46 protein-coding genes and 1 pseudogene (1 of these 47 running past the window's edge) are annotated in these 48,583 nt (G+C 52.6%); 20 read left to right on the top strand and 27 right to left on the bottom strand.

Annotated features, from left to right (window positions below):
• A partial coding sequence (locus HCX92_RS14840) for an FGGY family carbohydrate kinase (RefSeq protein ID WP_248289972.1) occupies window positions 1-207 on the bottom strand: 207 nt, incomplete at its 3' end.
• A gap of 119 nt (window positions 208-326) precedes the next feature.
• Entirely contained in the window at window positions 327-1,028 is a 702-nt protein-coding gene (locus HCX92_RS01510; protein WP_169293150.1) for a hypothetical protein, read from the bottom strand.
• A 120-nt stretch (window positions 1,029-1,148) separates the two neighbouring features.
• On the opposite strand from HCX92_RS01510, the gene fghA reads away from it, so the two are divergent.
• Window positions 1,149-1,988: an S-formylglutathione hydrolase gene (gene fghA, locus HCX92_RS01505; protein WP_169293149.1), complete on the top strand. Its 840-nt coding sequence runs from the start codon at window positions 1,149-1,151 to the stop codon at window positions 1,986-1,988.
• A gap of 154 nt (window positions 1,989-2,142) precedes the next feature.
• The gene (gene rpoH, locus HCX92_RS01500) at window positions 2,143-3,021 is read left to right on the top strand and encodes an RNA polymerase sigma factor RpoH (protein ID WP_169293148.1); all 879 of its coding nucleotides are present in this window, start codon (window positions 2,143-2,145) and stop codon (window positions 3,019-3,021) included.
• 294 nt (window positions 3,022-3,315) lie between these two features.
• Here the strand turns inward: rpoH and HCX92_RS01495 are convergent, their stop codons facing one another.
• The 6 genes from HCX92_RS01495 to HCX92_RS01470 all read right to left on the bottom strand — a co-directional run bounded on the left by HCX92_RS01495 (window position 3,316) and on the right by HCX92_RS01470 (window position 8,523).
• Window positions 3,316-4,158 (bottom strand): OmpA family protein, encoded by an 843-nt coding sequence (locus HCX92_RS01495; protein ID WP_169293147.1) that lies wholly within the window; start codon window positions 4,156-4,158, stop codon window positions 3,316-3,318.
• A 397-nt stretch (window positions 4,159-4,555) separates the two neighbouring features.
• Window positions 4,556-5,182, bottom strand: coding sequence for an SCO family protein (locus HCX92_RS01490; protein ID WP_246587478.1), 627 nt, complete (start codon window positions 5,180-5,182; stop codon window positions 4,556-4,558).
• A 10-nt stretch (window positions 5,183-5,192) separates the two neighbouring features.
• Window positions 5,193-6,092, bottom strand: coding sequence for a heme o synthase (gene cyoE / locus HCX92_RS01485; protein ID WP_169293146.1), 900 nt, complete (start codon window positions 6,090-6,092; stop codon window positions 5,193-5,195).
• Window positions 6,089-7,105 (bottom strand): heme A synthase, encoded by a 1,017-nt coding sequence (locus HCX92_RS01480; protein ID WP_169293145.1) that lies wholly within the window; start codon window positions 7,103-7,105, stop codon window positions 6,089-6,091. Before HCX92_RS01480 ends, cyoE begins: the two co-directional genes overlap by 4 nt.
• Before the next feature lie 4 nt (window positions 7,106-7,109).
• Complete coding sequence (locus HCX92_RS01475; RefSeq protein WP_246587479.1) at window positions 7,110-7,724, bottom strand: hypothetical protein; 615 nt, start codon at window positions 7,722-7,724, stop codon at window positions 7,110-7,112.
• A 13-nt stretch (window positions 7,725-7,737) separates the two neighbouring features.
• The gene (locus tag HCX92_RS01470; RefSeq protein WP_281421623.1) at window positions 7,738-8,523 is read right to left on the bottom strand and encodes an SURF1 family protein; all 786 of its coding nucleotides are present in this window, start codon (window positions 8,521-8,523) and stop codon (window positions 7,738-7,740) included.
• A 28-nt stretch (window positions 8,524-8,551) separates the two neighbouring features.
• Here HCX92_RS01470 and HCX92_RS01465 point away from each other — a divergent pair, with 28 nt between their 5' ends.
• Window positions 8,552-8,755: a twin transmembrane helix small protein gene (locus HCX92_RS01465; RefSeq protein WP_169293143.1), complete on the top strand. Its 204-nt coding sequence runs from the start codon at window positions 8,552-8,554 to the stop codon at window positions 8,753-8,755.
• A 69-nt stretch (window positions 8,756-8,824) separates the two neighbouring features.
• On the opposite strand, the gene HCX92_RS01460 is transcribed toward HCX92_RS01465, so the two are convergent.
• From HCX92_RS01460 to coxB, 4 genes and pseudogenes are all read right to left on the bottom strand, one after another.
• A complete protein-coding gene (locus HCX92_RS01460) occupies window positions 8,825-9,700 on the bottom strand; it encodes a cytochrome c oxidase subunit 3 (RefSeq protein WP_169293142.1) in 876 nt (291 codons plus the stop codon).
• A 37-nt stretch (window positions 9,701-9,737) separates the two neighbouring features.
• Window positions 9,738-9,962, bottom strand: coding sequence for a DUF2970 domain-containing protein (locus tag HCX92_RS01455; protein WP_169293141.1), 225 nt, complete (start codon window positions 9,960-9,962; stop codon window positions 9,738-9,740).
• A 154-nt stretch (window positions 9,963-10,116) separates the two neighbouring features.
• Entirely contained in the window at window positions 10,117-11,712 is a 1,596-nt protein-coding gene (ctaD, locus tag HCX92_RS01450; protein WP_169293140.1) for a cytochrome c oxidase subunit I, read from the bottom strand.
• Between the two features lie 94 nt (window positions 11,713-11,806).
• Window positions 11,807-12,607: pseudogene (coxB, locus tag HCX92_RS01445) on the bottom strand (cytochrome c oxidase subunit II); the annotation flags it as partial.
• A gap of 221 nt (window positions 12,608-12,828) precedes the next feature.
• Here coxB and HCX92_RS01440 point away from each other — a divergent pair.
• The 6 genes from HCX92_RS01440 (at window position 12,829) to HCX92_RS01415 (ending at window position 19,167) form a co-directional block, all read left to right on the top strand.
• On the top strand, window positions 12,829-13,644 hold the full coding sequence (locus HCX92_RS01440; protein WP_169293138.1) for an NUDIX hydrolase family protein: 816 nt from the start codon (window positions 12,829-12,831) through the stop codon (window positions 13,642-13,644).
• Between the two features lie 19 nt (window positions 13,645-13,663).
• The gene (locus HCX92_RS01435) at window positions 13,664-14,299 is read left to right on the top strand and encodes a PhaM family polyhydroxyalkanoate granule multifunctional regulatory protein (protein ID WP_169293137.1); all 636 of its coding nucleotides are present in this window, start codon (window positions 13,664-13,666) and stop codon (window positions 14,297-14,299) included.
• A gap of 98 nt (window positions 14,300-14,397) precedes the next feature.
• The gene (gene glmU / locus HCX92_RS01430; protein ID WP_169293136.1) at window positions 14,398-15,774 is read left to right on the top strand and encodes a bifunctional UDP-N-acetylglucosamine diphosphorylase/glucosamine-1-phosphate N-acetyltransferase GlmU; all 1,377 of its coding nucleotides are present in this window, start codon (window positions 14,398-14,400) and stop codon (window positions 15,772-15,774) included.
• Window positions 15,771-17,171, top strand: a complete 1,401-nt coding sequence (locus HCX92_RS01425; protein ID WP_169293135.1) for an MFS transporter — start codon at window positions 15,771-15,773, stop codon at window positions 17,169-17,171. Before glmU ends, HCX92_RS01425 begins: the two co-directional genes overlap by 4 nt.
• Before the next feature lie 8 nt (window positions 17,172-17,179).
• Window positions 17,180-17,971 (top strand): glycosyltransferase family 2 protein, encoded by a 792-nt coding sequence (locus HCX92_RS01420; protein ID WP_169293134.1) that lies wholly within the window; start codon window positions 17,180-17,182, stop codon window positions 17,969-17,971.
• Window positions 17,972-18,099: 128 nt separating this feature from the next.
• Window positions 18,100-19,167, top strand: a complete 1,068-nt coding sequence (locus HCX92_RS01415; RefSeq protein ID WP_169293133.1) for a glycosyltransferase — start codon at window positions 18,100-18,102, stop codon at window positions 19,165-19,167.
• Here HCX92_RS01415 and HCX92_RS01410 read toward each other — a convergent pair.
• On the bottom strand, window positions 19,154-19,618 hold the full coding sequence (locus HCX92_RS01410) for an Lrp/AsnC family transcriptional regulator (RefSeq protein WP_169293132.1): 465 nt from the start codon (window positions 19,616-19,618) through the stop codon (window positions 19,154-19,156). The two genes, HCX92_RS01415 and HCX92_RS01410, sit on opposite strands and share 14 nt — an antisense overlap.
• A 168-nt stretch (window positions 19,619-19,786) precedes the next feature.
• Here HCX92_RS01410 and glmS point away from each other — a divergent pair, with 168 nt between their 5' ends.
• The 3 genes from glmS (at window position 19,787) to HCX92_RS01395 (ending at window position 23,507) form a co-directional block, all read left to right on the top strand.
• Window positions 19,787-21,619, top strand: a complete 1,833-nt coding sequence (gene glmS, locus HCX92_RS01405) for a glutamine--fructose-6-phosphate transaminase (isomerizing) (protein WP_169293131.1) — start codon at window positions 19,787-19,789, stop codon at window positions 21,617-21,619.
• A 151-nt stretch (window positions 21,620-21,770) separates the two neighbouring features.
• Window positions 21,771-22,499: a tellurite resistance TerB family protein gene (locus tag HCX92_RS01400; protein WP_169293130.1), complete on the top strand. Its 729-nt coding sequence runs from the start codon at window positions 21,771-21,773 to the stop codon at window positions 22,497-22,499.
• A 51-nt stretch (window positions 22,500-22,550) separates the two neighbouring features.
• Window positions 22,551-23,507: a LysR family transcriptional regulator gene (locus tag HCX92_RS01395; protein ID WP_169293129.1), complete on the top strand. Its 957-nt coding sequence runs from the start codon at window positions 22,551-22,553 to the stop codon at window positions 23,505-23,507.
• 14 nt (window positions 23,508-23,521) lie between these two features.
• Here the strand turns inward: HCX92_RS01395 and HCX92_RS01390 are convergent, their stop codons facing one another.
• Together HCX92_RS01390 and HCX92_RS01385 are read right to left on the bottom strand one after the other, a co-directional pair.
• Window positions 23,522-25,198 carry a thiamine pyrophosphate-binding protein gene (locus HCX92_RS01390; protein WP_169293128.1) on the bottom strand — a complete coding sequence of 559 codons (1,677 nt, stop codon included), beginning with the start codon at window positions 25,196-25,198 and terminating at the stop codon, window positions 23,522-23,524.
• 81 nt (window positions 25,199-25,279) lie between these two features.
• Entirely contained in the window at window positions 25,280-26,722 is a 1,443-nt protein-coding gene (locus HCX92_RS01385; RefSeq protein ID WP_169293127.1) for an aldehyde dehydrogenase family protein, read from the bottom strand.
• Window positions 26,723-26,953: 231 nt separating this feature from the next.
• Here HCX92_RS01385 and HCX92_RS01380 point away from each other — a divergent pair, with 231 nt between their 5' ends.
• The gene (locus HCX92_RS01380; RefSeq protein ID WP_169293126.1) at window positions 26,954-27,256 is read left to right on the top strand and encodes a monooxygenase; all 303 of its coding nucleotides are present in this window, start codon (window positions 26,954-26,956) and stop codon (window positions 27,254-27,256) included.
• Between the two features lie 238 nt (window positions 27,257-27,494).
• Window positions 27,495-28,472, top strand: coding sequence for a tripartite tricarboxylate transporter substrate binding protein (locus HCX92_RS01375; RefSeq protein ID WP_169293125.1), 978 nt, complete (start codon window positions 27,495-27,497; stop codon window positions 28,470-28,472).
• 56 nt (window positions 28,473-28,528) lie between these two features.
• On the opposite strand, the gene HCX92_RS01370 is transcribed toward HCX92_RS01375, so the two are convergent.
• The 5 genes from HCX92_RS01370 to HCX92_RS01350 all read right to left on the bottom strand — a co-directional run bounded on the left by HCX92_RS01370 (window position 28,529) and on the right by HCX92_RS01350 (window position 35,905).
• On the bottom strand, window positions 28,529-28,849 hold the full coding sequence (locus HCX92_RS01370) for a DUF2149 domain-containing protein (RefSeq protein ID WP_169293124.1): 321 nt from the start codon (window positions 28,847-28,849) through the stop codon (window positions 28,529-28,531).
• Between the two features lie 2 nt (window positions 28,850-28,851).
• Window positions 28,852-29,340: a MotA/TolQ/ExbB proton channel family protein gene (locus HCX92_RS01365; protein ID WP_169293123.1), complete on the bottom strand. Its 489-nt coding sequence runs from the start codon at window positions 29,338-29,340 to the stop codon at window positions 28,852-28,854.
• Between the two features lie 18 nt (window positions 29,341-29,358).
• Complete coding sequence (gene cobN / locus HCX92_RS01360; protein WP_169293122.1) at window positions 29,359-33,246, bottom strand: cobaltochelatase subunit CobN; 3,888 nt, start codon at window positions 33,244-33,246, stop codon at window positions 29,359-29,361.
• Window positions 33,247-33,250: 4 nt separating this feature from the next.
• Window positions 33,251-35,209: a TonB-dependent receptor domain-containing protein gene (locus tag HCX92_RS01355; protein WP_169293121.1), complete on the bottom strand. Its 1,959-nt coding sequence runs from the start codon at window positions 35,207-35,209 to the stop codon at window positions 33,251-33,253.
• 303 nt (window positions 35,210-35,512) lie between these two features.
• Window positions 35,513-35,905 carry a DUF2946 family protein gene (locus tag HCX92_RS01350; protein ID WP_169293120.1) on the bottom strand — a complete coding sequence of 131 codons (393 nt, stop codon included), beginning with the start codon at window positions 35,903-35,905 and terminating at the stop codon, window positions 35,513-35,515.
• Window positions 35,906-36,139: 234 nt separating this feature from the next.
• On the opposite strand from HCX92_RS01350, the gene HCX92_RS01345 reads away from it, so the two are divergent.
• Together HCX92_RS01345 and HCX92_RS01340 are read left to right on the top strand one after the other, a co-directional pair.
• Complete coding sequence (locus HCX92_RS01345) at window positions 36,140-36,316, top strand: hypothetical protein (RefSeq protein WP_169293119.1); 177 nt, start codon at window positions 36,140-36,142, stop codon at window positions 36,314-36,316.
• Entirely contained in the window at window positions 36,316-37,878 is a 1,563-nt protein-coding gene (locus HCX92_RS01340; protein WP_169293193.1) for a TerC family protein, read from the top strand. Before HCX92_RS01345 ends, HCX92_RS01340 begins: the two co-directional genes overlap by 1 nt.
• Window positions 37,879-37,938: 60 nt before the next feature.
• Here the strand turns inward: HCX92_RS01340 and HCX92_RS01335 are convergent, their stop codons facing one another.
• Complete coding sequence (locus HCX92_RS01335) at window positions 37,939-39,000, bottom strand: c-type cytochrome (RefSeq protein ID WP_169293118.1); 1,062 nt, start codon at window positions 38,998-39,000, stop codon at window positions 37,939-37,941.
• Window positions 39,001-39,012: 12 nt separating this feature from the next.
• Entirely contained in the window at window positions 39,013-39,687 is a 675-nt protein-coding gene (locus HCX92_RS01330) for a cytochrome c (RefSeq protein WP_169293117.1), read from the bottom strand.
• A gap of 382 nt (window positions 39,688-40,069) precedes the next feature.
• Between HCX92_RS01330 and HCX92_RS01325 the strand changes: the two genes are divergently transcribed.
• From HCX92_RS01325 to infA, 3 genes are all read left to right on the top strand, one after another.
• Window positions 40,070-40,945: a pirin family protein gene (locus tag HCX92_RS01325; protein ID WP_169293116.1), complete on the top strand. Its 876-nt coding sequence runs from the start codon at window positions 40,070-40,072 to the stop codon at window positions 40,943-40,945.
• Between the two features lie 226 nt (window positions 40,946-41,171).
• Window positions 41,172-43,160 (top strand): ATP-dependent zinc metalloprotease FtsH, encoded by a 1,989-nt coding sequence (gene ftsH / locus HCX92_RS01320; protein WP_169293115.1) that lies wholly within the window; start codon window positions 41,172-41,174, stop codon window positions 43,158-43,160.
• A 420-nt stretch (window positions 43,161-43,580) separates the two neighbouring features.
• A complete protein-coding gene (gene infA / locus HCX92_RS01315) occupies window positions 43,581-43,853 on the top strand; it encodes a translation initiation factor IF-1 (RefSeq protein WP_169293114.1) in 273 nt (90 codons plus the stop codon).
• A 42-nt stretch (window positions 43,854-43,895) separates the two neighbouring features.
• Here the strand turns inward: infA and HCX92_RS01310 are convergent, their stop codons facing one another.
• Window positions 43,896-44,948 (bottom strand): nitronate monooxygenase family protein, encoded by a 1,053-nt coding sequence (locus HCX92_RS01310; RefSeq protein WP_169293113.1) that lies wholly within the window; start codon window positions 44,946-44,948, stop codon window positions 43,896-43,898.
• A 212-nt stretch (window positions 44,949-45,160) separates the two neighbouring features.
• Between HCX92_RS01310 and HCX92_RS01305 the strand changes: the two genes are divergently transcribed.
• Entirely contained in the window at window positions 45,161-45,943 is a 783-nt protein-coding gene (locus HCX92_RS01305) for an SDR family oxidoreductase (protein WP_169293112.1), read from the top strand.
• 192 nt (window positions 45,944-46,135) lie between these two features.
• Here HCX92_RS01305 and HCX92_RS01300 read toward each other — a convergent pair whose 3' ends face one another.
• The 4 genes from HCX92_RS01300 to HCX92_RS01285 form a co-directional block, all read right to left on the bottom strand.
• Window positions 46,136-46,807 (bottom strand): hypothetical protein, encoded by a 672-nt coding sequence (locus tag HCX92_RS01300; RefSeq protein WP_169293111.1) that lies wholly within the window; start codon window positions 46,805-46,807, stop codon window positions 46,136-46,138.
• A gap of 202 nt (window positions 46,808-47,009) precedes the next feature.
• Entirely contained in the window at window positions 47,010-47,258 is a 249-nt protein-coding gene (locus tag HCX92_RS15015) for a T6SS amidase immunity protein Tai4 family protein (RefSeq protein ID WP_371808377.1), read from the bottom strand.
• Window positions 47,259-47,406: 148 nt separating this feature from the next.
• Window positions 47,407-47,793: a DUF4150 domain-containing protein gene (locus tag HCX92_RS01290; protein WP_169293110.1), complete on the bottom strand. Its 387-nt coding sequence runs from the start codon at window positions 47,791-47,793 to the stop codon at window positions 47,407-47,409.
• An 18-nt stretch (window positions 47,794-47,811) separates the two neighbouring features.
• Window positions 47,812-48,583 carry the 3' portion of a pentapeptide repeat-containing protein gene (locus tag HCX92_RS01285; RefSeq protein WP_169293109.1) on the bottom strand. The gene runs 296 nt beyond the window's last position, so only the last 772 of its 1,068 coding nucleotides appear in the window; its start codon lies off the right edge, out of view — the gene reads right to left on this strand; its stop codon occupies window positions 47,812-47,814.

Here is a 48,583-nt window from a genome sequence, read left to right as displayed (position 1 = left end):
CGGACTGACTCCTGACTGACGAATAACCGCCTGCAGGGTTGCCAACTGTGATTGCCAGATTTCCTGCGGCTCATGCTCCACCCAGCCCGATTGCGGATAATACTGGGGAAACTCCTGCTGCGCCATGGCGACAATATTGCCATGCCGGTCAAACAGAATACTGCGCGAACTTGAAGTTCCCTGGTCAAGGGCCAGTAAATAGTCCATATCCATCCTTTTCATTTTTCATTCTTTATGTCTGGACAGTATATCGTTTCCAACATTAAGCTTGAACAGGACAATAAAGAAGAATGACAAACGAGCAGAAGCGTTCAATGAACAGGCCTTTATGTCTCTTCGGATTCGGGCTGGATTTTTCTTGGACGACCACGCTTACCAGGGCTGACACGTCGACTGGCACTGCCTGAGAGCGACGCCAGGAATGACTCGCTACCCAGCGCCCATTGTCCCGCCAGGGCAGCGGCAATCCTGGCACTTTCATTCATGGACAAACCGTGGTGGAACATTTCCCGATATCGGGCCTGACGGTCAAATGGGGTATTGCCAGTCTGCCAATAATCCTCATGATCGCTCAACCAGGCCACCGAGCCCAGACTGGCACCGGTATGAATACCCGCCGAGGACCAAGGCCACAACTCGGGCGCATCCATGCCTTTCTCGCGACTGGTAAAGGACTCCATCCAAACCATGGCTGGCAGCACCCACTGCCCGGGCTCAAGCAGGGCAGAACGGTATCGGCCCTGAAAAACAGGCCCGGATCGCAACGAGGCCGCCAGGTTTCTGCCTAACGACTGCATGACACGGGAAATACCCTGTTCGTTTTCAGGTGTTGCAAGCAAGAGGATGCTGTCATCAACCAGCGTCCAGCCATGCAAGGCCACTTTATGCACATTCACCAGATCGGCCAGCCAGGCCTGAACCTGATTCATGAGTTTTCCCGCATCGGGGGCTGTATTGAAAGAATGAACAAGCCTTGCATGAACCAATTGTGCTATGCGTGGGGCATACAGGCGGGGAAGTCGGGCCATGGTAGCTCAATCAAAGAATAGACAAGACAAATTGTAGCGAAAAACCGGCGCTACTACAGGTACAATCTTTGTGTTTAAGTGAACTTGTTTTTCTTCCACCCATTTTCTGAGGTCAACGACATGAATCTTGAAATTATCAGCGAACATGCCTGTTTTGACGGGGTACAGCGCTTTTACCAACACCAGTCCAGTGAAATCGGACTGCCTATGCGCTTTTCCGTATTTATCCCCCGCCAGGCCGAAAATGGCGCCTTGCCTGCCCTGTTTTACCTGGCCGGCCTGACCTGCACCGAAGAAACCTTCATGATCAAAGGTGGTGCCCAGCGTTACGCGGCTGAACACGGCATCATGCTGATTGCCCCGGACACCAGCCCAAGAGGAGCCGGTATAGAGGGAGAGGACGAACACTGGGATTTTGGCACCGGGGCCGGCTTTTATCTGGACGCGACCGAGCCCGGCTGGAATAAAAATTACCGGATGTACAGCTACATTACCAAAGAACTTTATGCAATTGCCGAATCATTGGGTGCCGCCAAAGACCGGATTGGTATTTTCGGACACTCGATGGGCGGCCACGGTGCCCTGGTGCTGGCCCTGAAAAACCCCCAACTGTTCAAATCCGTCTCCGCTTTTGCCCCGGTAGCCGCACCAGTCAAATGTCCTTGGGGACAAAAAGCCTTCTCCCGCTATTTGGGCAATGACAAGACCCAGTGGGAAGCGTATGACGCCTCCTGCCTGATGCAGACCCTGCACAATCCTTTTCCTAAGGGGATCCTGATAGATCAGGGCCTGAAAGACAGTTTCCTGCAAGAGCAGTTGCACCCTGACGCCTTCGAAGCAGCATGTGAACAGGCCAAGCAGTCGTTGGTCCTGCGTCGTCACGCGCAATACGATCACGGTTATTATTTCATTTCTACGTTCATGGAAGACCATATCCGTTTTCATGCCGAGCGTCTTTAAGACAGATTTTCAGCCGAAAAACCGTCGTCTTAAATGCATTGAATGCATTGAATCAGGAACTTTTTCCTGATTCCGGCATCTCATTAGCACTCTTTTCAATTGAGTGCTAATATATACAACGAAAATATTATTTCAACGGAGTCAAACAAAATCTATGTCAAATCAAACGCTTGCACTGTCAAACCCCAATGTTGCCATGGCCATCTCCAACCCCGGAGCATTGGGCACCATCGACGCATACATTAGTGCAGTGAACCGTTTACCTGTTCTGTCCGCGGAACAGGAAAAGAGTTTGGCTGAACAACTGCAAAAAGAAGGCAATCTTGATGCAGCCCGTGACCTGATCATGTCGCACCTTCGTCTGGTGGTGTCTATTTCCCGTCAATATCTGGGCTACGGTCTGCCTCATGCCGACCTTATCCAGGAAGGCAATATCGGCCTGATGAAAGCGGTCAAACGTTTTGATGTTTCCCGTGGTGTACGTCTGGTTTCCTTTGCCGTTCATTGGATCAAGGCGGAAATCCATGAGTACATCATCCGTAACTGGCGCATGGTAAAAATTGCCACCACCAAAGCCCAACGCAAGCTGTTTTTCAACTTGCGCAGCATGCGTCCCGATGGCCAAACTCTTGATCCGGAACACATTGAAGGCATTGCCGCCAAACTGAATGTCCGCCCAGAGGATGTGAGCGAAATGGAGGTCCGTCTTTCAGGCCGCGATATGTCGTTTGAATCACAAACCGATGATGATGACGAATTCGCCCCCATTTCTTACCTGTCAGACGAGGGCAACCACGAGCCCACCACAGTGATCGAAAAACATGCCTACGACACGCTGCAAAGCTCGGGTATTACCCAGGCACTTTCACTGCTTGATCCCCGTGCCCGGCGTATTATTGAAGCCCGCTGGCTGCAAGATGAGGGCGGTGCCACCTTGCATGAACTGGCTGAGGAATTTGGAGTATCGGCCGAGCGAATCCGGCAAATCGAGGCGGCAGCCCTGAAAAAAATGCGCAAGGCATTAAGCGATTAATTGCCTGCCCGCTATTGCTGTACTGCCTGATGCCATGCTTGCCTTAAAGCATGGCATTAAATTTTCATACGCCTGGCTTATATTCAATACATACATATTGATACAATTTAGCCGGGATTAAATTGAACCATTACAGGTGCTACAGGCCTAATCACCATAGGCCCCGAGAATATCTGTGCAATGCAGGCTTTGGGGCTTGGCATCCGTTTCTGCTTCTCCTCTTTCCCCTCCCCCTTTGAAACGGATGATTCAGGCACTTCATCATATGAAGTGCTTTTTTTTATGAGTGTGAACTCAACCCTGGTTACCCTCAAGATTGTCCTGGTTGGCCTCAAGATTCACCAGCACTTCAACCCTGCGGTTAGGCGCCAGACAAGCGATAAGTTCCTGACGGTTGCCAACATCTTCACATTGCACCAATGGTTGCGACTCACCAAGCCCTTGCACGGTAATGAGGGAAGATGGCACGCCATTGGACACCAGATATCCGGCAACGCTGTTTGCACGCTTTTCCGACAAGACTTGGTTATAGGCCTCTGGACCCAGTCGATCGGTATGACCGATAATTAACACCGATTTGACGCCTGGTTGATTGCGAATTTCCTGGCTTAATGCTTCCAGACGCAATTTACCGCGTTGCTGTAAATCATTGATGCCAGAACCATTAAATGCAAACAGACCGTCAGCCTCAAGCGTAACTTTTCGTGCCTGCTCAACGACTTTTTCAGGGGGTTCATTCGAACAGACATCATCGGGACCTACCGGTTTCCAATAAAAACTGCGTGCCAGCATGTCCTTGTCGAACAAAATCTTGTATTGGCAGGAAGACACATTATTTGTGCCTTTTCCAGGCGTATTCAGGTAAAACAGGAAATCCCATTCACGTGGCGCAAAACCTTCCGAGAAATGAGGACGCCCCAGCAAATAATAAAGCTGGTCTTTAGTTACGCCTGAACGCACCAGACTAAGGTTTTCAGGGTTGGGGGCGATTCCCCTTCCATTATCATAAGTAATGCTACGAATATCTGGAAAAACCGGGTTATCGGTTGTGCCGTCGGGCATGACATTGCTAAGTGACCCACAGGCACTCAGGGAAAGGCCTGCCAATGCTGTCACGATTACTCTGTGGAAATTCATCTTACTCCAACCAATTCTACCTAAAACAAATTCAGACCATGAATTCGTACATTTATAAAAATCTCTTGCCATGAACGGCCCGACAACTACAGAATGCTATTTAAACAAACACCAGCAAGCCAGCCAAGACAGAAAACCAATCATTCAAATAAATGAATGCATTTTAATCATTAATCGTAAATTTTTGTTTCAAACAAACAACATAAATCCTAATAAATAACAATTAAATAGCAAATAAAAACATTAAGATCCGTTATAAAAATATTTTATTGCCCATCAACGTCTATTCAGGGGTGTTCTCCCACTGACTCCGGATACCTTCCGGGTCCTGCCTGCACCCTCGACAAAAAAACATCCGGCCTTAAACCGGATGTTGGGATTCACGATCATGAACAATTCAAAACAGGCTTTTTATATCCTTTTCCATATCTTCAACAGGTGTGCCCGGCTTGAAAAGAATACGGGACTCACCTTTTTTATCCAGCACATATAAGCTGGAGCTGTGCTCCATGGAGTATGTGCCATTGGTATGGGCCACTTTCTTGTAAAAGGCCTTGAAGGATTTGGCCAACCGGGCAATTTGCTCGGGCGTGCCGGTAATCGCATTGAAACGTTCATCAAAAGCGGACACATAAGCCTTGAGCATTTCCGGTGTATCACGTTCGGGGTCTATACTCACCATCACCACCTGCACCTGCGCCGCTTCTTCAGGGGTGAATTTTGTCATGAGCTGCGACAGCTCCGCCATGGCGGTAGGACAGACATCGGGGCATTGGGTAAACCCAAAGAAAACCACCACCACCTTATCCTTGTAATCCTCGAAAGAAACCGGTTTGCCATCCTGATTAATACCACCGACGTTTTTACCAAAACCGGTACCGGTAATATCCGAACCAATAAATGAAATTGACCGGGTGGTTGCCGCTTCGAACACCTCCTGCTTGCAGGCGGATAAGCCAAATGCCATGGAAAACGCCAATCCCAGACTAACTGCCAGCTTCCTGGCCTTATATGATTTTTTCATTACTTAACACCTACAATCGCATCAGAATCATCATCCAGTGATCCACCAGCAAAGCGCCAAACAACAGCGCCAGATAGAGAATCGAAAACCGGAACGTTTTTCGGGCCAGCTCATCACTGTAAACCTTATACAGTCTTAATGCATACCGGATGAACCAGCCACCCAAAAACAGGGCCGATGCCAGATAAAACACACCACTCATGCGGATAATAAAAGGCATGAGTGTGACCACCACAAGCATGAAAGTATATAAAAGAATATGCAAGCGGGTAAACGCATTGCCATGCGTGATGGGTAACATCGGCAAACCTGATTTTTGGTAATCATGGCTGCGATACAGCGCCAGCGCCCAGAAATGCGGAGGGGTCCAGGCAAAAATAATAAGCACCAGCAACCACGCCTCTGCCGGAACCGAGCCCGCCACAGCTGCCCAGCCCAACGCTGGCGGCATTGCACCTGATAAGCCGCCAATAACGATATTCTGGGGGGTACGCGGTTTTAATACAATAGTATAGATCAAGGCATAGCCAATAAATGTCGCAAATGTCAGCCACATGGTCAACGGATTGACGAACCAGTACAGCACCAGCATGCCCAGACCACCCACCATGCCCGACATAAGCACCACCTGCAGTGAAGTAATGGTACCTTGTGCCGTTGCCCGGCGCCGGGTTCTTAACATGCGGGCATCAATTTCCTGTTCGATCAGACAATTAATGGCAAAAGCGGCCGCGGCCAGCAGCCAGATCCCGAAGGTTCCCGCCACCACCACACTGGCCGGTGGCAACCCGTTGGAGGCCAAAAACATACCGATGACGGCACAGAAAACGGCCAACTGGGTTACCCGGGGTTTGGTCAGTACCCAATATTGTTGGAAAAAACCTGTTTGCGGTGTCAAGGCAATCGTCATGGCAATACCTTATAGTCAGTTCCTGCGCGACTCAATCGCACAAGTATCGTTACCGCCGCAATCACCAAACCTGCGGCGCCACCATTATGCAAAACGGCAATGAGTAATGGCCACTGGAAAAATATCGTGCTCAATCCGGTTAAGACCTGCATCAATAATAACAAAACCAGCCACTGCGCGGGAGCGCGTAAACCCTGCTCTTTTCGCAGACGCAAGGCAATGGCAAACAAGAACACGAAGACAAAGATGGCGAAATTGCGGTGCACCCAGTGAATCGCTGTCAATGCCTGCTGTGAAATCATTTCCCCGCTGGATAATTCGCCCAGACCACGAAAAACCGAATAGCCGCCAACAAAATCCATCTCGGGAATCCACTGCCCATGACAGGTGGGAAAATCCATACATGCCAGGGCGGCATAATTGGTACTGACCCACCCCCCGAACACAATCTGCACAAACAAGATAAGCAGCCCAAACCACATCCAGGGCCGATAAACAACCATACCGGCAGGAATCGGCGCATGTGCTTTTTCACGGGCGGCAAGCCAGCTCATAAGAGCCAGCAACAGCATGCCGCCCAACAAATGGGCAGTCACGATTACCGGCATTAGTTTATGCGTCACGGTCCAGGCACCAAACGCACCCTGCAGACAGACCGCCACCAGACAAAAAGTGGCCAGTCCCGCCGGGCGGCCAATCTGCTTTCGATAACGCCATGCCATGACTACAATGGCAATGATCAGCATGCCCAGCACGCTACCCCAATACCGGTGAATCATTTCGATCCACGCCTTTGACATGGACACTGGCCCATAGGGCTGCTGCGTCAGCGCCTCGGCAATTTGCCCCGATGCGCCAAACGGCGTGAGTTTGCCATAACAGCCTGGCCAGTCAGGGCAACCCAGACCTGAATCGGTAAGACGCACGAAAGCGCCAAACATAATCAGATCCAGCGTAAAAAACCAGGTCAGGAATACAAGCTGGCGATAAATGGAACGAACCCGGGCTGCCATGGTATTACCCAATCACGGAAACATGCAGTAGTTTGGCAATATCGTTACGAAACCGGACGGGATCGGTGTCCTGGCCGGGGTAATACATGATCAAATTGCCAAGCGGATCAATGATCCACAGGTATTTATCCATTTCCCGCTCAAGCTCAACCGCATCTGCCTGCACATCCGGGCCCAATAAAAAAGCACTCAACGCCACCGGATCGGCCCGTAACATCAAGGTACCTTTATACGCATCGAGCACCTTCTGCGGTATGGGCTCGTTATCGGTCACAAACCAGACGCGCATCAAACGCTCCACATTCTTGCCCTGGCTGGCATGGGCATTGCGGGTGTAATGCAACTTGGTGGCGCAAGAATCCGGACAGGCACCACCATCAGCACTAACCAATACCCAGCGCCCTTTCAGTGACCCCAGATCAAACGGCTTGCCATCAAGCATCGTTAACGGCAACTGGGCCGACGCTGGCATCGTCCGTTGTGGCGTCACGAATGAACCATAATTGGTGGCACCGGCAGGTCTTAAGGCCGGCACATAATAAAGCAATGCGGCTGCCACCAACGGAATAATGCAACTGAGCAGAATCAGGTACAAAGGCACCAGGGACCGTTTTTTCATCTCCAATACCCCACTATTCATTCTGACTCCTTGATTTCCAGTGTCTACCCATCCTGTATCCTACAAACAGCATGGCCAGCAGCGCTATCAGGGCAAACCCAAACCATTGCATGGCATAAGCCGTATTTTTGTGATGGTCAACAGGCGGTGTTGCCCAATCACGGATCAGTCCGTCCTCTATTGTCCCCATCTGCTGGATTACCATCGGCAAAAAAACCAGGCCGCTTGCCTGCGCCATGTTTTTCAATTCAAGATTTTGAACCTGGGGCAACTCCGACCCTGACAAAGGCAGACGGGCAGGCAATTGTGCCTGTTTCTCACCCGATAACGACCAAAGCTCAAGCAACCTTGGCACATGATCCAACAGCTGCCCCTGGATCGTCACGGTGCCCGCCGTTAACGGAAAATCGGGAAGGGGTGCCGGTGCAATGCGTCGCTCAAACCAGCCCCGCAAAACCAGAACGGCTTTATGATGAGGTGCCTGTCCCAACAACAAGGGTGTTGCCAGCCAATAGCCCGGCCTGCCCTGATGATTGCGATTTAACAACACACTGAATTGTGGTTGCCACACACCGGTCACACTAACCGTTCGCCATTCCCGCCATTCATTTTCAGGTGTATCATTTTGAAGTAACAGGGTGGAAAGCTGTTGCCCATGTTCGATCTCGGCCTGAAGGGCCTGTCGTTCACTGGCACGCTGCAATTGCCATTGACCCAGTAAAATAAAAATCACCAGCAGCATTGCCAAAAACACCAAGGCAAGCCAGTGCTTTATCTTTACGGCTTGACTGTCTTTCATTCGATTTTTCCCATCGGGAGCATCAATCATGCATGTATTCATCGGGGTGGTTTTCCTGTCCATTATCGTCAGTCTGGCACTTGCTTTTTTCTATTTAATGCGGGACAAAGGTACCAACAACAAAACCGTCAACGCCCTGACCCTGCGCGTGGGTCTTTCGATTGCCCTGCTGGCCTTTGTGCTGTTTGCCAACTACATGGGCTGGATCCACAGCACAGGCATCAGGCCATAGCCAACACCCCTTCACCTTGACGTCAAAAGGCCGGATCAGACCGGCCTTTTTTGCAGGCTTACCGGTTGCTCAAAACCAATATACAAACAAATAAAGCCCCAGCCAGACCACATCAACAAAGTGCCAGTACCAGGCCGCCCCTTCAAAACCAAAGTGGTGATCGGCCGTAAAATGTCCCCTGACCAGGCGCAACAAAATAATGCTCAGGATAGTGGCACCCAACAATACGTGAAAACCGTGAAATCCGGTTAACATGTAAAACAGCGAGCCATAAATACCGGAATCAAAACGCAGGTTCAGGTCTGAGTAAGCATGGCCATATTCAACGGCCTGAAAATACAGGAAAGTAAAACCCAGGATCACGGTAAGCAACAACCAGAAAATACTGCTGCCCCGCTTGCTGGCCCGCAAGGCATGGTGCGAAAGGGTTAGCGTCAGCCCCGACGTTAACAGTAAAATCGTATTGATGGTGGGCAGCCAGAAAGGCCCTATTATTTCAAAAGGCGGAACAATTCCGGCCGGGCCGAAATTGGGCCATTGACCTGAAAAACCCGGCCACAGCATTAACTGGTGATCCAGATTACTCAGCCAGGGTGTGGTTATTTCACGGGCATACCAAAGCGCACCAAAAAAAGCCGCAAAGAACATGACCTCGGAAAAAATAAACCAGCCCATCCCCCAACGATAGGAATCATCAATGCGCTTGCTGTTAAGCCCGCTCTCGGACTCCCGGATGGCATCGGAAAACCAGAAAAACAGCATGACAAACAATAACAGCAACCCCGCCAGAAAAACCCAGTTCCCGTAAGAAACATGGTTAATCCAGGCGACCGCCCCAATCAGCATAATCAAAATGGCAAAACTGGTTCTGGCCGGATGTGCCGAAGATGAAGGCACATAATAATACGGTACCTCTTTGCCATTAACGGAGTGACTTGCACCCATAGCTTTCTCCTTTGGTACAAATACGTTTTATTTGGAATCAGGCCAATCCTGAAATGGCCCAGCGAGCAACCATCACCAATATAAAAATAAATATAAGAACCCCGATAATGCCTGCAAGAATGATATGCACCGGATTGAGCCTTGAAATATCCTCCTGATAACCGGCTCCTTTTCGAATACCCAGAAAAGCCCACAAGATGGCCTTCAGGGTCTGGAAAAAATTCAATTTCCGCTGTGCCAGCTCTTTAATATCGTCACTCATTCATGTGCCCTTTGCTCAAACGATCTTCAGGCCTTTGCCTATTGTCCAGAAGAACAGCAGCAGCACCACAACTGCCAATATAAGACCTGTTCTTATGTTCTTGCTACGTTGCTCGGGTGTCATTGTCTTTATGCCTGTCAATAAAAAAATCGGTTTACTTGATTTCCGGTGGAGTCTCGAAAGTATGGTAGGGCAAGGGAGATGGCAAGGTCCATTCGAGCCCCTCGGCGCCTTCCCATACCTGCGCGGTTGCTTTCTGCCCTTCTCCACGGAACGCTTTAATCACGATATACAGGAACAGCAACTGCGAGAGTCCGAACCAGAAAGCCCCAATGGTGGCAATCTGATGGAAGTCGGTAAACTGCGTTGCATAGTCCACGTAACGGCGCGGCATACCGGCCAGACCCAAAAAATGCATCGGGAAAAAGGTCAGGTTAAAAGACACGATGGTTGACCAGAAATGAATCCTGCCCAGTTTTTCGTCATACATATATCCCGTCCATTTAGGCAGCCAGTAATAGGTGCCTGAAAACAGTGCGAACAGGGATCCGGCCACCAGCACATAATGGAAATGTGCCACCACATAATAAGTGTCGTGCACGGCAATATCAATGGGGGCTACCGCCAAAATCAGGCCGGTAAAGCCGCCAATGGTAAATACGAAAATAAAACCGATTGAAAACAGCATGGGCGTTTCAAAACTTAATGAACCGCGCCACATGGTGGCCACCCAATTAAACACTTTCACCCCGGTTGGAATGGAAATCAGCATGGTGGCATACATGAAATACAACTGTCCGGTGACCGGCATACCTGTTGCAAACATATGGTGTGCCCACACAATAAATGAGAGAATAGCAATCGCCGAGGTGGCATACACCATGGAAGCATAGCCAAACAGTTTTTTACGCGAAAAAGTGGGGATGACGGCTGACACAATACCAAAGGCCGGCAGAATCATGATGTAAACTTCAGGATGCCCGAAGAACCAGAACACATGTTGATACAACACCGGATCGCCCCCGGCTGCCGCATTGAAAAACCCGGTTCCAAAATGACGGTCTGTCAGCAGCATGGTCACTGCCGCCGCCAGCACGGGCATCACGGCAATCAGCAGATAAGCGGTAATCAGCCAGGTCCAGCAAAACAAGGGCATTTTCATCAGGGTCATGCCTGGTGCACGCATATTCAGCACCGTGACAATAATATTGATCGCCCCCATAATGGAAGAGGCACCCAGAATATGAATGGCGAAAATGGCCATATCCATACCCGGCCCCATTTGCAGGGACAAAGGCGCATACATCGTCCAACCCGCGGCAGTGGCACCACCGGGAACAAAGAATGAGGCGGTCAACAAAATGCCCCCCACCGGCAACAGCCAGAAGCTGAAGTTGTTCATGCGGGCAAAAGCCATATCCGATGCACCAATCTGCAAGGGAATCATGTAGTTGGCAAAACCCACCAACGCGGGCATGATCGCCCCGAAAATCATGATCAGGCCATGCATGGTGGTGAACTGGTTAAACAGGTCCGGCTGAAAGAACTGCACGCCTGGCTCAAATAGCTCAATCCGTATCAATAGCGCCAGGGTGCCGCCTTCCATCAGGGAAATGAACGAAAAGATCAGGTACATCAGGCCAATATCTTTATGGTTGGTGGCAAAAAGCCACCGTCGCCAACCCTTGGGCTTGGCATCGTGATCGTCGTGAACGAGATCCTGGGCGTGACCGACTGCTACGCTAGTCATATTGTCCTCCTTACCTGCATAGTCCCGGCCTATAGTGTTGACCGGTTAAATAAGTATCTGAATAAATCCGGGGCTTTTATTTTGATGCCAGCGCTTTGCGCTCTTTTGACCAGGATGCGAAATCATCTTCGGACACAACGCGCACGACAATCGGCATAAAGGCGTGGTTCTGACCGCACAATTCAGCACACTGTCCACGAAACGTTCCGATCTGATCAGCCCGGAACCAGGTATCGCGCAAAAAGCCCGGAATGGCATCCTGCTTGACCCCCAGTTCGGGTACATACCAGGAATGAATGACGTCGGAAGCAGTAACGACCACACGTATCTTCTTGCCAACTGGCACGACCATTTCCTGATCCACTTCCATCAGGTAAGTATTTGATTTTTTGGCATCACCCATAATTTCAGCAACAGGCGTAGACAGATTCGATAGAAAACTGACCCCTTTGGCAGGACCGTCAAGATACTCATAACCCCATTTCCACTGATAACCCGTTGCCTTGACCGTCAGGTCGGCACTGGATGTGTCTTTCATGGCAACCACCGTTTTGGTGGCGGGCAATGCCATGGCGATCACAATAATGAAGGGAATGACCGTCCAGGCCACTTCAACGCCTAAATGCTCGTGAAAAACGGACGCCTTATGACCCTTTGATTTTCGATGGGCCCAGATGGAATAGAACATGACCCCGAATACGCCGATAAAAATAATCGTGCAAATAATCAGCATCATCCAGTGCAGCCAATAAATATCAGCGGCAATTTCTGTTACCCCTGGCGTCAGATTAATCTGTGCAACCTTGGGACCCCCTGGCATGTCTCCTGTTTGGGCGAATACCGTTGTGCTGCCAATGAATACGGTAATGCCTAGCAACCCTCTCAACTTTTTCATGTTGACCTCTTGCTGTTGCACCCAAATATCATTTTTTATTACTATCTACTACACTGAATATTCAGGTACAGATTTATTATTTAGTGGCACAAATTTTTTCTACAACGTATTGATTTACATCATAGCGCATTCATTTAACCATACAAACACAGATTAAAGTTACTGCATATACAGCATAAAGGCTACAATCGTTGCATGTTTGATACGTAACTCATAGTAATTTGAAGCAATTAACTGAACTTTATCAAGGGCTACAGCAAGAAATACAGGAATTCCCTCATAGACATTCCCTTCCTTTGCTTATTGCCGGAAAATCAGCCGGTTTTATTACGGCCGAGGCACAAACCGCCTTGCGTAATCACCCGCAGGTTTACCAGAGCGCCAGCGGATTTCATATTGCCAGTCCGGACATCTCCAGAACTGAATTGGATCGCCTTCTGGCCAGTATCGCCACTTGTCTTCACCGGGCCAATTGCACCCGAGCCTGGCGCGATGAACTGCTTAATGTATATGCCGAAGGACAGGCCATTGGTGTCATCGAGCGGGCAGCCATGCGTCCGCTTGGCCTGTTAACCCGTGCCGTACACTTGAATGCCTGGACCCCCGACCTGAAAATTTACCTGGCAAAACGTGCATCCACCAAAGCCACCGACCCCGGCATGTGGGACACCCTGGTCGGCGGCCTGGCCAACGGAATTGAAGACCTGGAACAGGCGCTTTTGCGCGAAAGTGATGAAGAGGCCGGACTGGAAGAGCCCGATTTGCAAATCCGCACACCCTTGCGTACTATTTTGCAAATGCACCGTCGCTTGCCCGAGGGCTATCAGGTTGAGGATATCATAGTAAGTGACTGCATTATCCTGCCACATACCCAACCCGCCAACCGTGACGGTGAAGTGTCTGAAATCAGGATATTTGAACAGGAAGAAGTTCTTGACATGATTGCCCGCCGGGTAATCACAGTTGAAGCCGCCATTGTCCTTCTTGACGGACTGGTCAACCAGCCCGCCAAACGACTGTTGCATCAGCTGCCTTAATTCACAAAGGAGATCACTCATGAGTTCACAAAACACCAACCCTTTTGTTCTTCCCGGTTTTGGGCAGGATGGCATCACGGCAGGCAATCCCCTTATCAGCAGTATGGAAATGATGGGCAAGGCATGGCAGGCCTTTGCCCAAACCGGCACACCCGCCACGTTTCCCATGGCCGGCACCACGCTTAACCCCGAAGAACTGGACAAACGCATCCAGGAATTGAAAACCGTTGAGAACTGGTTGAAGCTTAACCTTTCAATGCTTTCCAGCACCATTCAGGGCATGGAAATCCAGCGTGCCAGCATTGCCACCATGCACTCATTTGTCAGCGCCGTTGCCGAACAACATAAAGGCCAGGCCACACTCGATGAAGTGCTCGGCCTGAAACCCAAAACCACTGATGAGGCAACAGACAACCAGACGGCAAGCACTGCCAGCGGCAGTGATGCCTTAAGCTCGGCCGCCAGTGCCTGGTGGAATATGCTGCAAAACCAGTTCAACCAACTGGCCCAGGCAACCGCTGCCACCTTGCAGCCAAGTCCCGAAGACAACACCGACAACAAGCCTGAAACCGGTACCGGGCCCGCTGCCGCCCCTGCCAAGACCAGCACCAGAAAAACCACCGCCAGAAAAACGACAACACCCGCAAAAAAATGATCCGACCTACCGGAAACCACACTTAAGGGCAACGGTTTCCGGTTAAAGTAAGCAATAATTCGGTAATCATTATTTACAACGCATCACTACAAAATATTATGTCACTCAATATCGTCATTCTTGCCGCCGGCATGGGCAAACGCATGCAGTCGGACTTACCCAAGGTTTTACATACACTGGCCGGCAAACCCATGCTTGCGCATGTCATAGAGAGTGCCAGGCAGCTGAATCCCACCCGCATTACCGTTGTGGTGGGTCATGGCGCCGAAACCGTCAAAGCCGGCTTTGCCCATATGCCAGGTATCGAGTTTGCGCTTCAGCAACCCCAGCAAGGCACCGGTCACGCCGTCCAGCAGGCCGTGCCCTTCCTGACAGGTGGCCAGGCACCGGAAGACACCACGCTGGTGTTATATGGCGATGTGCCTCTGGTTCAGGCACAAACCCTGCAACGCCTGCTGCAGGCCCGTGGCCAAGGGGTAGCGGTGTTGACCGAAACCCTGTCCGACCCCAGCGGCTATGGTCGCATCATTCGTAACGATGCCGGCAATGTTATCCGTATTGTTGAACACAAGGATGCCAACGAGGCAGAGCGCGCGGTCACTGAGGTCAATACCGGTATTCTTGCCGCCCCCACCGGTTTGCTCAAAAACTGGCTAGGCCGCATTAGCAACAATAATGCCCAGGGCGAATACTATCTGACCGACATCATTGCCCTTGCCGTACAGGATGGCATTACCGTAAGCGCCGCCCAACCCGACTTCCCCTGGGAAACACTGGGCGTCAACAGCCGTATCCAGCAGGCTCAGCTGGAACGTGCATGGCAGGCCGAACAGGCAAGGCGTCAGCTGGAAGCCGGTGTCACCCTGGCCGATCCGGCCCGCTTCGATTTGCGCGGCAGCCTGAAATGCGGCCGGGATGTTTTCATTGACGCAGGATGCATCTTTGAGGGTCATGTTGAACTGGCCGACGGTGTACACATTGGCCCACATTGCGTTTTACGTGATGTCAAACTGGGTGCGGGTACCCGGGTTGAGGCATTCAGCCACCTGCAGGAAGCCGAAGCCGCGGAACACGCCGTCATCGGTCCTTATGCCCGCCTGCGCCCCGGCACCCGGCTGGGTGCACACTCGCATGTCGGCAACTTTGTTGAACTGAAAAAAACCACCCTGGGTGCCAACAGCAAGGCCAATCACCTCAGCTATCTGGGCGATGCCCAGATCGGTCAGCGCGTTAATATTGGTGCAGGTACCATTACCTGCAACTACGATGGAATCAACAAATTCCAGACCATCATTGAGGATGACGCTTTCATTGGTTCAGACACGCAATTGGTGGCCCCGGTAACTGTCCATCAAGGCGCAACACTGGCCGCGGGCACCACCCTGGTCAAGGAGGCGCCCGCCAATACCCTGACATTAACCACCAAGAAACAGGAAAGCCGGCAAAACTGGAAACGTCCCGATAAAAAAGCATGAATGCCAACGAGCCGGTAACACCGGCCCCTCCCTCCCCGGCGCCAAAACCTTGCGGTCTGCCTGCGCCAGCCCGTTACTGGGCTGCGCTGGGCGTATTGCTTGCGATCAGCATTACCGTACTTGACGCAGGTATTGCCAATATCGCCCTGCCAACCATCGCCGATGATTTGGGTATTCTGCCATCCACCTCCATCTGGATTGTCAATGCCTACACCATTTCCATCATTGCCACGCTATTACCCTTTTCAGCCGTCGCCGAGCGCATTGGTTTTACCTTGATGTACCGGATCGGCATCTCCGTGTTCATTGCCGGTGCCTTTATTTGCTCAATGGCCGATTCTCTTGCCCTGTTAGTACTTGGCCGAATCATACAAGGGCTGGGGTCTTCTTCTGTCATGTGCCTGTTTGGCGGCATGGTGCGTAATATTTACCCACCCCATAAGCTGGCGGCCGGTATCAGCCTGAATGCCATGACGGTTGGTTTAATGGCCGTGTTAAGTCCCTCAATCGGGGCCTTTATCATCACCATCGCGCCCTGGAAGTGGATTTTCATTTTTACCATTCCATTTTGCCTCGTGGCATTGTACGCAGCACGTTTTTTACCGCTCATCCCTAAAGTCACCGCACCTTTCGACTATATCAGCGCTGTCCTGAACATGCTTACTTTTGGCATGTTTCTTTGGGCACTTGATGAATCGGGAAACGAACCCTTAGTAGCCGGCATTGTCTTGCTGCTGTCCCTGCTCTGTGCCATTTTACTTATTCGCCGATCGACACCCCAAACCGCGCCACTGGTCCCCATTGATCTGTTCCGCATTCATACGTTCCGCTATGCCATTATGGTATCGGCCCTGACGTTCATGGCAGCCACTTCTGCCATGCTGGCCCTGCCATTTTATTTTCAGAATATCTTGGGGCTACCTCTGGGCACAGTAGGTATTTTGTTCAGCACATGGCCCATTGGCAGCATTGTTATTGCGCCTCTGGCGGCACGTCTTTCCGCCCGCTTCCCTGCGTCATTGTTATCTGGCATCGGAGCCGCCATCATGTTTATAGGTATTGGCGGCCTGCTGTTACTGCCCAATCCAAGCCCGCTGACCCTTATCAGCCTGTACATGTTCCTGACTGGCATGGGTTTTGGCTTTTTCCAAACCCCCAACAACAAAGCCATACTGCTCTCCACACCCATCCACCGCAGTAGTGCCACCGGTGGTACCCAGGCAACCACCCGCCTCTTTGGCCAGGGCGTTGGTGCGGCAATCGTGGCTTTATGTTTTTCCATCAGCCAGAATGAAGGAGCCATTTATGCGCTGGCCACATCGGCTATCGTTACCATCATCGCGGTTCTCATCAACCTGATCCGTTATTTCAAAAAGATGGACACCGCTGTTATTTGAATTCAACTATGACCACTCAAAAAACCACCCTGGCGGTTGCCTTGATTGTCAAGAACGAAGCACGCATGCTGGCTGCCTGTCTGGACTCGGTCAAGGAGATTGCCGATGAAATCATCATTCTTGACTCAGGCAGTACCGATGACACCGAAGCCATTGCCCGCCGTTACACTGACAAATTTTATATAAATACCGAATGGCCTGGCTTTGGACGCCAACGCCAGCTGGCCCAGCAGTACGTAACGGCCGACTGGGTACTGTGGATTGATGCCGATGAACAGCTCACACCGGAACTGGCCGCCAGCATCCGGGAAGTCCTGGCCAACCCACCCGAAAACACCATTTTTGAAGTAGCCCGGCTCAGCTGGGCCTTTGGGCAGTTCATTCATCACAGTGGCTGGTATCCTGGCTATGTCGAACGTTTTTACCCCACTGCCCTGACCCGCTTTGATGATGCCCTGGTTCATGAAAACGTCATCATTCCGGCCGGTACAAAAGTAAAACCGCTCAAAGGCGACATGCTGCATTACACCTACAATAATCTACACGAATACCTGGTGAAGTCAGCCAACTATGCCGAAGCCTGGGCCGAACAGCGTTTTCGCAAAGGCAAGAAAAACAGCCTGGCTTCGGTCATGATGCATTCGATTGGCCGTTTTTTCAGGACTTACTTTATCAAACGCGGTTTTCTGGATGGCAAGGCCGGCCTGCTGCTGGCCGTACTGTCAGTACAGTCCGTCTTTAACAAGCATGCCATTTTATGGCTGAAAAACCGGGAAAAGCAAAAGGAAGACACGCCATAACCACGTCATCCGCTTTTACTGTCATCTCCCTGAAATCCCTGTTCTCACCCTGACTATCAAACCTGTGTAGCCTTCATGCAGCTCAACACATCAGGGGCTTTACCCCACCGCTTTACTCCGGAGTTCTTATGAAAATATTACAAATGAATTTTGAAAAAGGCTGGCGTGGCGGTGAGCGACAGACCCTATTCAGCATGCAGGAATTTCGCAAGGCCGGGCATGAGGTAGCCCTGCTGACCCGTGCAAACAATACGCTATCCAAACAGGCAATAGCCGAAGGTTTTACCGTCTACACACTACAAAAAGCCTGGCAACAATTGCCCTTTTTAATCCGAGAAGCAAAAAATTTCGATATTATTCATTCGCAAACAGCCAATACCCTTACCTGGCTGGTGCTTAGCAAGCTGTTTCACCATACCAAAACAGTCTATACCCGTCGCACCGCTTTTGATATTGCACCCAATAAAGAACGTATCACCGCCCTGAAATGGAAACGGGTTGACCTGTTCGTATCGGTTTGTAAGGCATCTACAGAAGAACCCAAACGACTGGGCGTAGACTCCATCGTGATTCCCAGCGCCATCCCATCCACCTACACTGCCAACCAAGAAAGGGCCGAGGCACTCATACAGGAATTCAACCTTAAAGATAAAAAAATCCTGGCAACCGCAGCCGCACTCACCTCGGAAAAGGACCCCTTAACCCTGATACGGGCTATTGGCCATTTGCACCGTCTCAGACAAGACTTTGTTTTCCTGCATTTTGGTGCCGACGGAGACCAGTCAGAAGCCTGTAAAGCCCTCATCAAAGAATTATCTCTTGAAAACGTTTATGTATTAACCGGTTTTCGCAAGCAAGTGGAGGACTATTACAGTGCCCTTGATGTCTTTGTCATGAGCAGCAAATTTGAAGGTGTGGGCGGCAGTGTATTTGATGCCTTCCTGCAGCACGTACCGGTTGTCTCCACCAATGCGGGTGGCCTGAAAGAAGTCCTGGCCGATGGCCGGGGCATTCTATGCGAAGTGGGTGACAGCCAGGCCCTGGCCGAAGGCATGCATACCATTCTGGAGCACCCGGAAGATGCCACCAGCATGGCTGCAAAAGCCTACGCCTATGTTATTGACGAACATAATGTGGAAAAAATGGGCCAGCGCTACCTGCATGCCTATGAAAAGCTGCTGGCTAAAGGTCGTTAATATACGTTTCAAACTTGCTGCGATTGACCGAAAAAAACGTGCGAACATTACGTACGTTTTTCCTGGCCGTGAATAAGCGATGCACCAGCTCATGATAGGCCGGCATATCAGCTACCTGGATCACCAAGATAAAATCCGGCCCTGTTGAAACGCGGTAACATTGTAAAACAGCATTTTCCCCATTCACCTCTTTCTCAAAAGCCGTATTGGCTTCCGCCGTCTGGACATCCAGGCTCACCTCAACAATTGCCGTCAGGGTACTGCCCGTTTTTTGCGGGTCAACAATGGCCACCTGCTTCTGGATGACCCCGTTTTCCTGCAAGTTGCGCACCCGTCGCAAACAGGTTGGGGCAGAGGCATGCACTTTTTCCGCCAGTTCCTGGTTAGTTAAAGAACTGTCTCGTTGCAACTGTTGCAATATACGTTTATCCAATTCATCCAATTCAAACATGGGTCTTCCTTATTTGAAATTAAATTTCATGTTTATTAAATAAATGAAATTATATTAATATGAATGCCAAAAATGAAATATTCAGTTATTAATACATCAATTTAGAAATTTAATTTCTTCCAATACAGGGCAGAATAGCATTTTTACTTATCCTAACGGAGTTTTCACATGTGTGGAATCGTTGGTGCTGTTGCGCAAAGAGATATTACCCCTGTTCTTGTTGAAGGCCTGAAACGCCTGGAATACCGTGGCTACGACTCATGCGGTGTGGCCCTGCATATTGATGGCCAATTACGGCGCACCCGCAGCACCCAACGTGTTGCAGAGCTGGAAATGCAAATCAGGGAAGACCATTTAAGCGGTTTTACCGGCATTGCCCACACCCGCTGGGCCACCCACGGCGCCCCTGCGACCCACAATGCCCACCCGCATTTTTCAGGGCAGGACAAAGGGGAACCCCGCATTGCCCTGGTGCACAACGGCATTATTGAAAACCACGACGAACTGCGTGAAGAACTGAAGGCCCTGGGCTACACTTTTGAAAGCCAGACCGATACCGAGGTCATTGCCCACCTGGTCAACCACCTGTATAACGGCGATCTTTTTGAAACGCTGCAGCAGGCCGTGCAGCGCCTGACCGGTGCCTATGCACTGGCCATTTTCTGCCGTGATGAACCGCATCGCATCGTGGGCGCCCGCCAGGGTTCACCCCTTATCGTGGGCATTGGCAACAATGAGAATTTCCTGGCCTCGGATGCCCTGGCACTGGCTGGCACCACCGACCAGATCATTTACCTGGAAGACGGTGATGTCATCGACCTGCAACTGTCCAAGGTGTGGATTGTCGATGCCAGCGGCAAACCCGTTGAACGCAAGGTGCACACGGTTCATGCCCATACCGGCGCCGCTGAACTGGGTCCTTACCGCCACTATATGCAAAAAGAAATTTTTGAACAGCCCCGTGCTGTGGGCGATACCCTGCAGGATATTGACAGCATCACCCCCGAGCTGTTCGGCAATGAAGCCTACCGGATTTTCAATGACATTGACAATATCCTGATATTGGCCTGTGGCACCAGCTCTTACGCCGGCCTGACGGCCAAATACTGGATAGAATCCATTGCCAGAATCCCGGTCAATGTGGAAATTGCCAGCGAATACCGTTACCGCGACAGCGTGCCCAACCCCAAAACCCTGGTTGTGACCATTTCCCAATCAGGCGAAACCGCCGACACGCTGGCCGCCCTGAAACACGCCCGTTCCCTGGGCATGGAGCACACCCTGACCATTTGCAACGTGCAAACCAGCGCCATGGTACGCGAATGCAAGCTGAACTTCATTACCCGCGCCGGCGTTGAAATTGGCGTGGCATCCACCAAAGCCTTTACCACCCAGCTGGTGGGCCTGTTCCTGCTGACCCTGGCCCTGGCCCAGGTAAAAGGCCGCATTAGCGAAGAAAAAGAAGCTGATTACCTGAAACAGCTGCGCCACCTGCCCACCGCCATCAGTGCCGTGCTGGCACTGGAACCGCAAATCATGGCCTGGGCCGACCGCTTCGCCAGCAAGGAAAACGCCCTGTTCCTGGGCCGGGGCATGCACTACCCCATCGCCCTTGAAGGTGCTTTAAAATTAAAGGAAATCAGTTATATTCATGCCGAAGCCTACCCGGCCGGTGAACTGAAACACGGCCCGCTGGCCCTGGTTACCGAACACATGCCAGTGGTCACCATTGCCCCCAAAGACGAGCTGCTTGAAAAACTCAAGTCCAACATGCAGGAAGTGCGCGCCCGGGGAGGCGAACTGTATGTGTTTGCCGATAATGATTCAAAAATTGCAAACAGTGAAGGCATGCATGTAATCCGCATGCCGGAACATTATGGCAAACTGTCTCCCATTTTGCATACCATTCCGCTGCAATTGCTGTCGTATCATACCGCCTGCTCACGGGGAACCGATGTGGACAAGCCCCGGAACCTGGCCAAGAGCGTGACGGTGGAGTAGAAGGCAAATCATTAGGACACCGGCATGGAGGTCATTTTCACATTGCCGGTGACATTTCATGAACCAATTGTGCTGGTTAGCATCTAACCCTGACTATTTCCTCGTTCCCACGCTCCGCGTGGGAATGCATATTTTCAATAAAGAGTAATAGATGTCCATACAAAACGTTTTACAGCAATTAATGCAATCTGCGCAGGGCCTGGTTTCTGGCCAAAACACATCCCAGGCCAACCCTGCCTCTACCTCAAACGGCTCGTCCGGCCTTAAAGGCTTTGCCGGTGGCGCCCTTACCGGCGGGGCACTTGCCTTATTAATGGGTAACAAGAAATTCAGGAAAATCGGTGGCAAGGTGGCCACCTATGGTGGCGTGGCCGCTTTAGGGGCTGCCGCCTACCATGCTTATGGCCAGTGGAAAGAAAACAAAACCCAGGCACCGCAAGCATCCAGCCAGCCGCCTGCCACCCCAGCACCTGCACAAATCGCCCATCAAACCCAGGCGTTCAACCAGCTACCTGCTCCCGAACTGGAACAACATAGCAAGCTGGTTCTGATCGCAATGATTTCCGCTGCCAAGGCTGATGGCCATATCAATGCAGAGGAACAACGCTTGCTGGAAGCCGAGTTTGACCGCCTGGATGCATCCCCCGATGAGCACGCCTGGATTCGTGCCCAGCTTAACGGCCCTGCCGACCCGGCTGCCGTTGCCAAACTGGTGCAAACACCCGAACAGGCGGCCGAGGCCTATATGGCCAGCGTGCTGGTGAACGGCGCCGACAGCTTCATGGAGCGGGCCTATTTGGACGAACTGGCACGCCAGCTGGGTCTGGAACAAAGCCTGAAAACCCATTTGGAGAATTCGGCTTTAAGCCTGCAGCAGTAAGCGGTTATGCCATAAAACAGAACTCACCCGGATCTTTGCTAAAATCTCCTCATGAACTCAGATGATTTGGCACTATTTGCCGCGGTTGTGCACGCAGGCAGCATTTCCCGTGCTGCCATTGAAAAAGGGATGGACCAGTCTACGGTGAGCCGGCGGGTAAGCCTGCTGGAATCCGAGGTGGGCGGCCGCCTGTTCCATCGCAGCGGGCGTGGTGTAACGCTGACTGAACGCGGGCAGCAATTAATGGTTTATGCCCAAACCATTTCCAGCACACTGGAAACCGCCATGCGGGCCATGCAAAAAGAAACCGGAACCGGCCCTGCCAGACTGCACATCGGGGCCCAACCCACGATTGCCAGAATGACCTTTGGCAGGCTTTATCATGCGTTCAGGGCGCGTTACCCCAATACCCGAATACGTTTCATTGAAGGACTGGCCAGCCAGCTGTTAAGCGATCTTGATGATGGCGACATTGATTTACTTCTGCTGTATCGACCTGAACATGTCGGTGCCCTGTCTTACGACCTCTTGCTGCATGAAGGCATATGGCTGCTCACACCACCGGATTTCACCCTGCCTGCCGCCAATAGCATTCCAGTCCGCCAGCTGGCAGACATCCCCCTGATCTTGCCCAGCACCCATCATGGCATCCGCCTGATGGCCGAAACCGTGGCGGCACGGCATGGTTTTCCCCTGAAACTGGCACTCGAATGCGATGGCTCCACCACCATGACCAAACAGCTCGTCATGGACGGCTGCGGGTGCACCATCCTGCCGCTGGCCGCAGCCATTGAGGATGTGAATGCGGGCCGCCTGAAAACCTATCGTCTTACCGACCCGGGTATCAGCCGCTGTGTGGCGCTGTTAATGGGCAAAACCCCCTGGGAATCCTCTGAAACCTGGCAAATCAACCAGATCATCAAACAAACCGTGGCCGAGCTGGTACAAAACCGGTACTGGCCGGACACAGAGCTTGATGCCGCCCTGCAACCCGGCCATTTTACGTGAACACCACCAGTGCCCTATACGGATGCCAAACGCAATTGCGGGTTAATCTGTGCCGGGTCGGTACACAGTTCCAACAAGGCGGGCTTGCCCGAAGCCAGTGCCCGTTCAAAAGCCACCGGAAAATCAGCCGTTTCCTGCACCCGTTCGGCATAGGCGCCAAACGCATGGGCAAACGTAACAAAATCGGGATTGGACAGCGCCGTTCCGGAAACCCGACCCGGATACTCCCGCTCCTGATGCATGCGGATGGTGCCGAACATGCCGTTATTGACCACTATCACCACCACGGGTGCGCCAAACTGCATGGCTGTGGCCAGCTCTTGCGGATACATCATGAAGCAGCCATCACCGGCAAAACAGACGACGGTTTTTTCAGGCGCATGCAGCTTGGCAGCAATCGCTGCCGGCAGGCCGTAACCCATGGCGCCATTGGTAGGTGCCAGTTCGGTGGCAGGCTGGCGGTAACGGAAAAAGCGGTGTACCCAGACGGTATAATTACCGGCACCGTTGGCAATAATCGCATCATCGGGCAATACATTATTCAAATGCGCCACAACCGCCCCCATATCCACACCCTTGTAATCCGCAACAGGTGTCTGTGGGGTAGAGTGCGTCATATAGTCGGCCCGGGCAGCGGCAGTCCAGTCACGCCATACAGGCTCAGATTGCGGCTTCAGGCGGGCCAATGCCGCTGCAGCTGCCGGCATGCTGCTATTGATGGGCAAATGCGCCACAAAAACACGGTTGAGTTCAGCCGGGTCGACATGTAAATGAACCAGGGTCTGCCCGGGGCTGGGCGAGGTGACCAGGCTGTATCCTGCCGTAGGGGTATCAGTCAGGCGTGAGCCCAGTACCAGCAACAGATCAGCCTGTTTGACCCGCTCAGCCAATTGGGGCGAAGTACCCAGGCCCAGCTGGCCAACATAATGCGCATCGCGATTATCAAACAAGTCCTGACGACGGAACGAAGCGGTCACCGGCAAATTATAAGCTTGAACAAAACAGGCCAGATCACGGTTTGCCTTTGGTGTCCAGCCGGTTCCACCCAACACCAGCAGGGGTTGTTTGGCCTGGGCCAGCAAACCGGCCAGTTCATCAAGGTCTTCTTGCGAAGGCGCAGCATGGCTAATGCGTACCGGCGGGGCATCTGCCACCGTGGCCGCATTGAAAAGGATATCTTCGGGCAAAGCCACTACCACCGGCCCGGGCCGGCCCGACATGGCAACACTGAACGCACGTGCCACCACTTCGGGGATACGCTCAATGTCTTCAATCTCGGTGGCCCATTTGGCCAGACCACCAAACATCTGGCGGTAATCCACGTCCTGAAAACCCTCACGCTCTTTCATGGTGGTTTCCACCTGGCCCACAAATAGAATCATGGGGGTAGAATCCTGTTTGGCGGTATGCACGCCATTACTGGCATGAGTCGCCCCCGGTCCCCGGGTGACAAAAGCAATACCCGGCCGGCCTGTGAGTTTGCCATAGGCATCGGCCATATTGGAAGCGGCACCCTCATGGCGAGTCACAATGGTGCGGATTTGCGAAGCATCGTGCAGGGCATCCAGCACCGGCAGGTAACTTTCTCCGGGTACACAGTACACGGTATCAACCTGGTTATAGCGCAGTGCCTCAACCAGAATCTGGCCACCATTGCGGGAAGGAATATCAGGCGTTTGAGCAATCGTCATGTTATGTATCTACTTCAAGTATTAATGGAAAAACTCGTTAATCAAGTCGGGGGGTTGATGGTTTTTAGTTCAAAAAGCCAATCAGGCATTCACATAAGCGGTTTTCACGGTGGTGTAGAACTCGGCGGCATACCTGCCCTGCTCCCGAGGCCCATAACTGGAGCCCTTGCGGCCACCAAAAGGAACGTGATAATCCACCCCGGCAGTCGCAAGGTTCACCATGACCATGCCGGTCTGGGCATGACGTTTAAAGTGTGTTGCCAGCTTGAGTGAGGTGGTCACAATCCCGGCACACAAGCCGAACTGCGTATCATTGGCCAATGCCAGGGCATGCTCATAATCACTGGCACGAATCACGGCGGCAACCGGCCCGAAAATTTCTTCCCGTGCAATGCGCATCCTATTGTCCACATCCACAAACAGGGCCGGAGACAGGTAGAATCCGTCATGCTGGCGTTGCAAACGCTCGCCCCCATACACCAGGCGCGCGCCTTCTTCCACACCAATATTGATATAAGACAGGTCGGTTTCCAGCTGATTCTGGTCAACCACGGGGCCAATATCGGTGCCCGCGGCCAGCGCATCATCCACGTTCAGGGCAGCCAGACGTTCTTGCATGGCCTGGACAAAATGGTCATGAATGCCGGGCGTGACAATCAGCCGTGAAGAAGCCGTGCAACGCTGCCCCGTTGAAAAATAGGAACCCTGGATCGCGCATTCCACCGCCACATCCAGGTCGGCATCATCTGTCACCACCAGCGGGTTCTTGCCGCCCATTTCCAGTTGTACCTTGCCCATGCGGGCCACCACTTTGGCCGCAATAGCCTGCCCGGTGGCGACCGAACCGGTAAAAGAAACCCCGTCCACATCAGGGCTGGTCACGATTTCCTCACCCACCACTGAACCACGTCCCATCACCAGATTCAACACACCGGCAGGCAAACCCGCCCGCACCAGGATATCCACCAGTGCCCATGCACTGGCTGGCACCAGTTCGGCCGGTTTGAATACAACGGTATTGCCGTAGGCCAGGGCAGGCGCAATCTTCCAGGCCGGGATGGCAATCGGGAAGTTCCAGGGCGTGATAATACCAATGACGCCTAAAGGTTCGCGGGTAATTTCAATATCCACCCCGGGGCGTACCGAAGGCAGTTTTTCACCGGCCATGCGCAAGACTTCTCCGGCAAAAAAGCCGAATATCTGCCCGGCACGGGCCACTTCGCCAATTGCTTCAGGCAATGTTTTGCCTTCTTCACGGGCCAGCAGCCGGCCCAGCTCATCTTTGCGGGCCAGAATTTCGGCCGAGGCACGGGCCAGGATATTGGAACGCTCTTGCATGGAAAACATGGCCCAGGCTGGGAACGCATCCCTGGCAGACTGAATGGCAGTTTTCGCCTGCTCAAGATCCGCCTGTCCAAAATCGCCAATAATGTCTTTAATATTGGATGGATTACGGTTGGTGCTGACTGATTCAGCGCTCACCCACTGACCACCTATATAGTTCTTAAATAATTGTGTACGCATATGAACCCGATAATTTGAAACCGGACTGCTTGTGAAAATGTGATTGCAGCCTTATGGTTTCGCAGTATATGGCATGCCAATGAATCCACCCATGCGCCCGGTACATACCAGCTTTGCCATACAGCCGTTTAGCTGCCCGCACATAGACACCCTGCTTTGCAGAACATTGGAGGAAGCAGTTCTGGGTAGTACACTAGAGACTTTCATCCCTAACTACGGAATCATGCAAACATGAAATACCTGCTCCAAGTTGACTTCCCCTACACCGGCCCCTGGGGTCAGGAAATGACCCGAATAATGAATGAGCTGGCCCAATCTATTGCGAAAGAACCCGGTCTGATCTGGAAAATATGGACAGAAAATGAAAGTGCCAATGAGGCCGGTGGTATTTACCTGTTTCAGGACAAATCCAGTGCCCTGGCCTATCTGGACATGCACGCCGCCCGTTTGAAGAGCTTTGGCATTCCCCATGTGAATGGAAAAATATTTGCGGTGAATGATGACTTGTCCAGAATTGACAATGCACCGGTTTAACCTGCTCCCACCACTGACCTACCGGTCTGGCGGGGGAGATTTTTACACAGTACCAAGTCCTGGCACCTCAGCCTGGTGCCATCAAGGCACGGCCAAAGCAAAGCTGGTATGCACCTGATGGATGGTTAAAAACAATAATTTGTCCTATACTTCGCCAAATTCCACATCATGGTAAAAACCACTTACAAGAAACTCCGAATATTTTAATAATGAAACAAACAACCAAAGGAGACCAATAATGAAAATAAAATGGCAATCCTTTCTGGCGGCAGCAGGCATGGCAATAGCCGTTTCAAGCGGCGCTGCCAAGGCAAACTCGTTCCCGTCACATACCATTACCATGGTGGTGCCCTGGCCACCCGGCGGCCCTTCAGACATGGGGGCCCGCCCTCTGGCCGCACATATGCAAAAAGTACTGGGCCGCCCGGTAATCATTGAAAACCAGTCCGGTGCAAGTGGCAATATCGGTAGCAACATGGTGGCCAAGGCAAGGCCCGATGGTCACACTTTATTGTTTACTTCCAGTGGCCCCATCGTCATCAACCCCTATGTAAACGCAGCAATGCCTTATGACGCCCAGAAAGACTTCACGCCCATCAGCAGCCTGTTGCAAGTGCCACTGGTATTGGTGGTGAACCCAACCGTTCCGGCCCATAATCTGCAGGAACTGCTAACATACATCAAGGGGCAGAACGGCAACTTTCATTGGGCTTCTGCCGGCAATGGCACCACGCAACATCTGGCGGGCGAACTTTTTCGGATAAACGGCAAACTGGATATGATCCATGTCCCTTACAGGGGTACCGCACCGGCCATCGCAGACCTTCTGCGGGGTCGCGTCACGATGATGTTCGACAGCACCATTGCCATTGTGCCGCATATCAGGGCAGGCAAAGTACGCCCTATCGCCATTACCAGCCCTGAACGCTCCAAGCTCTTGCCCAATGTACCCACGTTTGCCGAAGCCGGGCTGCCAGACGTGAAAATCTCTGCCTGGTACGGCCTGTTTGCACCTGCCAACACATCAACGAATGTCATCAACAAACTGAACTGGACCATCCTTGATTTCATGCAAACAAAAGAATACAAACGCATTCAGGATGAAACCGGTTCTGGCTCCGTACACGATACCCCTGAAGATTTCGCGGCTTTCATCAAACAGGAAGCCATCAAATGGCAAAACCTTACCAAGACTACCGGCACCAAAATTAATTAAAAACCGTTCACCCTATCCAGGGCAAACGGCTAGCACGTTAAATAACGAAGATTTTTTTAACGGGCGGCAACCGTTTCAGGCACATAAATCATGCGCCCGTCATCAAGCCGGTAGGTAATGCCGGCTTTTACACCCTGCCCCTGCCCGATTTCACCATTGGACTCATAACGGGTCAGCTCTTCACCCTCTTTAATCGTCATGGACATATTGGCCTTGCCAGGATTTTCAATCACAATCACATCCTGGGCGGCATACGGATTAAGCGGGTTAAGGGCAACCACCACCATCAAAATGCCAATCACCACCAGAAACAGGTCAATCATATTAACCACCGAAAGGATGGGATCGTCTGCGTCATCAGATTCCAGAAATCGCATGCTTAGGCCTCCTGCATGACAAGCAGGCCCTGGCGTTCCAGCTCACGCAGTTCCTGTAACAGCCAGCGCCGCCGCACCGTCAAAATGAAAAACGTAATGCTGGCGGCAATCAATGCCAAAATAACCGCAGAAAAAGCGGTCACCAGGTTCTCGCCAACACCGGCGGCATTGCCCCCGCCAAGCGCCAGCAAGGCTGGCCCCATGGGTATCATGGTGGCAATCAAACCCAGCATGGGTGCCGTGCGCGACACAATACGCAACAGTTCCAGGCGATGCATAATCCATAGTTCCAGATCATCTGCAGTGCCACCATGGCTGGCATGCCGCCGGCGTAGCACCCATTGCGCACGTTGCTGGCGTCTTTGCCACCACTCAACCGCAAAGCCACCCAGCGAAGCGAAGGAATACAACAGGCACAACAAAATCATTACAAGTACGGGTGCAAGGAAAAGACTGGCAAGTTCGTACAGGCCTGATTCAAGAAAGTTCATTTAATACTCCAAAAAAAATTATGCATGCGCATGCCCTGTACGGGTCCCGCGCCATTGGCGCAGGGCACCATACAAGGTGGCTGCCCCCAACAGGACAAATGAAAAAACCAGCATCCAGGGAAACGATGGCGGTGCCGTTTCCACCGCCTGCATAACCTGGCCACTAACCACAGACGGTGCCTGGGTGTCGGCGGCAGAAGCGGAGTCAGGTGTTGCGGCATCCATTTCTGCAGCCGCTTGCACCAGGCCAAAGCCCTGGGCCATGTCCGCCACAAAAGCCTGTGTCAGCGAATCTCCGGCCGTAACATCGAACTGCTGCACCAGTTCCTGCCAGCGCTCGGCCAGCGCCTGCCGGGTGGCTTCGGGCGCATCCCAATAGCCTTTGCGTATGGCTTCGGCCATGCGTTCCAGCAACTGCGCCTGGGCGGTTGGGTTGTGCTGCTCAAACCACTCATTCGTACCCAATTGGCGGGTATCTTCAATATAAGTGTCGAAGATGGCCTGCCATTGATCAGGCCGCACGGTAGCCGGGTCTACGGCCTGCCAGCCAAACAGGTTGTTAACCGTATCCACAACCTCCAGCGTACCGGCATAACCTTCAGTTTGCATGCCCTGTATCCAGTGCGGATTCAGGTATCTGACCCGCATTTCGTTGGAAAGAAAGGCTTGCATGGAAGTGGTCTTGGGTTCTTTGTGGCGCAAATCAGAGATATACAGTGGTGGGCTTTTGCCCTCCAGATGCCGGATCGCCACCGACAGCCCCCCCAGGAACTCGAAGGGATGATCGGTGGAAAGCACACCATGTATGTTTGATGTGCGTGACATGACCGCTGCATCGGTGCCCCGCAACTGGGCCGCCAGCAGGTTGACCGAAGACGGCTTGATGGCCCAGCCTTCACTGCCATAGGCATACTGCATGCGACTCAGGAACTGCCCGGCCAAGGCGGCATCCCCTTCCCACTGGGTGGATTGCTGCATCATGCCGGGCAGGCCCGTGCCATAATTGCCCGGCGCACTGCTGAAAATCCGATAGCGGGCAGCCTGCCCGGCCTCGTTTGCAGACATGCCCGATGCCAGCAATTCAGCCGTGATCCGCTTTGTATTGGACGCAACCGGATTATCCGGTTCATCCAGCTCCGCAAGCCGATTCATGGCCTCGGCCAGCAAGCGCATAAAACCGTCAAACTGATCCCGGTACACCCCCGTTGTCTGAATGACAACATCAATACGCGGCCGGCCCAGCGTAGTGGCAGGAATGATCTCCAGACGGGAAATCCGGCCATTGCGCGCCCATACCGGTTTCAGACCCAGCGCCTGTAAAACCTGCCCTTCGGTAATGCCTTGATGACGCACCGCCTCACCCGCCCACAGGCTGAATGCCAGGCGTTGGGGCCAGACGCCCTGATGCTCGCTGCGATAAGTATCCACCAGCTGCATCAATGCCGTGCCACCGCTTTCATAAGCGGCAGGCGTGGGCAATTTATCGGGTTCCAGCGCATACAGATTACGGCCGCTGGCCAAACCGGGACGGCGTATGGGATCGCCCCCCGGCCCCGGCAACACGAAACCGCCCGACAAGCCGCTTAATAACGCTTCCATCTCGCCGGTATCAGCCAGGCCTGCGTCCAGCTCTTGGGCACGCCGCAGATGCGCCTGAAGTTCAGGCACAGCCGTGGCAATATCTTCACCCTCACGCAAGTAACGGCTCAGGGTTTGATAAGGAACACTGCTTTGCAGCTTCGTGAAATCTTCCGCCAACACCCCATCCGGCAAGCCCAGCGCCTCATAAAAAGGCTGTCCCAGCTGTTGCATCACCACGAAAAGCCGGTGCTCCGGCGCAGAAGGCTGGCCAAAACGATGCAGCCCCAGTGGCATGGCGGTTTGGGCCAGTGACTGCAAGTGATCGTGCAAAACCTGCAGAAAACCCGAAAAATCCTCACGTGCCTGGCTTTCCTGCCAGCCCAAATCCTGAATCAGGCTGGAATCACGTGTGGCGGCCAGGATTTTTTCCATGACCGCCTGCTGCACGGCACCTTCATCAAGCTGCTCATACTCCTCTATAAGCGTCAGCATATCGCGCAGTTCGTCATAAAGCCCTGCCGGTGCGAAAGGCGGTGTTTGATGACTGATGGACACCGCCCTGCCCCGGCGCCGCGTTTGTAGCGCCTCACCGACGTTATCCTGGATATAAGGGTAGAAAACAGGTAAATCTCCCAATGCCAGGAAGGGATAGTCACGCATGGAAAGCCCCCTGTCCTTGCCGGGCAACCATTCCTGTGTGCCATGCGTGCCCAGATGGATCAGGGCGTTGGCACCGAACACTTCTCGCAACCACAAATAAGCCGCCATGTACAAATGATCGGGTGCTTTCGATTCATCGTGGTAATGACTGCCCATTTCCGCGGCCCTGGGCATTTGTGGCATGATCACCAGCTTACCCAACTTCATTCTGGGAATCACGAACGCAGGCACGCCATCCACCGTGCGTACCGCCCAATGGTCTGCCGGATTCCCCCAAACCGCCATGCCCTCGCGTGGCCCGGCCGGCAGTTTGTCCAGCCATGCCTGGTATTGTGACACCGGCAGCACCGCTGCCAGGTCACGGGCCAGCAGGTCTTCTGGCGGGCTGCTTCGGTACAGCATGGACAGCATGGCCTGGCCTTTTTCAATCATGTCGACTTCCTTGATGGGATCAATGTCGTAGCCCGCCTGCTTCAGCGCCCCGGTAATATTTTCAATACTGACCGGGACATTCAGGTGGGAAGCACCAAAATTGCGCTCACCGGGTGGATAATTCCAGAACATCAGTGCCAGCTGCCTGCCGCTGGCAGGCTTACGGCGCAACTCAATCAACTTGCGCAATTTATCCAGCAAACCGTCCACCTGTTCGGCCATGGGCACCGCCGCTCCGTCCTGCAAGACAGACAACACCATCGGATCGCTCATGCCCCAGGTTTCAGGAATAGCCATGAAGATCGGCACAACCCTTTGCGCCACACCACTGGGCGCTGCCAGCCATTGGACCTGATCACCCTCACGATAGGTCAGGGTCTGGATCGCGGGGATACCCAGTTGCGCCAGTTCGGCAGCGCGCTCGGTGCTGTTCTGCGTCATGCGCAGGTTGACCATCGCATCGGCACCGGCCGGCTTGACCACTTTCGTCAACGCCTTGGGGTCGTTACTGTCATACCAGAAGGCAACAGGCAAGATGTTTCTGGCTTCAGATGCGGCAATCAGGGCATCAATAAGCTGCGTCTGCATGTCACTGACCACGCCATTGTGAATCAGGAAGGCAACGTGGCCAACGGGCTGGGGCATGCGTGCCCGGGCCCAGGCCAGGTAAGGCTCAAGCGACTCGAATACCTGCGGGGCGGCCGGATGATAAAACCCCGTCTCAGGCACCGGTTCGGCAGCCGGCAGCGAGGCAATGGAACGGCCTTCGGCAAGGTCTTTGGCGGCCTGGAAAAACAAGCCGTAATTGCCGGTACCGCCGTTGGTGTAATAGCTGGACAGTTGCCGGGCCTGTTCGGCCGTCATGCCACCAAAGTCTTCAACACGGCTGCCAACCCTGAGCCAGGGGATATTCCCCTGCCGCAGGTTTTCACCGATCACACCATCCACTTCGGCACGGGCACTGGGCCGTGGCGTATCCAGCACCACCAGGCTGGCGCCCTGCAACCAATGCCCGGCGGGTGCACCTATCGTGCCAACATCCACGTGTTCAAGCCGGACACCCGCACGTTCGGCAATCGGTGCCAGCACATGGAATTTTGCCGGCAGCACCGAACGGTTGGTGACGACTTTGACAAGCGGTGCCGAAGCATCAACGGCAGGTTGAGCCTGTACAAACCCGGAAACACCCAGGCACCACAACAGCATCCATAGATTAAGAATGAGCTTTCGCATATGCTTAAAACCTCATTTCCATGCCAACGAACAAACGACGCCCTTCATCACTGAACACATAGTCTGCAGACTCATCGGCCAGACGCTTGTCGGTAAGGTTTTCAATACCCGCATGCAAAGTCACATGACGGTTGACATCGTAACTGCCGTACAGGGAAAGGATTGAATAGGCAGGCTGATACCCCGACCCTGAAGTCGTCCGTTGTGAACCGACATACTGCCACCTGAGGCTGGCGTCCCAGTCATCTGCCGGTTGCCAGTTCAATGTGGCATTGGCGGTATGGCGCGGTCGGTCCGTCAGGCGCGTTTTGCTGGTGCGATCCACCGCATCCAGATAGGTATAGTTGGTTTTCAGATGCAGGTTCCAGGGCAGCTCAACACCAAAGACCAGCTCCAGGCCGCTAATGCGAGCCTTGTTGATGTTAATGTACTCATGTGTTTTGATCTTGCCACTACACCCGGAAACACAGTGGCTATCAATCAAATCATCAACCTGGTTCAGGAATAGCATGGCATTGGCCTGCCAGCGGTCACCGGTATAATCAAACCCCGCTTCATACGACACCGAGGTCTCGGGCTTCAGGTCTGGGTTGCCGAAGATTTCTGAACCCCGCCCCCATGTACCGCGATATCCGGGTGACAGCTGTTTAAGTGTGGGAGCCCGAAAACCCTTGCCCACACCACCCTTGAAAACCAGCTCATCATTGAAGTGATACAGTACATAGGCACGCGGACTGGTCTGCCAGCCATAATTGGGATGATGGTCGAAACGGCTGCCAAGCAGCAACTCCCAGTTTTCCCCCAGCATCATTTCATCCTGCAGGAAAAAAGCCTTGTGGGTAGCATTTTCCCGGCCGGACGCATTCACGGTGGGGTCTTCCAGGGTTTCCTTGCGCAATTCACCGCCCAGCGTAACGGTGTGTCCAGTCAATGGCTCAAAGCTGATCATGCCACTGGCAACCTTATCGGTAAACTGGTGCGGGCCGGTGCTGCCACCGTCTGTCCGGTCATTGACACGCTTGAGGTTGGAGCGGTACAGCTTGACTTCACTTTTCCCCCAGTCCCAGTCTCCGGAATGTGACAGGGAAAGGCGCTGCCGGCGAATATTGTCATCTGAACGGTAAGTGGTGCTATTGCGCCAACGATCTTCTTTGCCGACACTCATGGTGGCGTCCAGGCGTTGCCTGTCATCAGGGGTCCAGGTTAATCCCACCGTGCCCAACAGGTCTTTCCGGTACCCCATGGAGGTCTCATGAAAAGCCGTGGGCGTTGCACTTTGAGGCGTGTATAAGGCCTGCGTATGTTGATATTGCCCGGACACCGTCAGGCCAAGCACGTCCTGTACCAGTGGACCTGAAATATAGGCACCCAGACGGTGACGGTCACCGCCCCGACTGGTGCGGGGAAAAACGCCATCGGCAGAAAAAACACTGACCCACTCATCGGTGGCACGTCGTGATATCACGTTGACGACTCCCCCAAGCGCCTCGGAACCGTAAAGCGAAGACATGGGACCACGGACAATTTCAATACGTTCAATGGCTTCCGCCGGCATCCAGCCGTGTTCAAAATCCGAACCAAAAATAAGGGGACCCGACTGGTTGATACGCATGCCGTCATACAGGACCAGGGTGTGGTCTGTTTTCATGCCGCGGATTGAAATACCCTTGCCATTAATGCCAACGCTACTCAACGTAACACCAGGGGTGCCCTCCACCGCCTGGGCCACATCATAAATCGGCCGATGACTCAGCTCCTCGCTGTTTAACACCGTGACACTGGCGGGTGCATCCTCCAACAAACGCTCGCTTGCCGATGCCGTTACCACAATGGGCTCCAATTGGGTAACACTGGCAACGCTGGTATTGGCCCAGGCAGTACCAAATAGGGCACCGGCTACCGTAGGGCAGGCCAAAACAGACAGGCGAAAACGTGATAGGCAAATAAAATTAAAATCTGTCATTTGTGAATTTATATATCTATTTATGTTTATAGGTAACAAAGCACGGACGTAAACTGATTGTGACGCCGGACGTTACCAGAGTCTGTAATAGACGATTGTTACCGATGCATTGACCGATTCACGGATCGCCGGAAAGACTTAATGCCTGGGCGCGGGCCTGATATTTGAAGCAGGTGCAAGAACAGGCAATAGCACAACCGGCCTGACGCTGTCGCGTAAGCGGGAATGGACAATAAACACAAAAAAACCTCGGAAAACAATCGTCAAGGCATGATTGAGGCGAACACAATCACTGGCAAAAAGTTAACCGAGGCTTAAAGGAGGGGCACGGGAGCCCAGCGGCGGGCCCAGGGCGGGCAAAGGAGGGAGTGCTTCATTGCCATGTAGCAATGGGGCAGGACGTTGCGTAACGAACGTCACCAATGCAGGCGCTTCCGATGCGGGGATTAATATTGGCGATGCAAGCAGGCAAAATGAGCAATTCTGATTGTCAAAATAATCGCCTGACGATGGCTCGACCGGCTGTCCGTTTGCATCCACCAGGATGGTGCTTGTACCGGCAACGGTACAAATGGTAATGGAAAATCTGCCGTCACGGGCGCCGGAAAAGTCGGGCATATAGCCCACAGGAATCAGCGCCCGGCACAGGAACGACAAAACCGTCAGGCAAAAAAGCATTTGCCAGACGCGTGTCATCTTGTATCGAGGTTGATCCTGAAAAATTCGCATAGTCCGCAACTATATCATATTCACCGCCTCACCCCAATGCTGAAATCAGACAAATTATTGCCCTTCACACAACCGGGACACCTGCCCATATGTCATGTTTGTGTCTTGTCATTGTCATATTCGCGTGCTAGGATCATGCAACGCTTAAATAACATTTAATTCAGCTATCTATGTTTATCCTACTTCAATTGAACCCAACTTATGGCTTCTGACACGGAACCACCCAGTACGAGGCTGGCCTGCGCCAGCCAGATTTCGATTGCCTTTTCCCCTGCCCGCCCCGCTACACCTCATAGCCTGCTTCGGCCCCATCCGTCCCGGGCCAATGTCACTGTACGCCTGTTTGCCTTGTCACGCCTTTACCCGAAAACACAATGATTGAACTGCTCATGGACCCCACCGCCTGGATCGGTCTTGCCACGCTTGTCGTTCTTGAGATCGTCCTTGGCATTGACAACCTCATTTTCATCGCTATCCTGGTTGAAAAGCTGCCCCCTCACCAGCGGGACAGGGCCCGTGTCATCGGCCTTGGACTGGCGTTACTCATGCGACTGGGCCTGCTTTCAGTCATTTCCTGGATCGTCACGCTCACCACCCCCCTGTTCAGTCTCTTCGGGCATGGTTTTTCAGGCCGCAGCCTGATATTGCTGGTCGGGGGGCTCTTTCTGCTTTTCAAGGCCACCACGGAACTCCACGAACGGCTTGAGGGGGTTTCTCACAAAGGGTCTGCCTCGGGCGGTTATGCCAGCTTTGGCGTCGTTGTCACACAAATTGTGGTGCTGGATGCCGTTTTTTCCCTGGATGCAGTCATCACCGCCGTTGGCATGGTAGACCAGTTGCCGGTCATGATGGCGGCGGTCATCATCTCCATCGGTGTCATGCTGGTCGCTTCCAAGCCGCTGACACGCTTCGTGAACGCACACCCCACCGTTGTCGTGCTGTGCCTGAGCTTCCTGCTCATGATCGGCCTGAGCCTGTTCGCTGAAGGCCTGGGCTTTCATCTGCCCAAAGGTTATTTGTATGCGGCCATTGGCTTTTCTATCATGATTGAAGCCCTGAACCAGATCGCCCGACGCAATGTTGTCCGAAAACAGGCCCGTTTCCCCATGCGTGAGCGCACTTCAAAAGCGGTTCTTCGCCTGCTGGGTGGACGCCAGTCAGAAGAGGAACACATCGGAGAGCTACCTGATGTCCCTGAAGACATAATGCCTGCCGCCTTTGCCCCGGAAGAACGCAGCATGGTCAGCGGCGTCCTGACACTGGCCGAACGCAACGTGCGATCCATCATGACGCACCGCTCTGATATCTCATGGGTGAACCTGGATGAAGATCCTGAAAAAATCCGTGAAAAACTGCTTGAAGTGCCCCATGGTTACTTCCCGGTCTGCCGTGGAACCATTGATAATGTTATTGGGGTGGCCCGTGTGAAAGACCTGCTTGGCGACCTGATCCGCGAAGGCAAAATCAATGAAAAAAACAGCTTGCGCACCCCGATCTACGTGCCGGAATCCATCACGGCCATCAACCTGATCGAAACCTTGCGCAGGGCCAGCGGGCAAATCGTTCTGGTCAGTGATGAATTTGGTGAACTCATGGGTGTGGTTTCACCCATCGACATCCTTGAGGCCATTGCCGGTGAGTTCCCCGACGAAGACGAAACCATGGAAATCCAGGCAACCGGACCCGGGCAATGGACAGTGGCAGGCTGTGCCGACCTGCATCAGCTGGAAATTGCGCTCCAGACAGAAGGCCTGGTTAGCGCGGAAGGTGACTATGCATCCCTGGGGGGTTATATGATCAGCCGGTTTGGCCGCCTGCCCAAAGAAGGAGAAACCCTGATCCATGAGCAGTTTGAATTACGGGTGGCAAGCATCGAAGAACAACGCATTGACACCGTTCATATACGCAAACTGGACCCGCCCAACTCAATCGAAACCTGATTCTGCCATATCCTGTTTCGGGTACCCCCGTACGGACATGGCAGAACTGGCCGATACCAATTAAGGCTTGACCGCGGCACCCGTAAAGTCACGGTCACGCAATATGTCCGGTTTCAGGAAGTCTTTATGGCCCACATTGTCGTGGTCACCCAGAACCTTACCGTTATATTCAGTGCCATACATCGTGTGCTTGTGAAAGGTTTCCAGATACTTCTCACGGGTTTCTTTAATATTACCGGTATAACGGGGATCTTGCGGACGCTCCTGGCTATCAATGTATTGCGCAATATCCCAGGCTTCCTGGTCTGACAGCGTATTAGGCTGACCCAGGGGCATATTGTGTTTGGTAAAACCGGCCAGGGTAAATACGCGCGAAATGCCGGCACCCCAGTTATAAGAGTCATCACCCCATAAGGCAGGGAAAATCACCTTGCCATTCTCGGTTTGACCGGCACCATCAGCACCATGACAAACAGTGCAATTAGCTTCATAAGCCACTTTACCCCGGGCGGCATCCGGCTTCAGTTCAGGATCGGCCGGCTTGGGAAAGCCACGGCCATAAATTTTATCTTTGGAGAACATAGGCACACCGGTTGCCAGCCACTGATGGTACAGGGACAGGGCCAACATATCGTCACTGCCATAGGCAGGTGGTTTTCCGTTCATTGAATACGTAAAACAGCCGGCAATCCGTTCTTCAAGATTATTCACATGACCGTTTTTGGGGCGGTAAGCAGGCAAGTCGATGGCTGCAGGCCATACCGGCCCACCATAAGGCATCCGCCCGTCTGCCAGGTGGCAGCTTGAACAATTCATATTATTGAACACGTTTTTGCCGCGCAACTGTTGGGTATTAACGAATAAATCATGACCGCGCCGGATGGCTTCTTTCATTTTCGGATGCAAATCAGTGTTTTCCAGCTCGTCAATGGAGGGAGGAATATGAACCAACTCGTTTTCAGTAGGTAAAGCGGCGCCTTGCACCATTTGTTTCACTATTTCCAGCTCGGCCGGTGTCAAATCCTTGCCTTGTTTGGTAAAAGAAGTGGCTTGGGCGCCTGTCGCTGAAAAAACCAACGCAGCCGCAACCAATACTGAACTGAATTTAATACGATGTTTCATGCCTGCTTCCCCTTACTTTTGTTCCTGCACCGGCTGCTGTGCCAGCCATGCCGCTACTGCCTGTGTATCGTTGTCATCAAGACGCTTGGCAATACTTGCCATTAACCCTTGTGGGTCATTGATACGGGTACCGTTTTTCCATGCCTGGATTTGCTGCACGATGTAAGCAGGCTGCTGTCCTGCCAAAACGGGGAAGTCGGCACCATTACCCTGGCTACCGGGCCCATGGCAGCTTTTGCAGCTCACGATATAACGCTCCCAGTCTCCTTGCAAAGCCAACTGTTCGCCCCGCTTCAACAATGCCGCATCAGCGGCAACGGGTGCAATTTCAGGAACCGGCAAACTGGCATAATAACTGGCCACATCAGCTATTTGTTCGTCATTCAGCATAGAGGCAAAAGCCACCATAGACGCATTTTTGCGGGTGCCGTCCTTAAACGCTTTCAATTGTGCAATCATATAGTCCCGGTTCAGGCCGGCCAGACGGGGCCAGGATTCGCCCTGGGGCAGATTCATGCCAGCGCCATTGGCCTGGTGACAGGCCACACAGGTGGCTGAAACCGTTTTACCCCTGGCAATGGCCTCTGCGTTGATGGTATCGGCAGCCATGGCCGAAGGCAAGGCCAGCGTCCACCCGCCGGCCACCCAGGCACTGGCCCGTATTAATCGAACTAATGAATAACGCATAATCGAATTATTCCCCCTCTGAAATACAAAATAAAAAGCACAGACACTTAATATTCAATATAACCAATATGCATATGCTTATCACAAAAAAGCATAATGATATATATTAACGACTCAAAATCCAAATTAAATACGACCTGTCTTCATTTATTCAGGGTTTATACCAGTGTTATCAGTACTCCTGCTGCCATCCTATTGCCGTCACCTGACAAGCCTGCGCTTTTCACCTTTATCATTGTTCCTCTTATGAAACAATCTGGTCCATTTTGGTGGTTTTTCAGTACCGGTGTCTTGTGTATAGTGGAACAATACGATTAATCCCCCAATTTCCGGTATTGCAAGCAGCATGCTGCGGATGAGGCATACCGGCAAGGAGCAAAACATGAACACCAGCCACAGCACCGTTACCCACCCTCGTAAGGTTGAACATATTATTGCCGGCCAGCCCACCTCTGATGGCGCGGGCGTGAAACTAACCCGGGTGCTTACCCAAAACCTGCAACGCCGGCTTGACCCTTTCCTGATGCTGGACAATTTTGGCAGCGATAAAGCCGACGACTACATTGCCGGTTTCCCCGACCACCCGCACCGTGGTTTTGAAACCATTACCTACATGATTGCCGGACGCATGCAGCACCGTGACAGCGCTGGCAACGAAGGGCTGCTGGAAAATGGCGGTGTGCAGTGGATGGTGGCTGGCAAGGGAGTCATCCACTCGGAAATCCCGCAACAGGAAGAAGGCGTCATGGAAGGCTTCCAGCTGTGGCTGAACCTGCCTGCCCGCAACAAAATGACCCAACCCTGGTACCGGGATATCAAAGCCGAAGAACTGCCCAAATTTCGCACACCGGAAGGCGTTGACGTAACGGTGATTGCCGGTAGCAGCCATGGTGTTGCCGGTGCCGTTACACGCGAAGCCACCGAACCGCTTTACCTGGACCTGCATATGCCAGCCGGCAGCCGTTTCGAACAACTCCTGCCCGCCAGCCATAATGCCTTTGTTTATGTTTATCGTGGGGAAGTGTCCATTGAAGGCCAGGCGGTGCCGGTCCAGCGTATGGCTATCCTGGAAAACCAGGCACAGGCCGATGGGGTCGTCATCCAGGCAGGTGCCGACACTCGGGTACTGCTGATTGCCGGCCAGCCCCTGAATGAACCCATTGCCCAATATGGACCTTTTGTCATGAATACCCAGGAGGAACTGTATCAGGCCTTGCAGGATTTTCGTGACGGAAATTTTGCGGAAACAGCATCCTGACGCAAAGGAAGAAACTGCTTTTTTTTTCACAAAGCGGATCGGGATTGGCCCCTGGATGGCTGGTCTCAGAAGGTGACCAAGCACCCGTCCGCCTGACTGTAGCATGCAGATACATGTTCAATGCTATGATTGGACATAAACGATTACCCCGTTTAGTTCACTGAAAGCGTCCTTCGGGCAAAGCCGCAAGGCCTCTGCCCCATAACAACTCCAGAGCAATCAAAGCATGATGAAAAACGGCAATAATTCTTCTTCAGGCAATTCATTCAACAATACGCCGGGACGCCCCGATGGCGCCCGGCTGCCACAACGCAATTTCTGGCTCATCATTTTACTGATCCTTGTAGTCAATTATGTGGTCACCCAATGGCTTTTGCCCGGTGCCAACCAGGCAATCCCAGTGCCATACACCACCTTCAAAGAACAGGTTGCGCAAGGCAATGTCCAGTCGATTCACAGCCAGGGCCAGCTCATCCAGGGACAATTCAACCATCCGGTCACCCTGCCTCCTGCTGAAAACGCAGCCCAGCCGGCAGCCTCGGCTCCCCCCCGCAACGTCACAACATTCTCTACCGTTGTACCCGACTTCACCGACCCCGGACTGGCCTCCTTTCTAGCCAGCCATAATGTCAGGATTAACGCCTCGCCAGCCCAAACCGGCAGCTCGCTAAGCAACCTGCTGTTCGGTTTCGGACCGGTACTGCTGATTATCCTGTTTTATGTATGGCTTTACCGTCGTGCCTCCAGGCAGACCGGTGGCGCACTGGGTGGCAGCATGTTTGGCTTGGGGAAAAGCAAGGCCCGCCGCTATGACCATGAGCAGGCTAAAAAAGTCACATTTGAGGATGTCGCCGGTATTGATGAGGCCGAAAACGAACTGGTTGAAATTGTTGATTTCCTGAAAAACCCCAAAAAATACACGGCACTGGGTGCCACTGCCCCAAGAGGCATATTGCTGGTGGGAGCACCGGGCACCGGTAAAACCCTGCTGGCCAAAGCCGTGGCAGGCGAAGCCAATGTTCCTTTTTTCTCCATGAGCGGCTCAGAATTTGTTGAAATGATTGTCGGTGTGGGTGCTGCCCGCGTCAGGGACTTATTCAAGCAGGCGCGCGAACATGCCCCCTCCATTATTTTCATTGACGAAATCGACTCCATCGGCCGTGCCCGGGGTCAGGCCGTATTGGGCGGGGCCAGCGAACAGGAACAGACCCTCAACCAGATTCTGACTGAAATGGATGGCTTTTCGGGTAAGGAAGAAGTGATTGTGCTGGCGGCCACCAACCAACCCGACATTCTTGACAAAGCCCTGCTAAGAGCTGGCCGCTTTGATCGCCGGGTCGTGGTGAACCTGCCCGACAAAACCGGTCGTGAAGCCATTTTACAGGTTCACACCCGCGACAAACCCCTGGCGCAAGACGTGGATTTAATGGAAATCGCCGCCTCCACACCCGGTTTATCAGGAGCAGACCTTAAAAACCTGAGCAATGAGGCGGCACTGCTTGCAGCCAAACGCGAGCAACATGAAATCCACCTGAAGGATTTTATGGACTCCCTTGAAAAAATCATGCTGGGCCCAGAGCGTCCCATTATCCTGAGCCAGGCCGACCGTGAACGGATTGCCTATCATGAAAGCGGCCATGCCATTCTTGGCCTGGTCGTGCCCGGTGCCGATCCGGTCAACCGGGTCAGCATCGTGCCACGTGGTCAGGCCCTGGGGGTAACCTACCAACGGCCGCCGGCAGACCGCTACAATTACCCCGAAGCCTATTTACGGGCACGCATTATTGGCATGCTGGGCGGACGGGCGGCCGAAGAGATCGTTTACGGCACCAAAACCACCGGCGCTGAAAATGATATTGAACAGGTTACCGAACTGGCACAAAACATGGTAACCCGTTGGGGCATGAGTGAAAAACTGGGCATGGTAAAACTGGCCGCCCGCCAGAACCCTTACCTGGGTGTGGCACAACGGCAGCTTGACGGGGTAAGCGAACAAACCGCCGCCCTGATTGATGAAGAAGTGCATAAAATCATCAATGAGAGCCATGAGCAGGCCAAGCAATTGCTTCGCGATCATCGCCAGCAGCTGGATGCGCTGGTTGCCGCCCTGCTAGAGCGCGAAACGCTGGACGAACAGGAAATTCTGGATGTGACCGGCCTGCCACCGGCCCCCGCCCTGAAAGATCTACCCAACCAGGCCAAACTTGAAGCTTGAAACCAAAATCATTTTCCGGCTGACCGACACGGTCAGCCGCCCCCCTGACCCCGCTGTATATTTCGCTTTATTTTCATATCATTAACAAACAACGCAAAGTATGTTACAATGCCATATTGTCGTCGCCATGATGGCGTAATATTCAACGGGTATCGTTAATCCAACCACTTGTTCGCCAAGTGCTAACCACTTATTCCTCAAGCATTAATTTTTAATGCTTAAAGAATTTCACCCAGTCCCTGACTAACCCCAGGCAGCTATACCGGCTATACGCTATACATCTTTTCCCCTTGCGGAAAAAATACGCTACATCCCGATACCCGCCAGCGCCACGGCGCCTATCCATGCATACTGCTTGTTTAAGCTTGCGGCCCGGTCCGTTCATGCATGTTATTTTTCAATCACACAGGAGATTTATCTATGGCCAAAGAAGCATTAATAGAAATGAATGGCATGGTAACCGAAGTGCTACCTGACTCCCGCTTTCGCGTCACACTGGATAACGGCCACCCGCTTATCGCCTACACCGGTGGCAAAATGCGCAAACACCATATCCGTATTCTGGCCGGTGACAAAGTATCACTTGAAATGTCACCTTACGACATGAATAAAGGCCGAATTACTTTCAGGCATCTGCCAGGTCGCCCGGCAAATGGTGCCGCCACTGGCAACAAGTCGCGCAATCGCCGCTAAAACACATTGGGCGCAATACCCTAATGATATTGCCCCAAACAATCACTTCAGTTCTTCCACCAGCGTTGCCACCAAATGTGCGGCCGGCATTTCCCGCGCCAGGTAAGCCGCCTGCCCGGCCCACTGGGCGGCAAACTCAAAATTGCCCCGGGCATTGGCTGCGGCAATCAATGCCTTGCCAGCATCATAGGTCATGGGGTAACCCGGCGTGGGCGGAGCACCAGCCGATTCAAGATCTGTCATCATGCGGTTAACAATACCCCTGGCGGCACGACCCGAAATAACCGTGGTAACGGCCGTATGCAAGGCCCGCCCGCTTTTCAGGTTGGCACGGTAAGCCGCATTGGCGGATGACTCGGGGCACAGCACAAAGGCCGTGCCCATCTGGGCAGCACAGGCTCCCAGCCTTAAGACTGCTTTGATACCACTGCCGTCCATAATACCCCCAGCAGCAATAACCGGCAATCGGCAATGTTTAACCAGCAGGCGCACCAATGACAGTGTTCCCATGCAGGCATCGCCCTGCTCAGGCTCAAATACCCCCCGGTGTCCACCGGCTTCGTACCCCTGAGCCACAATAAAATCAATGCCTGCCGCTTCTATTTGCCGGGCTTCTTCCAGGGTGGTGGCACTGGCCAGCAAGGTAATTCCCGCCGTTTTCAGGGCCTGTATATAGTCCGTGGAAGGCAGGCCAAAATGAAAACTGACAAAGGCGGGTTTAAGCGCCAGCAGCATATCCAGCATAGGCCGGTTATCCACAAAGGTGTCATAAATTTCATTCAGCTGCGCGGGAGGCGTGGCACCGAACTCATCAAACAGGGGTTTCAAATAAGCCAGCCAGGCCTGTTCCTTCTGCGGGTTTTGCGAGGTTCGCCGATGACAAAACACATTCACGTTAAACGGTTTATGGGTTAAGGCCAGGGTTTGCTCAATCATTTGGCGTGCGCCGGCCGTATCAACCGCAGCCACCCCCAATGAACCCAAAGCGCCGGCATTGGATACCGCCGCAGCCAGGGCCGGTGTGGAAACCCCCGCCATGGGTGCCTGGATAATGGGATATTGGATACCGGGTAATAAAAAAGTGTTGTCTGCCATATTTTAATAGTCCTGAAAACGGTTGATTGTTTTTTCAAAACTACCATAACAGAAAAAAGAGCATTCATGCTATCCCGACAGTATGGTTTTTACCGTGTTTGAAAAGCAGGCAATCCGCACTATACTTGCAAAATAACAATCATCACCCTGGCAGGCATATTCATGAATACGCCTGCCAGCACACCAAAGCAGCGGGACCAAGGAGCCAATTCATGAGTGCAACAAGCAACACCAACCAGCTTTTTTCCCTGAAGGACCAGGTTGCCCTGGTCACTGGTGCCTGTAGAGGCCTGGGCTACCAAATAGCCCATGGACTGGCCAACGCCGGCGCCACCGTTGTGGTACATGCCCGAGACGAGCAACGCGCCAAAGAAACCGCCGGTGCATTCAATAACATGGGCCTGTCGGCCAGCTGGCTATCTTTTGATATTAATGACCACCATTCCCGCCGCGAGGCCTTTTCTCAGATAGAAGAACAATACGGTCGCCTTGATATCCTGATTAACAATGCCAGCATCCGGATTCGTAAAACCCTGCACGACCTTACCCCGGTTGAAATCGAACATATCGTTCATACAAATATCCTGGCCAATATCGGTATTTCCCGCTCGGCCATCGACCTGATGCGCAAAAACCGCCATGGTCGCATCGTGACCATCAGCTCCATTGCCGGCCACGTTATCCGCCATGGCGATTTCATTTATCCCATCACCAAGCAGGCCCTTAATACCATGACCCGTTCCATTGCGGTTGAATATGGTCATGAGGGTATTTTGTGCAATGCGGTTGCACCGGGTATTTTTGATACCGAACACAATGAAGCACTGATCAAAGAGCCCGAAACCATGCGTAAAATCCAGGAACGCAATCCCTTGCAACGCCTGGGCAAACCCGAGGAAATCATCGGCCCCGTGCTTTTTCTGACTTCCCCTGCCGCCTCTTATATCAACGGCCAGATCCTGGCTGTTGATGGCGGGCTTTCCGTGGCTTTTTAATGGTTCTTATCCACTTTAAACGTTTTTAAATACCTTTAACGCTTCCGGCCTGCACCCGTTTTAGATCATCACAAACCGGTATTCCCGCCACGGATATGCGTGGCGGCAACTGCGGCAATTCAAGCGCGACCGTTGGCCCCTTTGACATTCACGGCAACCTGTTCAAGGTCGGCCAGATGTTTGTGCCAGCAGCTAGTCTGGTTCAGCCGGAGTCACCGCTTCAGGTGTGAGGCCTGTACTATCTGGAACAGTCGAGCCCGGCTCTGGATTCGGACTTTCAGGAGCAGACAGGCCAGCGCCGGGCACCGGGCTTTCATTAATCTCTGCCACCGGCATTTGCAAACGCGCCTCTTCCAATTGCAGTCTGGCGGTTTCCAGTCGTGCCTGGGCCTCTTCAGCCAGCAAGCGTGCTTCATCCGCACGGGCTTTGGCCTCATCGGCACGCGCCTTGGCTTCTTCGGTTTTCAGGCGAGCTTCTTCAGTCTTGAGTTTGGCCAGTTCCACATTGGCCTGCGCTTCGATGGCATTGTGTCTGGCGGCTTCGGCGTTCAGGCGGGCGGCCTCTTCTTCAGACTTGGCCTTGGCCGCCAATGATTTTGCTTCAGTTTCCTTGCTTAAGGCTTCTTTCTGTCGCAAACGCGCCTCATCGGCAACTGCTTTGGCCTCGTCTTTGCGGGCCTTGGCCTCGGCAGCCCTGGCCTGTGCTTCAGCCTGTTTGGCCCGGGCCAGCTCCACTTCGGAATGGTCTACCTCACCATGTACAACAGGTGGCCCCTCATTAACAGCATTACCCTGATCGCAACCGGCTAAAATACCGGCAACCAGAAACAGCGACACCATTAATGCTTTGCCCGACCCTTTCATTGAACCCTGCCGTATGAGTGAAAAAACAAACAATAACAGCTTATATCGCTGGAAACAAGATGGGAATGCGGCTGTCAACCCGTAAACAAGAATACACCTGAAAGATATTTCAATAATATCTTTCAGGATCACCTTGTTGAATAATATTAATCTGGATTTTCGTTTCTGTAGGTTTGCTCTGGTTTGCCAACATATTGTTTTGTCAGCGCGTCAAGCTCGGGGCCATGATACAAGTCAATGCACTGGCACTGCTTATGGCGTCATGGCTTACTTCCAGGTGTTGTGCATAAGCTTTTGAAATGCAAAAAGCCAAAGCGGAGTCTTTGTAATTCTGCGCATAGGTTCTACTGGCTGCGTCAGGCAGTTTTAGTGAGGTATTAGCTTGTGCTGTTGAATAAAAAAACAGGTATGAGAACAGGATAAAAATAATGACCGGGCGTGAATTGGACATGTTATTTCAATTCCCAAAAAAGAGCTTCATTGGTTTGGTAGTTTATGCCAGGTTCATTGAAATAACCTTGATCGTAACAAGTGTTTCCATTTCTTGCCTGATCCGTTGGTTTTTCTTCTTGATAAGATCTTGCTCCATCAATGGATAGTCAGGGCGCCAGCAGTAATATTTTCAATTGGCTGGGCACTATCCGCATACCAGCCATATTGAAAAGGTTTTGCAACGACAGGCTGCTCAGGCGGGTAGCGGGCATACCCTTAAGCAAATACGTGAATGCACCGGTAATATGGCGTGATGGCCCCATTACCGTATTAGATACCATACCCAATACAATCCCCGGGTTATCGCCATTGGTAATGGGCGCAAAAGTGGCCAGGTTATGGGCGGGTGTGCACATGTACAGGATATTGAAGGCATTGGGAATATAGGTGGGCCCCAGTGCCACATTGGGATAAGGTACCGGGATGACGGGTGGCGTACGACAAACATCGGGAAACGCCAGATCCATTCCCATTAATTGTGCATTTGCAAACATAAGTGCTCCTTAAAATATTCAATAGGTATTGTTCGCGGCATCAAAATATTCAGCCTTGAGCAATGCCTCGTCAGCGGCAAGACAGCCCGGCCCCGATTTGATGCTTTCACTATCGGTCAGGGCCCGGTGAAACCGGGTTCGCTCAAAATTCGCCTGCCCAAACCTCGCCCCACGCAAATCAGCGTAAGAAAAATCGGCATAAGTCAGGTCGGCGCCCGAAAAGTCCGACCGTTCTGCACTGGCATAATGAAAAATGGCTTGCCATGCATTGGCACCGGCAAATACCGTCCGGGTCAACACGGCTTCATTGAAAATCGCGTTTTTCAGGGAAGTCCCCGCCAGACTGGCCGCCTCCAGGTCGGCCTCCAGAAACAGGACCTGATCGGCACAGGCCTTGTTCATGCGCGCCCGTTTCAGGCTGGCTCCTTTAAAATTGGCCTGACTCAGGTTGGAACCTGAAAAATCAGCATCATCCAGTACGCTGTCGGTAAACTGGCAAAGCGTTAACGGCACATTTGTGAATTTCTGCCTGGCAAGCTGGCATTTCATCAGGACACAACGATTCATGGCCGTTTGCGTAAAATCCACCGTTTCCAGATTGGCCTGCATGAAAACACAGGCATCCATGCTATTTACCGCATAACTGCATTGATTTAACTGGCAATTGATGAAAAACGTTTTTTCAAACAAATGCATTTGCCGGAATACGGTTCCCGACAAATCGGATTCATTAAATGTCACCACACTGAAAACCGATGCCTCGAACAGGCACTGCCGCAACGAAGACTCC

This window comes from Advenella sp. EE-W14 (assembly GCF_012923605.1).
In the GTDB taxonomy this organism is placed as follows: Bacteria; Pseudomonadota; Gammaproteobacteria; order Burkholderiales; family Burkholderiaceae_B; genus Advenella; species Advenella alkanexedens.
The sequence above is the reverse complement of the archived record's forward strand: the minus strand, read 5'-3'. Positions and strand labels throughout refer to the sequence as shown.

Excerpts from the sequence above, each read along its gene's own strand:
- HCX92_RS01390 (WP_169293128.1), bottom strand. The coding sequence starts at position 25,198 with ATGACGATTGCTCAAACGCCTGATATTCCTTCCCGCAATGGTGGCCAG.
- HCX92_RS01330 (WP_169293117.1), bottom strand. The coding sequence starts at position 39,687 with ATGCGTTATTCATTAGTTCGATTAATACGGGCCAGTGCCTGGGTGGCC.
- HCX92_RS01365 (WP_169293123.1), bottom strand. The coding sequence starts at position 29,340 with ATGAACTTTCTTGAATCAGGCCTGTACGAACTTGCCAGTCTTTTCCTT.
- glmS (WP_169293131.1), top strand. The coding sequence starts at position 19,787 with ATGTGTGGAATCGTTGGTGCTGTTGCGCAAAGAGATATTACCCCTGTT.
- HCX92_RS01475 (WP_246587479.1), bottom strand. The coding sequence starts at position 7,724 with ATGAAAAAACGGTCCCTGGTGCCTTTGTACCTGATTCTGCTCAGTTGC.
- HCX92_RS01395 (WP_169293129.1), top strand. The coding sequence starts at position 22,551 with ATGAACTCAGATGATTTGGCACTATTTGCCGCGGTTGTGCACGCAGGC.
- HCX92_RS01490 (WP_246587478.1), bottom strand. The coding sequence starts at position 5,182 with ATGAAAAAATCATATAAGGCCAGGAAGCTGGCAGTTAGTCTGGGATTG.
- HCX92_RS01455 (WP_169293141.1), bottom strand. The coding sequence starts at position 9,962 with ATGAGTGACGATATTAAAGAGCTGGCACAGCGGAAATTGAATTTTTTC.
- HCX92_RS01400 (WP_169293130.1), top strand. The coding sequence starts at position 21,771 with ATGTCCATACAAAACGTTTTACAGCAATTAATGCAATCTGCGCAGGGC.
- infA (WP_169293114.1), top strand. The coding sequence starts at position 43,581 with ATGGCCAAAGAAGCATTAATAGAAATGAATGGCATGGTAACCGAAGTG.
- HCX92_RS01425 (WP_169293135.1), top strand. The coding sequence starts at position 15,771 with ATGAATGCCAACGAGCCGGTAACACCGGCCCCTCCCTCCCCGGCGCCA.
- fghA (WP_169293149.1), top strand. The coding sequence starts at position 1,149 with ATGAATCTTGAAATTATCAGCGAACATGCCTGTTTTGACGGGGTACAG.
- HCX92_RS01420 (WP_169293134.1), top strand. The coding sequence starts at position 17,180 with ATGACCACTCAAAAAACCACCCTGGCGGTTGCCTTGATTGTCAAGAAC.
- HCX92_RS15015 (WP_371808377.1), bottom strand. The coding sequence starts at position 47,258 with ATGTCCAATTCACGCCCGGTCATTATTTTTATCCTGTTCTCATACCTG.
- HCX92_RS01435 (WP_169293137.1), top strand. The coding sequence starts at position 13,664 with ATGAGTTCACAAAACACCAACCCTTTTGTTCTTCCCGGTTTTGGGCAG.
- HCX92_RS01370 (WP_169293124.1), bottom strand. The coding sequence starts at position 28,849 with ATGCGATTTCTGGAATCTGATGACGCAGACGATCCCATCCTTTCGGTG.
- HCX92_RS01460 (WP_169293142.1), bottom strand. The coding sequence starts at position 9,700 with ATGGGTGCAAGTCACTCCGTTAATGGCAAAGAGGTACCGTATTATTAT.
- HCX92_RS01325 (WP_169293116.1), top strand. The coding sequence starts at position 40,070 with ATGAACACCAGCCACAGCACCGTTACCCACCCTCGTAAGGTTGAACAT.
- HCX92_RS01495 (WP_169293147.1), bottom strand. The coding sequence starts at position 4,158 with ATGAATTTCCACAGAGTAATCGTGACAGCATTGGCAGGCCTTTCCCTG.
- HCX92_RS01300 (WP_169293111.1), bottom strand. The coding sequence starts at position 46,807 with ATGAAAGGGTCGGGCAAAGCATTAATGGTGTCGCTGTTTCTGGTTGCC.
- cyoE (WP_169293146.1), bottom strand. The coding sequence starts at position 6,092 with ATGACGATTGCCTTGACACCGCAAACAGGTTTTTTCCAACAATATTGG.
- HCX92_RS01380 (WP_169293126.1), top strand. The coding sequence starts at position 26,954 with ATGAAATACCTGCTCCAAGTTGACTTCCCCTACACCGGCCCCTGGGGT.
- HCX92_RS01305 (WP_169293112.1), top strand. The coding sequence starts at position 45,161 with ATGAGTGCAACAAGCAACACCAACCAGCTTTTTTCCCTGAAGGACCAG.
- HCX92_RS01510 (WP_169293150.1), bottom strand. The coding sequence starts at position 1,028 with ATGGCCCGACTTCCCCGCCTGTATGCCCCACGCATAGCACAATTGGTT.
- HCX92_RS01470 (WP_281421623.1), bottom strand. The coding sequence starts at position 8,523 with ATGAAAGACAGTCAAGCCGTAAAGATAAAGCACTGGCTTGCCTTGGTG.
- HCX92_RS01345 (WP_169293119.1), top strand. The coding sequence starts at position 36,140 with ATGGCTTCTGACACGGAACCACCCAGTACGAGGCTGGCCTGCGCCAGC.
- HCX92_RS01480 (WP_169293145.1), bottom strand. The coding sequence starts at position 7,105 with ATGGCAGCCCGGGTTCGTTCCATTTATCGCCAGCTTGTATTCCTGACC.
- cobN (WP_169293122.1), bottom strand. The coding sequence starts at position 33,246 with ATGCGAAAGCTCATTCTTAATCTATGGATGCTGTTGTGGTGCCTGGGT.
- HCX92_RS01465 (WP_169293143.1), top strand. The coding sequence starts at position 8,552 with ATGCATGTATTCATCGGGGTGGTTTTCCTGTCCATTATCGTCAGTCTG.
- HCX92_RS01385 (WP_169293127.1), bottom strand. The coding sequence starts at position 26,722 with ATGCGTACACAATTATTTAAGAACTATATAGGTGGTCAGTGGGTGAGC.
- HCX92_RS01310 (WP_169293113.1), bottom strand. The coding sequence starts at position 44,948 with ATGGCAGACAACACTTTTTTATTACCCGGTATCCAATATCCCATTATC.
- ctaD (WP_169293140.1), bottom strand. The coding sequence starts at position 11,712 with ATGACTAGCGTAGCAGTCGGTCACGCCCAGGATCTCGTTCACGACGAT.
- rpoH (WP_169293148.1), top strand. The coding sequence starts at position 2,143 with ATGTCAAATCAAACGCTTGCACTGTCAAACCCCAATGTTGCCATGGCC.
- HCX92_RS01410 (WP_169293132.1), bottom strand. The coding sequence starts at position 19,618 with ATGTTTGAATTGGATGAATTGGATAAACGTATATTGCAACAGTTGCAA.
- HCX92_RS01415 (WP_169293133.1), top strand. The coding sequence starts at position 18,100 with ATGAAAATATTACAAATGAATTTTGAAAAAGGCTGGCGTGGCGGTGAG.
- ftsH (WP_169293115.1), top strand. The coding sequence starts at position 41,172 with ATGATGAAAAACGGCAATAATTCTTCTTCAGGCAATTCATTCAACAAT.
- glmU (WP_169293136.1), top strand. The coding sequence starts at position 14,398 with ATGTCACTCAATATCGTCATTCTTGCCGCCGGCATGGGCAAACGCATG.
- HCX92_RS01335 (WP_169293118.1), bottom strand. The coding sequence starts at position 39,000 with ATGAAACATCGTATTAAATTCAGTTCAGTATTGGTTGCGGCTGCGTTG.
- HCX92_RS01355 (WP_169293121.1), bottom strand. The coding sequence starts at position 35,209 with ATGACAGATTTTAATTTTATTTGCCTATCACGTTTTCGCCTGTCTGTT.
- HCX92_RS01290 (WP_169293110.1), bottom strand. The coding sequence starts at position 47,793 with ATGTTTGCAAATGCACAATTAATGGGAATGGATCTGGCGTTTCCCGAT.
- HCX92_RS01375 (WP_169293125.1), top strand. The coding sequence starts at position 27,495 with ATGAAAATAAAATGGCAATCCTTTCTGGCGGCAGCAGGCATGGCAATA.
- HCX92_RS01350 (WP_169293120.1), bottom strand. The coding sequence starts at position 35,905 with ATGACACGCGTCTGGCAAATGCTTTTTTGCCTGACGGTTTTGTCGTTC.